This is a genomic window from Treponema sp. C6A8, from assembly GCF_000619925.1.
In the GTDB taxonomy this organism is placed as follows: Bacteria; Spirochaetota; Spirochaetia; order Treponematales; family Treponemataceae; genus Treponema_D.
Genome location: NZ_JHVB01000014.1, coordinates 1 through 54951 on the forward strand (window position 1 = coordinate 1; position 54951 = coordinate 54951).

Below are 54951 nucleotides of genomic sequence, written 5' to 3' on the forward strand. Positions count from 1 at the left end.
TCCTGTAAAACATATAAGTTTTTCGACATCATCCTTTATTTCCGAATTTTCTGCCATCTGTTTTATTTGTGCATCAAGCCGTGCAACTTTTGCCATAAGTTCATTTACTTCTGCAAAATATTCTTCAAAAGCAAGTTGCAGCCATTCATCCTTGAAATGAACTGTTCTCAGCCATTCAAAATGATTCAGTGTCCAGTAAGAGCCGTTCTCCGGATAAATCATTCCCATTCTGAGAAGGAAAGAAAGCAGCTCCTGCTTTGCTTTCTTTAACTGCCGTTTTTTGCTGCATCTTGCCCTGGTAAATTCCTTCATAGCTGTTTGATTACATTGCCGGCAATTCCCTGGCGGCGTTTTTCAGCAACCGTGTAAACGTTCATAATGTTTCCGACACGCCCATGAGGAAATCTAGGATTGGCAGGTTTTTCCTGAATCAGTAAAAAAGCAATTGAAGTGATTTTTCCTTCTTCCTCCGCTGCGAAAACAAAACAATCGCGGTTCAGATGATTTTTAAGATATTCCTGAAGCTGGACTTGAATTGTTGCTTCAGTTTCTGCTGTCTGAGGCCCCATATCTTCGCGGATAAACTCCATACGGCATCTTATAATCTGGTCGAGTTCATTCAAATCAGCTTTTTTATAATTAATCATTTTTGCCTCTCAGTTTAATTATAACAGAGATTTTCACACAAAGCACTGCATCAATTCTTGTTTCATGATAAAATATTAGTAAGAAATTTTGAAGGAGACTGGATGTTCAAATCTGGCAAAACTTGGTTCATTGTTTGATGCCTTGAAAGATGGAAATCTTTTGGGCGGTCTTTCAAGGTGATGTTTTTTAGGGAAATCTTCCCGGCTCATAAAACAATTTCCTGGAGATACAAATGAACTCAATTATTACAATCCGCGTGGAAGAGCCGCGCGATTTTCGAGAAGTTGAAACTCTTACCAGAGAGTCTTTCTGGAACGTTTACCACCCTGGCTGTACAGAACATTATGTTCTTCGCTGCTTCAGAAACAATCCCGATTTTATTCCCGAACTTTCCCTTGTTATGGAGAAAAACGGACAGATTATCGGGCATGTGATGTTTTCAAAAGCAGAGCTTAGCATTGAAGCTGATGGAAAGCCGACTGGCGAAAAACTTCCAATCTGGACTTTTGGGCCAATCAGCATACATCCAGATTTCAAGAGACAGGGCTACGGCCTTAAACTCTTAAAGTATGCGCTCAAAAAAGCCAAAGCTTTAGGTATCGGGTTTATCTGTATGGAAGGTAATATCAACTTTTACCGTCATGCAGGTTTTGATCTGGCAAGTAAGTTACATATTCATTACCACTGCGAGCCAAAGGATTCAGAAGTGCCATACTTTTTAGCACAGGAACTGATTTCCGGCTATCTCAATGGAATTGAAGCAACTTACACTCCCCCAAAAGGATACTTTGTTGCCGAAGAAAATCCCGAGGACTTTGCTAAATACGAAGCAGAATTTCCCTATAAGGAAAAACTGGTTCTACCTGGTCAGTTAGGATAAAATTAGCTTTATTCCACAATCCAGCTTTTCTGTGCGGTATTAAAAATCTTATCATCAGGAGTCAGCTCGCCTATTAACAGTGGAGAAGCCGGGTTATGCAACTTCATGTTCTGGCGAACAAGTTCCTCATTCGCATTTGCATAGCAATAACGGCACAGATGACCACAGGAATTGTAGGCTCCAATATCTCCGTTTAAGAAACAGGCACATTCTTTTCTTGCAGAATTTTTTTTGGGTACTTTAAGTTTTTTACCAATGGCATTTTCGAGGACTGCAAGTGTCTGACATCCGGAGCAATCCGCACCAAAGCGGGCAAGGTCGTTTCCTTCTGCACAAGGACGCAAGGTCATTCCATATTTTGCAGCAATTTCAACAAAAGCTTTTCCAAGAGTAAGCCTCTCCTCTTGAGATATCTCCCGTACCTGGGGAAAATTACGCTTCACTTTTGGATACAAATCTATAAAGCTGATTACAACAGTCTTCGTTGAGCCGCAAAGCCTTCGCGCAATATTCTCAAACGCCTTTAGATGATATGGAATCGTATACTTTTCGGAAATAAAAATCGGATCATACCGCCAGCCGACTTTCTCAGAACCAAGCCGTTTTCCAAGTTCAATAATGCCATCTGCGACATCAGCCTTTTCCGGCACGTTCGGTTCAATTTCTTTTCCGTAGGGCGTGAGCGAAACATACCACCACTGATTATACATTGAAAGCTCATTCCAGAGTTCCTGATTTTTCAAAACCGGCAGGGGGTTTTTAGTGCAGAAAGTAATCAAATCAACAATCTGAGGATTCAGTTCATAACGCGAAACCGACAAAGGATAAAAGGGATTCCTTACCATCACATACCCTTCTTTTAGCCTGTTCAAAAGCCACTGAGAATAAAATGCAGGAATGTCTGTTCGCTGACCTGTCTGGATTATCATTTTTGACCAAGTACCTTCTTATAAATCTCCAGATCCTTATTTCCAAAGACATTGAAGACAACCTTCTTCACGCTGGAATCTGGATTTTCTGTCAGCCACATTTCAACCGTCTCAACTGCAATCTGAGCGGCAAGGTCAGCAGGGAATCTGAATACTCCGGTTGAAATGCAGCAGAAAGCGACCGACTCAAGCTGATTTTGAGACGCAGTTTCAAGGCAGTTTTTGTAGCAGTTTGCAAGCAGAATCTTTTCGCGCTTACCCACGCTTGTGTAAATAATGGGGCCAACAGTATGAAGCACATAACGACTTGGAAGATTAAAGGCCGGGGTGATTTTGCAAAGTCCGGTTCCTTCTTCATGCCCCTGCCTTTGCATCAGCTCGTTACAGGCAAGCCGTAGCTGAATACCTGCATAGGTGTGGATACAGTTGTCAATACATGCATGAAGTGGCGCAAAGCAGCCAAGCATGGCAGAATTTGCCGCATTAACAATTGCATCAACTTTTAGAGTGGTGATGTCGCCTTGCCAGAGGTAAAGTTTTGGGTTACTTTCTGTCGGGCTTAAATCTGCAATATCCGTAATCCCTCGCTCTTTATTAACCTGCTGCAGGTACTCATCCTGTATTCTCAAAAAGTCTTCGCTAATGGAATATGAACCACGAATATTCATCAAAGCTCTCAGTATATCTCGCTGGCTCTTTTCATCATCAGGAATCACAAAGCCGCCTTCATTTCCGGGCACAAGACCCAGCTTAAAGCCTGCACTACCCTTATCTTCTTTGAGGAGTTCTGTTATTAAATATGTGCGTCGTTCTTTTTGTGTCATTTCCTTTTCCTCTTCATTTGGGCGTTGCGCCAGCTACGCTGCCGCCGGGCTTTTCGGGGTTACGCTATCGCTTCATTCTCGTTTGGTTCGACTCCGCTCTCCAAACGAGAACGCTTCGCGCCCCTACAATCCCTAACGCAAATCTGCCAAGGTCTCATAAATATCATTATTCACGCAAATACTCTGATTTTCAATTTCTTTCGGAACTAATGCTTCTCCTTTGTTAATGCAGATGTATTTTGCTTTCGGGTTTGCATAGGTCATCTTCCAGAAAGGATATTTGATAATGCCCGGAGTATTTCCGCCAACGCCGAGCTCCAGATAAACAATACGGTCATCTTTATTCTTATTCAGAAAATCTTCATAACGGCCAGCTGCCTTATTCCAGCCTTCATCTTCCACAAAAGTGTCGTCAGCGCGAAGGTTCATGCTCATAGGCTTTCCGCACACAGGACAGCGGGGGACCAGTTCAGAAGGAACAGTCATTTTGATTCCTTCAAATCCATTTTCCGGAAGTTCCAGACCACCATCATCCTGAATTACAAAGCCCTGTTCCCTGACCATTTTTTCAACAAAGAGCTGATTATCGTAAGTTTTCTTGTGACAAGGCTGTGAACACTGCCAGAGACCGTAATCCCCCTGAGTATAAAACAGTCGTGACTTATCAAAACCCGCTTTCTGAAAGCAGTGGTCAACATTAGTCGTAAGAACAAAATAATTTTTATTCTTCACAAGTTCAAAGAGTTCTTCATAGACAGGAATGGTCGCATTCATGTAGCGGTTAATCATGATATAGCGGCTCCAGTAAGCCCAGTTTTCTTCAAGAGTTTTGTAAGGATAAAAGCCACCGGAATACATGTCGTGAAAGCCGTACTTCTTTTCAAAATCAGAAAAGTATTTTTGAAAACGCGGCCCGCTGTAGGTAAAGCCTGCAGAAGTTGAAAGCCCGGCTCCGGCTCCAACAACAAGGGCTTCTGCATTTTCCAAAACTGATTTGATTTTTTCGATTTCGCTCATTTTGACCTCCGCCCTCTCTTAAACTATTCTACCACGACAAGACGGTTGCTCTTTCGAGGCTTGCTCGCAGGCTGAGAGCCGTCAATATACCCCAAAATTACAAAGCACTGACAGGTGTAATTTTCCGGTACTCCCCATTCTTTGCATAGAGCTTTTCCTTCCGCGCTGTCAAAAGTTTCTTCGCCACGTGAAATTATGCAGGAAGCAATTCCAAGCTCGGTTGCCTGTAAAATCATGTTTTCGGCAATACAAAAAGCATCGGCAACCTTAAAGAGAAAATCATCCTGACAGAAAATACAGACAACTGTTGGCGCATCGTAGAATCCGTTTTTCATAGTCGGATCATCAATAACACTCGGCTGTTCGGCAGAAACATAACTTCCACTTAAGTTTGCGCGGTTGAATCTGGCAAGATTCATTCTTCCAAGATGAGCCGCCATTTCGCTGTTATGAACGGCAACCATCATGCTTCTCTGTCCACCACCTGCATTCGGTGCAAAGTTTCCTGCTTCAAGGATTTTGTCCAAGTCCTCTCGGCTAATCTGCTTTTTAGTATATTTTCTGATTGAATGTCTTGCTTTGATTATATCCATTAACATGATAATTGTTCTCCTGTAATTTGATTAGTCTGTTTCCAGCACTGTGGGTCGGCTGCATAAAAGTTTCCGCCGTTACTTCCTGCGGCTACAGCTGGACAACCACGACAATATGGCAATAGTTCGCACTTAGCGCACTTTGAAAACTTTTCGTAATCCCTGAAACCTTCCATTTTCTGATTCAGCCACACATCTTTAAGACGGTCCTTGAATGCATTTCCGACTTTGCTTGTGGCAACACGGCGGCAGGCGAAAATGTCTCCTGTGGGCAGAATAGTTATGTGGCAGTTTCCGCAGTTGCAGCCACTGTAAATCATGCCCTTTTCAGCATCATCTGGGATTTTGAAACGCCCGTGTTCGTAATCAAAAAGTGTCCACAGATGGTCTTTTCTATTAAAACAGGTCTTACAACCTTTACTTTCGTAATCAGTATATTTTCTGTCGATTTCTTCAAGGAAGTCGTGGTAACGTTCCGGCGAGATGTACCAGTCACTTTTTTCGTTACCCTTGCCGTCACTCGTAGGAACATAACGGGCAAAGGCATAGACCTGAGATTCAGCCTCAACAACGGCATCTACTACAGATGGGATTTCTTCGATGTTTGTACCGCTCACTGTGGTCATGATCACACTGGTTATTCCCGCTTCATTAATCAATCGGATTTTTTCAAGCGTTGTTTTGAAGCTGCCCGGCTTTCTGAACCAGTCATGAGTTTCTTCCATGCCATCAATGCTCATCTGATACTTATCACAGCCAAGTTCTTTCATTTTCTTCAAATTTTCTGCAGTCAAGTGAAATGGATTTCCCATCAATGTAAAAGGGATTTCATGTTCTTTCATAAGACCAAGCAAATCCCAAAAATGCGGATGCAGAATAGGATCTCCGCCAGTGAGGTAGAAATATGGCAGGCGGTCAAAATGCTCACAGAATTCCAATGCATTAAAAAAAACAGTCTTCATCTGTTCCCAGTTCATAGAAATAAGAGCAGGGTGACCTTCTGCAAAAATGTAGCAGTGCTTGCACCTCTGGTCGCACTCATCTGTAATATGCCATTGAAAAGCAAAGTATTTATCTGCCATATTCTACCTCCTCGCGAATTAGAAAAGTTATTTTCCAGCCCCACACGCACTACCACAGGCTGCTGGTTTCTTTTCTGGTTCTGCAGGCTTACTTGCCCCACATGCTGAACCACAAGCTGCAGGCTTTTTCTCTGGTTCACCGGCACCACATGCAGAAGCAGGTTTATCTGCCGGTTTTCCAGCTCCGCAAGCTGTTCCACAAGCAGAGCCTTTGTCTGCCTGAGCCTTCTTTTCATTCCAATCTGAAAGATTCTTAAGTGCCATAACTGCACCTCCTAAGTTTTAAGTTACTTTGATAATAAGGGACTAGAAGGCTTTTGTGAAATGAATTATTATTATAATTGATAACTTATCGGAATAAATAAAGGAGAACAGACATGAACACAACCCAGCTTGAATGTTTCGTAAGTCTTGCCTCGACACTGAATTTTGCAAAAACGGCGGAACAAGTATATCTTACTCAGCCGGCTGTTACCAAAGAAATTCAGTCGCTTGAATCTGAGCTTTCTGCAAAACTATTTATCCGCACTACCCGCTCTGTTTCTCTTACCGATGTTGGCCACCAGTTTCTGCCGGAAGCGAACTCTATCCTCAATTCCTATTATCATGCAAAGGACTGGATTGCTTCTTTTCATTCTAAAAGTAAATGTTCCCTTCGTATCGGATATATGGATTCCCACTGTCTGCCATTTGTAAACAAGGTTTTGGGTTCAATAAAAGATAAGTTTGAAATCCTGCTTCCTTCTTTTATTGTTGACCAGACAGACACCAACTTAAACAGACTTGTTCACGGCCAGGCTGATATTGTAGTCGGAATTAAAGATTCAAGATTTAAGGATGATTCCATAGATTTTAAAACGCTGCACATGGACGGCTTTGTCATTGCTTTTCCAAAAGACCATCCAGTCATAAAAGAGGCCAAGAAAAAGAAACTGACTGAGATTTCTCAGGATATACTCTGGGAATATCCTCAGGTCGTGCAGATTCCGCCATACCTTTTAAAGAACGTTTTCTCCAAAGGTAGTCACATCCTGCCGGTAAACGAAAAGCTTGATAATATTCTGTGTTCTTTTGCTTCTGAAGTTTACGGTCTTGTAAAAGCAGGATTCGGCTTTGCCTTTGTTCCTGAATATCTTGCAATTCCCGATAGAGAACTTGTTTTCTATCCTTTTAAAGAAACTCGCCACGCTCCTTTTGGAATCTATTACCGGAAAGAATCTCTGGAGGCAAAGGATTCTGCTGTTTTTCAGTTTCTAGCGGAGGCGAAGAAAGTTTATGCTTTATAAGAAATAAAGTCTTTTTTGCAAATACAAAGTCTTCCTAGTGCCCAATCATCGTATTTGCCCGGTATTCTGCATTCAGCTGGGCAATTTCTTTCTTACCGTCTATGTACTGCTGATAGTCAATTTCCATGCCGCCACAGGCACAGCACATAGAACAATCGCTTCCGCAGCCAAGAGCATCGGCAACGATTTTTTCTCTTTCTTCCTTTGTTGTATCTTTTATCAAAATACTTTTCATTGACTGACAGCCTCCTTATTTTGTATTATATCCCTATCTGATTAATAGGTAAACAAGGATATTTAGATATATGATAAATGAAAAAGTTTTAGACTTCCTCAAAGCTAAGGGATATGCAGACAGACTCACCGAACACAAAGAAACAATCGATACCGTAGAACATGCAGCACAGCAGATTGGCTGTTCCGAGGCAGAGATTGCAAAGACGCTTTCATTTATTGTGGATGAAAAACCTGTTATCGTGGTAATGGCAGGAGACGGACGTGTAAACTCGTCAAAGTTCAAGGCTCTTTTTCATACCAAACCAAGCATGATTCAGCGAGACCAGGTTGAAGCAATCACCGGATTTGCTCCCGGCGGAGTCTGCCCTTTCAATGTTCCAAAAGAAATCCCCGTATGGCTCGATGTTTCAATGAAGAGATTTGAATACGTTCATCCAGCAGGCGGAAACTCATTTACTTCGGTAAAACTCACTCCCTCTGACCTGGAAGAAGTATCAGGCGCCACCGGCTGGTGTGATGTCTGCAAGGGCTGGGAAGAATAGAAGAAAAAGCCAGATTTTACATCTCTGCAATTTTTCGCAATGTATTTGGCCATTTTAATATCCTACTTCCTTACCTTCAGCTCTCGTCTCACCATTTCCAAATCACTACTTGTCAGAATTGGAATCAGCTTATTGATTTCCTCAATTGACTTATCCCACCAGCAGAACTTTTCAAGAAGTTCAATCATTTTGTCATCAAAACGTTTTTTTATTGTGCGGCAAGGATTTCCGACATTGATTGTGTATGGCGCAATGTTACTTGCAACTACGGCATTCGCTCCGATTATGGCACCGTCGCCAATATGAACGCCCGACATGATTACGGCATTCTGCCCAATCCAAACATCGTTACCGATGACAGTATCTCCCTTGAGCGGCAAATCTTTTTTCAACGGGGCATCCATGTCCCAGCCCTCCAGCGTGTAGAAAGGAAAAGTTGAAACTGCATTCATCTGATGATTCGCTCCATTCATAACGAATTCCACACCCGCTGCAATCTGACAAAACTTCCCGATAATCAGCTTGTCACCGTTCCATTCATAAAGATGAGTCACATGACTTTCAAAATCGGAATCTGCAATATAAGTAAAATCACCAACGATAATGTTTGGATTCTTAAGAGTGGGTTTTACATAAATCTCTTTGTCATAACCAGCTATAGGATGAATTGTCATTGGATTTGGAAGCTTGCCGTCTTTCATTCTGAAACCTCAATTCAATTATAACAGAAAAGCCCCTTCAAAGCACACAAAAGAAATTCTCCTTCCCCTACTCTACAGAATCTTCCCAAGATGGATTTTGTATCCCGCAATCGCACAGGGCGAATATGCTGCCGTAAAGACCTATGCCCCTGTAGCCGAAAAATTCCCGGAAGTTGAAAGCGTAAAGAATGATGAAAAGCGGCATGGGGATACGGTAAAAGGATTATTAAACAAAGAGCAGGACGGCCAGTTCCCGGAAGGCATGTTTAGGTTTGAGAAGAGAATTGAACGTTAGGAGAAAAAAAACATTGTATCACCTTCCGAAAACGGAAGGTCGTTTAGTTTAAAGCATCCAGATGCATTTCATTTTCAATAATTGCAAGAAGTCCTGTGACGCCTTTACGAAGATCTGTCGCTCCTGGACGCACGTAAAGCTTTGCACTTTCAAAATCGATTTTCATAAGGAAGCCATTGCTGCAAGGATTTCCCGGATAATTACCGCATTAGTGTTTCGGGGAATTTCAGCTTTATATTTTGATACCCAGCCTGACAGGGTATTCGGCCTTATGCCGTATTCTGGGGCGAATACTGTCTGTGATTTTCCTGACTGAGACAAGTTTTTTCTTTCCGATAATGAAAAAAATAAAGGATGAACTGAAGGAGCTTTCGCAGACCATTTTAAAAGGAGAACTCGAAAAGCCCGACCGCCTGCCGCAGGCAGGCGGATGCGCCCAGAAAGATTTATTTTTCCTGATGATAATGAGTTCCGCACTGAACTATATAAAGATTATCGCCTTCAACTTTATAGACAAGTCGATTTGCCCTGTCAATTCTTCGGCTCCAATATTCTGAAAGTTCATATTTCAATTGTTCAGGTTGTCCACGCCCCTTATCTACACCATTTCGCTCGATATCCTTTATAAGCTCATGCACCATTTTGATTAGTTTTTTCTGGTGAAGTTCAAAGAAATTGCAATAATCATCCCAAGCTACATCTGCCCAGATTTTTATCATTACGACAACTCCTTCAATTCATGAACCTGCCCTTTTCCGCCTTCAACTTGTGCAATTGCCTGGCGAAGATATTTGAGGTTTTCGTCTGAATAAATATAAGGATCGTCTTTTGCTTTCAACTCAAATGGAAGTCCATTTTCGCGGATGACGGCTTTTACAAAAGCTGTTATTGCAGTCGTAACATTCAATCCAATTGAAGAGATTATATTTTCGAATGAATCTTTATCAGAATCATCTATTTTTGCAGAAATTGTAGTCATATTACCTACCTCCGACTAAAATATACTACCAAGAATTAAATATGTCAAATTTTTGATTATTATTTCAAGATTTTTGTAAATAACAGCGTGAGGGATTGTAGGTGCAGCCCGTAAGGGCTGTTCCGAAGCGGCGGTGGTTTATCACCAGAGCGCAGGAATGAAGGCGAAAGCCGGAACACCGAAAAGCCCGACCGCTTGCGAAACAAAGTGAAGCAAGCGGGCACGCCAAGGTTCAATCAAATCGTCTGCAAGATTAAAGCTGTTGTATTCATTATGATGATTGATTCCAAGCGCACAGTGAAATCCTGTTGAAATCAAAGCCTTGATAATATAACTCCTGATAATTGCATAACCATAATTCAAAGCAAAATTAACGGGATCTTCATGTCTTCTGTTCAGTCCTTTACAACAAGCTGCCCGTTTGAAATATGACATTCTGATGGTTTTGTAATTTCAACAACTACTTCATCCCCAGACCGAACATAACTCAACTGGTCACCCATGATTTCTTTCATCTGATTGAAAACCGGAAGGCCAGTACAGTGACATGTTGCAAAGTGGGATTTATAACCTTTGAGGCGGTTTGCGATTTCTGTGACTTCGGCGGTATCTGCTTGAGAGAACTCAGTACGTTTCATAAGATGAAAGCCGCCGATTACGAGGTCTGGGAACATTTCCTTTCCAAACTTCCGCTCAAGAGTTTTCATCACATTCAGAATGCCGTTGTGTGCACAGCCACAGAAAAGGATTTTCTTTCCATCAGCTGTCAAAAGCAGATTCTGTTCGTGATGGAATTCGTCCTGGATATACTGACCGCCGCGAAGCTCACGGAGACGCTTGTTTGTAGAAGGCAGCGGAAAAGCTCGATTATCAACAGCAAAAACCTGAAGCTCATCATCAATTTTTGAGTCACCCTTCAAAAGCTGAACCTGGGGCAGTGAAAGAATCTTTTTATCAATCCCGATATAACGAAAGCCCTTATCTCCCCCGTCGAAGGCATAATATTCACCACCGGCATTACTCTGCATGTAAATCTTTGCACGCGGATTAATTTCCACAAACGGGAGGATTCCGCCTGAATGATCATAATGTCCGTGGCTCAAAATCACAGTATCAACAGAAGTCAAATCTACACCAAGCTTCTGGGCATTACGAATCATAAGCTCGCTCGGGCTTGTATCGAACAAAAACCTATGAGCTTGGGTTTCTACATAAAACGAAAGTCCGTGAGCCGCCTCGCAGCCGCTATCGCCTGGTTCATTTTCTACAAGATTTATAATCCGCATTACAGTTTCCATTTTTCTTATTATATCAGAGATTTTCGTTCAAAACATTCTAAATCGCGGGATAAAAACCTTTCATTGACTATGAATCCCCCTGCCTGCTATTATACAGCCATTATATCAGCAGATAAAAAAGGGGAAATGAATGCTGTCATTTGAAAGTGATTATATTGAAGGTGCACATCCAAAGATTCTGGAGGCACTGGCAAAAACAAATATGGAAAGTCTTTCGGGCTATGGTGCCGACGAATATACAAAAACTGCAAAAGAAAAGATTGCAGCTGCCTGCGCTTTGCCAGATGCACAGATTGCTTTTTTGACTGGCGGCACTCAGACTAATCAGATTGTAATCGACACAATGCTTCATCAGTATGAAGGCGTTGTCGCAGCTCAGAGCGGCCATGTAAGCGTTCATGAAGCTGGAGCCATTGAATATACCGGCCGAAAAGTTCTGACACTCCCCTCTCACAATGGAAAAATTGATGCCGCAGAACTTGATTCCTATATTTCTGATTTTTACAAGGATGGAAATCACGAGCACATGGTTTTTCCGGGAATGGTCTATATTTCTCATCCGACGGAATACGGAACCTTATATTCGAAAGCTGAAATGACAGAGATTTCAAAAGTCTGCCGAAAGCATAAAATCCCGCTCTTTCTCGACGGGGCACGACTTGGCTACGGTCTTATGAGCAGACAGTCAGATTTGACTCTCCTTGATATTGCAGAACTTTGTGATGTTTTTTACATAGGCGGAACTAAAGTCGGAGCTCTGTGCGGTGAAGCCCTCGTCTTTACAAAAAAGAATATGCCTCTTCATTTTGAACATCTGGTAAAAAAACACGGTGCGCTTCTGGCAAAAGGACGACTTTTAGCCATTCAGTTTGACACACTCTTTACTGATGATTTGTATTTTGAAATCAGCCGCAATGCAATTGACCGCGCAGAAGAATTAAAGTCTCTCTTTACCAGAAAAGGCTACAAGTTTTTTATGGATTCTCCGACTAACCAGCAGTTTGTAATTCTAGAAAACAGCAAACTCAATGAGCTTCAGAAAAAAGTAAAGTTCGCTTTCTGGGAAAAATACGATGAAAGTCACACGGTCGTAAGATTTGCAACAAGCTGGGCAACCACAAGTGAAAAGATTTCAGAACTGGAAAAAATATTATAAAGATAAGCTGGCTTTTATTATCAGCATCTTTCCGGCAAATTATTCACAACGCGGAGCATTTCAAGCCTCACATCCATTATTACAGAAATTTCAAAAAGCGATTATATGTTCTTAATGGAATATATTATTAAATCCAGACATTTATAAACTTTTTTGTAATCATGATTTTTCCATACTCTGTTGCAATCGGATAGGCATCACCAAAATCTATAAATTTCCCAGAATCATCAAATACTTTTCTGTCTTTTTCGAACAGAACTTTCTGTCTTAAATTTCCATTCTCATCTATATCCAGAATTAAAATCGAACCGTTATCTTTATTCGATTTTCTTTGTATTCGAACTTTTATTCCTTTTTTGATTTCAATCCATTTATTTAAAATTATATTGTCCATGATTTATACTTTCTGTGATTCAATACAACAAATTAGGGGAAATTTTCCTCTAATTTCCCTTAATTTCCACTATAATCATTCATGTAAGCATATATATAATGCTGTACTCAAGCAATATATCCTCAAGGGTTATGCTGCAAATGAACATCGGCTTGAAGAATTACGCCAGACATTACAAATTATATATTTTTATATTCCTAAATTAATAATCTTCTACCTCACGGAAATCCATCTTTTTACGGTCGCTGCGTTTTTTAAGCCCTTTTCCGCCAGAGTTCTTTTGACGTAAATCACCGCTGGTAAGAACGGAGATAGATTTTTCGCTGGACTGACGGCGTTTTTTGGCATCGCTTTCCAGAAGCTTATAGGTCTCTTCTTTTTTTATAAGGATATCATTAGCACTGTTAAGATGGAGCGCATAATGCAGTTGATTATTTTCTGCCAGATATTCAACGCAGATTTCCAGGTCTTTTAAGCAGATTCCCGCTTTGTTCTTTCCCTGAATTTTTGTATTTCCGCGTATTTTCTTTGCAAGAACAGCTTCTGTTATCAAAGATTTTTCCTTCATCTGTTCAAGCGCAGCAGCAATTTCTTTTTGAATTGGTGATAAATCGTTCATTTTTTACGTTCCTAATGGATACAGCCATTTTACCATTTCTTTAAGGCTCCTTCCACAAATAGTCAACTGCATAAAATTTACAAAGAATTAACATAAACTACCTTACATTTTATTTTTCTCGTAGTTATAGTAAAAAATATGATAACTGTAATCAGCCAATTATTGTTTTTCATCGGTTCGCTCTGTCTCTTGCTTTTTGGAATGGAAATGCTTTCAAACGGAATCCAGAAAGGAGCAGGAAACAGTCTTCAGGCTTTGCTGCGCAAGATTTCCGGAAACAGATTTACAGCCGTCCTGACAGGAGTTGCAGTTACGGCAATCATTCAGTCCTCCGGTGCAACCACTGTAATGACAGTCAGTTTTGTTAATGCCGAAATAATCACCTTGACTCAGGCAATAGGAATAATCTTTGGTGCAAATATTGGAACTACTGTTACCGCCTGGATAGTTTCCTTATTTGGATTTTCCTTTAGCATAGAAGCGGCTGCAATCCCTCTTTTTGGTTTTGGTTTTATCCTTAAATATTTTAAGAAGCTGAAAATTCATAATTTTTCAGACTGTTTTATGGGATTTGCCCTGCTATTTATGGGTTTAGGCCTTTTAAAAACGTCAATCAATCTGCGGACTGAATCAATCAGTTTTTTACAAAGTTTTCAAAACTACGGGGCACTTGGAATTCTGCTTGGCGTATTAATTGGAACAATTTTTACCGCCTTGATTCATTCGTCATCTGCTACTACTGCAATAGTCCTTACGATGTCAGCAAACGGAATTCTTTCATGGACCCTAGGTGCAGCTATAGTTTTGGGAAGCAACATCGGTTCTACAGTGGATGCGGTTATGTCATCTTTTGGAGCAAGTGTAAATGCAAAACGAACGGCAGCGGTTCATGTTGCCTTCAATGTTGCAGGAACGCTTCTGGCCTTACTCTTCTTCAAAAACTTCCTTAAACTCATAGATTTTATAGTTCCAAAAAGTCCGGCAGAAAATATTACAACTCACATTGCAATGCTTCATACAGTTTTTAATATTTCAGCAACTTTGCTTTTTCTGCCTTTTGTAAATCAGATTGCTTCGCTTGCAAAAAAACTTGTAGCAGAAAGTCAGAAAGAACTTGATGCCCATTACAGAATGCCAGTCATCCTTCCGCTTAATCACGTAAGTGTAGATTTATATACCTTCCAGATTCAAAAAGAAATTACAAAAATGTCTGCCTGCGTAATGGAAATGTTGGATTATCTTAGAGAAAGCCTTAGCAAAAACGATAATAGTCCTTCCATGCTCATAGAAAAAGTAAATGAAAAAGAAGCATATGTTGATGAGATGAATAATGAAATCACAAGTTTCCTGCAAAAATGTTCACGTCTTCCAAGTGCCAATCATACAGACCGCAACAATTGTTCCCGCATGATTTCTATAGTTCAGAATCTTGAAGATTTAAGCGATGAATGTAACTCTATGATGCACACCATCTGTAAATTTAAAAAAGAAGAAGGCCATTCACCGCACAAAAATCAAACTAAAGAACTGATTTCATATTTTGATCAGGTGCATGTTTTTTATGAACAGACTTGTACCTTTATTGCTCTTGGACTTTCTGATATTGATAAGGTTATTCTTTCTGAAGTTGAAGATAAAATCAACAGAACCAAAAAGAACCTTAAAAAAGCCAGCCGTAAAAGAATTGAAAATGGCAGCAATGTAAAAACTGAACTTAATTATATGGATCTTGTCCGGAAGATTGAAAAAGCCGGTGACTGTGTATTTGGTGTAATTCAGGCAATTCAGCCAAGCATTAGTGATTTTCTTCCCGGAGACAACTCAGAAAATAATCTGATTGGTTCACAAAATATAATCATAAATGTAAAAAGCCGTAAAGTTTTTGTTTCCGGAACAGAAGTTCAATTATCAGCTAAAGAATACGATTTGCTTTTACTTTTAATGAGGAAGAAAGGCGAAATAGTTTCCAGAGAAGAACTCTTTGAATCTATCTGGAATTATGAAAAAGAAATTGAAACCAGAACTCTGGATGTACACATAAGACTTTTAAGACAAAAGCTGAATAACCAGAAACTGATTGAAACAGTTCGTGGAATAGGTTACCGAATAAATGAATAAAGTCGTAAAACTGCCACTTTCTCATCAAAACTTTGCCTATTAGCAGTTTTTTTTGTATATTTAAATAAATAAGATTGACGAGGTATCACATGAAAATCGCAGTAACTTACGAAAAAGAAACAGGAAATGTATTCCAGCATTTTGGGAAAACTCAGTATTTTAAGATTTATCAGATTGAAGACGGAAAGATTGTTTCTTCAGAAGTAATTGATAACGGCGGAAACGGACATCACGCGCTTCCTCCATACCTTAAGAGTCTTGGAGTAGAAACTTTGATTCTTGGAAACCGCGGTCAGGGTGCCGTTGATGCAATTACCGCTGCCGGTTTAAAAGAAATGCCAGGAATTACTGGTTCTGCCGACGACGCCGCAGAACTTTTTGCAAAGGGCGAACTCAAGCCTAACTTTGCAGCTAAGTGTGACCATCACGGCGAGCATCATTCTTAATCTTTATTCAGTAATCTCAATCTGGTTTCCTTCAACAGCCACGATGCAGCTTTCATAATAGCCGTCGCCGGTTGTTCGGGGACCGCTGACAACTTCGTAGCCGTCGGTCTTAAGTCTTGCAGTTAGAGAATCAACTTTTTCCTTGCTGCCAAGACTAAAAGCGACATGAGCGTATCCCGTCCGATTCAAATGTTTTTCCTCATCTAAAAGACCAGGTTTAGTCATCACTTCTAATCTGGCACCGTCTTCAAAAGAAATAAAATATGAACGAAAATCAGTTTTATGATTGTGATAACCCTTATTCGAAGTTCCGCCAAGATATTTTACAAAAAATCTCTGGCTTTTTCCAAATCATTTACATAAAGCGCAATATGTTCAATTTTCATGTTTGTTTACTCCCCTTCTAACTTTCTTCTTACCATTTCCAATATTATATCAGAGATTTTCACTCAAAACACTGATATAAGTTTAATTTAGTGATATTCTATAATAACTGACATGGACTACAGCTATATTTTTTCTTCTGCAAAAATCAAAAAAGATTCTCTGGAAGAGGCGGGCTTTGCCAGCAGCGAAGGTAATTTCTATCTTATGAGCCTGCCAATTTCAAAGGGAGCTTTTAGGGCTGAATTTTCACTTTCACCTTCCGAACAGACTCTCACCGTTAATCTTTTTGATTCTGAAACCAACGAAAAATATGCCCTTTTTGACATGCCTTCTCACGGTGCTTTTGTCGCTTCACTCCGCGAAGAAGTTCAGAAAATTATTGATGACATCAAAGCCAGGTGTTTTGAAACAAAAGATTTGAAGGATGATTTTATCGCCTGGATTAAATCGAAATTTGGAGCAGAGCCTGATTACCCCTGGCCGGATGACGCCCCCTACTCTTTTGTCTTCCGCTGCCAGAACCAAAAATGGTTTGCACTTGTGATGAGAATTAAGTACCGTCAGCTGGGGCTCACAGGTGATGAAGAAGTCTGGGTTGTAAACATGAAGGCCGAGCAGGAAGCTATCCCAAACCTCGTTGACAGAAAATCAATCTTCCCCGCCTGGCACATGAACAAAAAACACTGGATTACAATCCTTCTCACCGCGGTGACTGATTTTAATAAACTCTGTGAACTGACAGAAAAAAGCTACGAGCTGGTAAAGCGATAAAAAAAGAGGAATGGAGCCGAACAGGCGGAAACCCGGAAAGCCCGACCGCCCGCGAAGCGGGCGGGAAGGCCCGAATTATCCTTAAAGTTTGTTTCTAAAGACAATTCCGTGGCGTTTCAGAAAGTTGTATAAAGTTTGCTCAGTAACGTGGAATGTTACGCTTATGTATTTTTTTGAGAAACCGCTCGAAAGCATTGAAATTATTTCATTTTCGTAGGGAGAGAGTTTATAGTGTGAGTTCAGTTTTCCGCGAGGCCGGCCAAGAACGGCGCCTTCTGATTTTTTCCGGCGAAGCGCTTCTCTTGTCCGGTCAGAAATTAATGTGCGCTCAATTTCGGCTGATATGCTGAAGGCGAATGCCAGCACCTTGCTTGTAAGGTCAGTTCCAAGTTTGTAGCCTTCCTTTACAGTATAAACAAGAACTTCGTCTTCCATCAGGCGATTGAGTATAGACATAATCATAAACATACTGCGCCCCAGCCGGGACAGCTCTGAACAGATTATCAAATCGCCCTTTTTTACATTTCCTAAAAGTCGTCCCAGTGTGCGCTTGGATGGTGACACAGTTCCGCTGATTGTTTCTGCAATCCACTTATCAATTTTGATTTTATGCCGTTTAGTATATCTCAAAATCTCAAACTTCTGATTTTGAACCGTCTGTTTGTCTGTACTTACTCTGATATATCCGTAAACCATAGTGTACCTCCGCCCGAATTTTCGACAGAACTATGGAAATGATAAGATACGGTAAAAATTAAGACGAAAGTTTTTATTTCTTCCTCCAATTTTTCCTGCTATAATAAATAGCATATGACTGATTCAACAAGAATTATCAGTATTGCATCTCTTATTTTTCTCTCTTTTCTTTGCTTCCAGACAGGATTTTTTTTAATTTCAGGACATAAAATAAAGCAGAATGGAAGGCGTAGTCTGATTCTTCTTGAATTTTTTACAGGCTTTCTTCTTCTCTTTGATGCCCTGGCCTATCTTTACAGAGGAAATTCCAGTCAGACAGGCTGGTACATGGTCCGCATCTGTAATCTTTTTGTTTTTATCTGCAATTTCGCATCAGCCTTTTTTTTCTGTTTTTACGTATGTGAATTTATAAAACGTAAAAAACTAAATCTGTCACTGATTTTTCATCCCATAAGTTCCGTAAAAAGTGGAATTCCTCTTCATCTTTTTATTGTCATCATCTTCTGTATTGTGGGATTTATCCTTACTGATATCAGCCAGTTCAATCATATTTTCTATTATTTTGATGAAAATAATATTTATCATCGAAACACTTTTTACCCTTTGAGTGTTGCCATAGGTTTCTTACCATGGCTTATAACTTTTTCAATGTTTATCCAGCACAAAAAACATCTTGAAAAAAATGTCTTTATTTCTATTTTCATTTATTTTTCTTTTCCGTTTTTTGGCTTGGTCTTAATTCTCCTTGTTTACGGTTTTTCATGGATTAATATTTCCTTTGGAATTGGCGCAATACACCTTTTCTTTTCTTCGATAAAATTGATGGAACTGGAGTTCTATTCTGAAAGTCGGGATTCTTCAGTTTTGAGCCCCGTCTACAAAACTGTTAATACCTCGGAGGGTAATCAGAAAAGAATTATAAAAAATCGAATATGGCAGACTCTTTCTATAAGTCTTGCAGGAATTATTCTGATACTTGTAATTGTCGGAATTACAGGCATAGCACTTCCAGAAAGAACCTTAATAATTAATCAGCCATATACGAATAATAATTCCTCTGAATCAGTCTGCATAACTTTTGTAAGAAATGCAGAAAAACACTGGGTTGACGAAGAAGATCCTGACAGAACCGGCGCCCAGTACGATGGTGTTATTTACAACAATATGACAAGCACAATTATTTCCGACTGGAATTTTACGATTGCCCTTCCAGCAGAAGGCTGCTCGGTAGATCCTGGTCCATGGAACGGAACCTTTACATTATCAAAAGGCTTTTTAAAAGCTAAAAAACCTCGCGCTGGTGATAAGGAAAATATTCACGGAGAGGATTTTTACACCATAACACCATTAAAAACTCTTGGTTTCGGCTGTATTATGTACACTCCACATGACTATCAGCCGCTTTCAGAAACAATCACTTTTACATATTCAGGCATGTTTAAGCCTTTCTTAAATGTTCTTTTTGATGTTTTTCTCGCCCTTCTTTCTGTGATATTAATAATTTCAACGACACTTACAATTGTTGAAGGAAAACTCATAAGTGTCGAAGAAGAAAACAGAAAGCTTGAAAACACAGTAAAAGAACGTACAAAAGAACTTGAAGAAGAAAAGAACCGTTCAGAAAGACTTCTTTTGAATATCCTTCCAAAAGAAATTGCAAAGGAACTCACTGCCCATCCTGACCGTACACTAGCTAAAGAATATCCAAACGTTACGGTTCTTTTTACCGACATTGTTGGATTTACAAAAATAAGCAGTTCCATGAACGCAGAAGAAGTCGTTACCATACTCAATAAATTGTTTTCCATGTTTGATGAAAGAGCTCAGCGTGAGGAAATCGAAAAAATCAAGACAATTGGAGACTCTTACATGGCAGCAACTGGTCTTACACAGGAAAATGGAAATGACGGAGCAGAAAAAATGATTCGTTTTGCTCAGGGTCTTCTGGAAGATGTCCACACATTTAACAAATCTTCTCCTGTAAAACTCCAAGTCAGACTAGGGATAAATTCTGGTCCTCTTGTTGCCGGCGTAATCGGAAAAACAAAATTTATCTATGATATATGGGGTGACACAGTAAACGTAGCAAGCCGAATGGAAAGTACCGGAGTTCCGATGAAAATCCATGTAACAGAAACTACAAGAGAGCAGACCGCAAATCTTTTCTCATACAACAAAAATACAGAAATTGATGTAAAAGGAAAAGGTATGATGAAAACTTACTTTTTGTAAAAGCTTTTTAGATTATGCTATAATAGCATTATGATTAATAATTACACTTCTCTTGCACGCGCCCTGGTAGATCTTTTTGGAAATTCAGTGGCAATTACCCAAACTGACAGACTCCGCGGCGGTGATATAAACAAAGCCTATGCTCTTACTTTAAATACCGGCGATAAAATTTTTATGAAGGCAAACGCCAAAAATAATGCAGATTTTTTTACAGCTGAAGCAGAAGGCCTTTCTGCGATTGCAAATACTCACACAATCAAAACTCCAAAAATTTTGTGCACTGGAACAGATGACGGTGAAGATGTCGGCTATAGTTTTCTTCTATTAAGCTACATTCAAAGCGGGGAGAAAGATAAAAACTTTTGGGAAAGTTTTGCCAGAGAACTTGCCGCAATGCATAAGGCAGATTGCCAAAATTCCTCTTTTGGCTTTTCACAGGATAATTTTATAGGTGCCCGTCCGCAAAAAAATACGCCTGTAAACACATGGATTGATTTTTTCAGGGAAAATCGCCTTGTCCCTCAATTCCACGATGCAGATTCCTATTTTACCACGTCAGATCGCGAAAAAATTACAAAACTTCTGGATAACCTTGATCACTTTCTTATTGAACCAGAAAAACCTTCCCTCTTACACGGAGACCTCTGGGCAGGAAACATTATGTGTAATTCTGAAGGTCAAACAATTCTTATTGATCCGGCCTGTTACATCGGGCATCGAGACGCAGACCTTGCTATGACACAGCTCTTTGGCGGTTTCCCAGAGGAGTTTTACCAAGCCTATAATATGGCTTACCCACTACAGCCCGGCTACGAAGAACGCCGTGACTTATACAATCTATATCAGCTCTTAAACCATCTGAATCTTTTTGGACCAACTTATCTAGAACCGGTTTTGAGCATTGTAGATGAGTATGTATAACATTAATAGAACAAACAAGAATTTTATAATATAATTTTTTCAAACTCAATTATTATAAGGACCCCCAAATGGCAAAATTTATTTCCTGGAATATAGATTCATTGAACGCTGCTCTGACTTCAACTTCTGCAAGAGCCATTCTATCTCAGGACGTACTAAAAAAGATTGCAACCTATGATGCAGACATAATCGCAATTCAGGAAACAAAACTGCCGGCCGAAGGCCCTTCAGATAAGCATGTTGAACTTTTAAAATCCTACTTCCCTTCTTACAATTTTGAATGGGTTTCTTCCATTCCGCCTGCAAAAAAAGGCTATGCTGGAACTATGATTTTATACAAGGAAGGCCTTAAAGCCGAAAAGCTTGTCCCAAAATTGGGTGCGCCAGATACAATGGATGATGAAGGCCGTCTTATCGCCCTTGAATTTGATAATTTCTATCTTGTAAACGTATATACCCCAAACTCTGGTGACGGGCTCAGACGCCTTAAGGAACGCCAGCAGTGGGATGCCCTATATGCAGATTATCTTTCTTCCCTTGATAAAAAGAAGGCAGTAATTGCCTGCGGTGATTTTAACGTTGCCCACAAGGAAATCGACCTTGCAAATCCTGCCAGCAATCATTTTTCTGCCGGCTTCACAGATGAAGAAAGAGAAGACTTTACAAATCTTTTAGGCAAAGGTTTTACAGACAGCTTCCGTTTTATTCACGGTGATATAAAAGACGTTTATTCCTGGTGGGGACAAAGAATTAAAACCAGCAAGATTAATAATTCGGGCTGGCGTATTGATTACTTTATTGTCAGCGACCGAATCAAAGATAAGATTAAAAAATCAGAAATGATTGATTCAGGCCCAAGACAGGATCATACCCCTATCCTTCTGGAAATAGAGCTCTAATCAGAACTCTATTTATTAAATTATATTCCTAGAATAATTTTTACCAGAAGCAGAGTCAGAACAAAAATGACAAGAGGCTTTACGATTTTTACGCCTTTTGTCATTACAAGTCCAGAGCCTACATAATTCCCCAGCATATTACTTACAGCTGCAGCAATTCCAAGCGGAATTAAAACCTGGCCATTCAATAAAAATACGACCAGGGCTGCGATATTTGTAGAAAGATTGATGACTTTGGTATGGGCATTTGCCCTTTTTATTGAAAATCTTGCAAAGACTGAAAATGCAATTATCAAAAATGTACCGGTTCCCGGGCCGTAAAGACCATCATAAATCCCGACCAAAAAGGCAGAAAGCATCACCACGAAAAAAGTCTTAAAATCATATTTGATATTGTCACTTTCATTTGGACGAAAAATCCTTCTGTTCAAGACACAGAATGCCGCAATCGGAAGAACTACCAGCAGAAGCGACTTTAAAACCGTCTCGCTGACCAGAAGCGAAAGTTTTGCCCCAATAGCAGAACCCGAAAATCCAAAAAATACCGAAGGAATTGCAAAGCGTGCTATCACAAGTTTTTGTCTGATAAAGCGGACAGTAGAAAGAGTTGTTCCAAACGCAGATGAAAACTTATTTGTACCGATTGCCGTATGAATAGGCAATCCTGCCAGAAGATAAGCCGGCAAAGAAATCAATCCTCCACCACCAGCAATAGAATCAACAAACCCCGCAAGAAAAAGCATGGGGCAGACAATCAAAAAACTAGATGCAGACATGTGCATATATTATCAGAAAAATCATTCAACTGCATTATATAATGCCAATCTTGTGCAAAGCACTGATGATTTAATTAGTGATGATGCTGTTGTAAATTTTATATTTAAGGGTTCAAAAGCAGGCTACGGAAGAAAATAAAAAGAATCTATAAAATATAGCAAATGCCAGAAGAAACTAATGAAGTAAGTTCTGCTATGCATACATAAAATCCGGCAAGGTCACCGCTAATACCGCCGAAGTGTTTCTTACTCATACTATAATAGTAAAGGAAACAAAGTAATATTGCTGCGAATGGAATTAATGATTTTATTCCGGCAAGGAAACTCATAGCCCAGAGCCCTGCAAGCAGCTGAATACATAAAATCACAATTACAAAAAGAGAACTTTTGGTTTTACTTTCAGTAGTAAGCATTCCGTCTGGTCTGGCTTTTGGGAAAATCAATACACTCAATCCGCTCAGGCAGCGTGAAATATAAAAACTGAAGCAGACGCTGATTACTAAATTCAAAGATTTTTCCTTTACCAGTGATAAAAATGCCAGAGCCAGAAGGATGTATACAGAAAAACTGATTACAGCAAAGGCTCCTACGTGCGGATCTTTTAGGATTTCAAGTTTTTTCTGACGGTCTCCGTAAGAATGAAGGGCATCCATTGTGTCTAAAAATCCGTCCAGATGAAAGCCTCCCGTTATTAAAACCGGAATAACAAAAGCTATCAGAGCAAAATAAAGACTATTCGAGGCAAAAATGTCTCCTGCCACCGCCTGCGCAGTCAGCACTCTAAAATACAAATTAAACCAACCCCACTCGGCAGCACCGATTACCGCCCCAACCCAAGGGAAAAAGCAGAGATGATATTTCATATCGTCTGAAGCCCAGTTAAAGCGGGGAACAGGGATTTTTGAATAAATAGAAAAAGCGACTGTAAGAGATTTTAAAAACTGGCAGACGGCACTCACGATTTTCATTTTAACTCCACGGGAATTCCCACTACCACTTCATATACTTTATCAGAGATTTTTGCAAGTTCACAGTTAATTTTTCCAAGTGCACGTATATAGCTTTGTGTTGCCTCATCATATTGGACAGAATCTTCAAAAATGTTATTGGTAACAATTACAAGATTTTTCAGAATAGAAGAAAGACTTTTTACACCCGCAAGGATTTTTTCCACTACTTCATCTTCAGATTTTTGCTTACCAGAGAGACCATCAAACATTTCGTTGGCACAAAGATTAGACATGCATTCTAAAAGAGCCGAAGAAGAAGCTGGCAAAGTGATTTTTTCTAAATTCCTAGCTTCTTCTATGGTTTTAAATCCTTTACCTTCCCTCATCTTCCTGTGACGGGTAATTCTCTTCTGCGCGTCAGCGTCATCTTCACGCGCCATCATAGTCGCAATGTAATATTTATCCCCATCTGGAAATTCAGTCAGTAGTTTTTCTGCAAAAGCTGACTTTCCGCTGGCACTTCCACCATAAACAAGATAAATCACTTTGACTTCCTCTTATACTGCCCTACTCCAGAATCGCCGAACCTTAATGCCTTATTGTAAACTTCCAGGGCAGTTCTCAGAAGACCTGTCATCATTACAGCGCCAGAACCTTCTCCGAGTGCCATAGCCCCATCAATCAAAGGAGAAAAATCTGCTCCAAGCTCAGCACAGATTTTTTCAGCCAAAGGCTCGCGACTTCTATGTGACGGAATCAAATAATGACCTGCATCTTTTTCCATTTTTACTGCCGCCAAAGCCGCTGTTAAACTGATGGCTCCATCAAGGATTACTGGAAGTCCAACTTTTTTAGCTCCGAGATAAACTCCTACCATTCCGGCAATATCAAAGCCACCCACGCATTCTAAAACTTCATGGGCAGATTTATTATATAAATCATATTTTTTTATCGCAGCATCAACTACACAGATTTTTCGTTGCAAACCTTGGTCAGAAAGTCCTGCTCCTCTCCCGCAAACTTCTTCTGCACTCAAGCCTAAAAGTCCGGCTGCAACTGCAGCACTCGTCGTCGTGTTCCCAATTCCCATTTCACCAATGCAGACAGCATCATATTTTTTTTTGCAATCCTCAGCAAGTGAAATGCCAGTTTGAATGGCAGACTGGCATTCCACCCAGGTCATAGCTGCTTCCTTAGCAAAATTACGAGTCCCGGCACGAATTTTTCTGTCTAAAACATCAGGAATTTCTTCTGTAACTGCAATTCCCATATCAACAGCAAGCACATCAATTCCAAGAGCCTTAGCCATAACTCCTGCAGAAGTATTCCCTTCCGCAATATTTCTGGCACAAATTGCCGTGACTTCCTGTCCCGACTGACTCACACCTTCTTCAACAACTCCGTTATCAGCGCATAAAACAAGGAGAGCGACCTTATCCAGCTTTGGGTAAATAGAATTTTGAATCACACCAAGTTTAGCCGTCAATTCTTCGAAACGTCCCATGCTATCAAGCGGTTTTGAAATACAATCCCAGTTTTCCTTAATCTGATTGAAAATCGATTTACTCATTGTCTGCCGCCTTTTTCCCGGAAAGTCCAAGAATTTTATAGATTGCAGTCATATCAAGACTTTTACGAAGAGTATCTGCGAGCAAATCATACTGAGCTTCCTTGAAAGCATTAAAATTCTGCTCGCGACTACCAGTCTCCACTCCCAGAACCACGCCTTTCTTTTCTGCAAGTGCCTTTGCAAAAGACCAGGCAATATCGCCCGCATCGAAAAATCCGTGAATATAAGTTCCGAGCACATTGCAACTACCAGTATCCACCGCGCCGGCAGAAGGCAGAGTCACACCGGAATGTGCATCTTTCACGCCCCAGACGGCATTTTTTATCTCATTACCGCTCTCATCCAGGCTTTTTCCCGCATGGATTTCATATCCTGTCACAGTTTTTCCATTCAAAAAGTCAAAAAATCCGCCCGCGCCTTCAATTTTACGGCTAACCTGAGTCGTTACTTTTTCCCCTTCAAGCTCCGTAGTCAGCTTCAAAAGACCAAGACCTTCTTCACGACTACCAGATTCCACTTCAACGCCCGCCGGGTCACTAACCCATTCACCAAGCATCTGAAAACCGCCGCAGATTCCCATCACGACCCCGCCGCCACCGGCAAAGTCAGTCACCGCGTCAGCAAGGCCGCACTCTTTAAGCCAGCGCAAATCACCAATCGTATTCTTGCTGCCCGGAAGAATAATCATATCAGGGGAAAGAGATCTGAGTTCCGACGTCTTATCAATATAGGAAATCGAAAGTCCCTGACCCGCAAACTGGTCAAAAACCGAAAAGTCGCTGAAATTGGAAATATGAGGCAGCCGAATTACGCAGATTTTGACGCCCGCGCCGGCAGGAGACACTGAAGCCCCGGCAGGAGACACACTTCCAAACCTCTCCGTCAAACTATCCTCATCATCAAGGCTCACCTTCATATAAGGCACCACACCAGTCACCGGCGCCCCGCCCCGAGCCTCAAGCTCCCGTAAGCCCGGCTCCAGCAGCGAAACATCCCCGCGGAACTTATTAATCACAAGCCCCTTCACTCGCGCCCTCTCGCTCTCTGTCAGCAAATCCAGCGTTCCCAAAAGCTGGGCAAAAACCCCGCCCCGGTCAATATCGCCCACAAGAAGCACCGGCGCATCCACCATCTCGGCAAGCCCCATGTTCACAATGTCATTTTCCCTAAGGTTAATTTCAGCAGGACTTCCCGCCCCCTCAATCACGATGACATCCTTTTCCTCACTCAGCTGCCTGAAGGCCTCCACCACCTCCGGCACCAGCCCCTTCTTATATTCAAAATAGTCGCGAGCATCCATATTCGCCACGACCTTTCCTTTCACAATCACCTGCGATTTTCTGTCGCTTGTCGGCTTAAGCAGAATGGGGTTCATCAGCACATTAGGTTCAATCCCCGCCGCTTCCGCCTGCATAACCTGCGCACGCCCCATCTCAAAACCGTCCGCCGTCACAAAAGAATTGAGCGCCATATTCTGAGATTTAAAAGGCGCCACCCGCCAGCCGTCCTGCTTCAAAATCCTGCACAGCCCCGCCACCAGAAGGCTCTTCCCCGCACTGGACATGGTACCTTGAATCATTATTAACGAGGGGGAAGCCTTTCCCTTACCGAAAATCGAAGAAGCGTTAAAACCGACAGTCCGTCGTGACTGTCGGTTAGCTTCATCGATAGAACGGTTCGGCAAGCTATGCTTGCCGCGCGTAAGCACTTCGTTGCTCGCCACCCCTTCAACTAGGCACGAGCAAAGCAGGTGCGTATGCTCGTGGCCCCCTAAAACCCCCGGAAAATCTATCTTCAATCTCGCCGTCTCCGGCTCAAATTCATCATCCTTTATCCCGTAAAGCCCCTGAATAAAATTCCCGCAAAAAATCTCATCCGGCTTACCAGTGCGCACAATCTTCCCGTCGCCCACGCAGACAACAAAGTCCGCCACCGCCTTTACCAGCTCCAGCTCATGAAGGCTCATAATCACAGCCTTCTTTTCCTCTTTGGCAAGCCTTTTAATCACGCGGATTAAATCAATTTTATAGCGCATATCAAGAAAGGAAGTCGGCTCATCAAGAATAATAATCTCTGTGTCCTGGGCAATCGCTCGGGCAAGCATAATCCTCTGCTTCTGACCGTCACTCAGCTTACAAAACTGCTTTTCAGAAAGCTCTTGAGCTCCCACAATCTTAATCGCACGTTCTACCCTGGCCTTATCCTCTTCTTTCAAAAGTCCAAGATGCCCCGTGTAAGGATAGCGGGCACTTTCCACCACCTCCCGGCAGCTCATAAATTCCGGCTTGATTTTTTCAGTCATCACCATAGAAAGGTGGCGGGCACTTTCAAGTTCGCTGAAGTCTTCTGCATCCTTCCCCAGTACAAAAATCTTTCCGCCCAAGGCCTCCAGTTCACGAGTAAGAGTCTTTAATATTGTAGATTTTCCGCTGCCGTTTGGGCCAATCAGGCAAAGAATTTCCCCTGCCTTTACAGCAAGGCTAACTCCGCCCACAACAACTTCTTTTTCATATCCCGCAGCAAGTTCAGAGGTTTTCAGTATATATTCAAAGTTATTATTATTTTCCATACTTAATACAAATTACGCATTCCGACGCCAAAAACCCAGCGGCCGTCCCTTACCATTGTGTCTAAATTGTGATTTTTCCTCCATTTCCATTCGTAAAAAACTCCAGTTTTCAAACGAATATCTGATTTACCAATGTTTATAAGGGAAAGCCCCAATTTAAGATTTAAAGTTTCATAAATGTTTTCATCTTTTGTAAAATCCTTGTCGGTATATTCTGTTTTATCTGGTTGTATATTATTCTGACTTACATCATTCTGATGAATTCTGTTATATGTAAAGCGGAAAGATGTTGCCAGCATATTAAAAAAACCGAACATTATTGTAACATCCAGATAATTGTCCGAGAAAGCAAAATCGTTATAGGACATTTTATATCCGGCTGTCCTTATGGCAGAGTCATTATAAGAATATGAGCGATAGTTTATATCTGTATTAAGCCAGCCAAAATAAATCGGAGCGTACAGAACTTCTAAATGTGCAGAAAAGAAACTTCCGACAGGCGTATAAAGAGTTCCAGAAAAATAAGGTCTAAAAATATTTGTGTACTGATTCTGTTCACAATCACGATACCTCATATTTTCATTAAATAAGTCCAGATAAGGATATCCGTAATGTAAATCTACCATTTCATATCGATAGTTTAGTCCTGGTTCAAGAGTAAAATAACTTGAATTATTTTTCTTTGATTTGAATTTATATGCCAGAGGAACTATTTTAAAATCAAATGCAGTATCTTTTCTATTATAAAATACATAGTTTTCGCTTACGGTAACTTCATTGTCCTTATCTGTATAAAGTGAACTGCCGTAATTAAACAAAAACTTGGAAGAAAGCCATTCATCGGCTGTCCAGTTGTAGCGGAGATTAAAATAAGTAATGCTTCCGTTATTTGTAGGTTCGCAGCCCAAATCAAATCCAAATGGAAGATTATGGATAAAAGAAATAACCTTTATAAAGAGATTATCATTTTTTTTATCATCTTCCTCAACATTAAGAGATTCTTCAATCGGAAGGTTTGCCTCCTGCGAAAAAAGCTTTGAAAAAGAAAGAATTAACAGAAAAACAATGTTGAGTTTTTTGAACTTCTTAAGAGAACTCTGAGCCATGAAATCATTATATCATAATATTCAATAATGATTTACTTTTGATTGGTATTAAACTCCATGAAAATCGTATTTGTCTCAAAAGAATAAACATATTTAAAGTTATCTGTCAGTTTCAGGGCAAACCAGGTTCCAAGGTTGGCAAGTCTGTCTACTTCTTTGGATTTATTGAGGGCTGCAATACGCTTTCCTACATCATATTTAGGGCAGTTGTCCTGCAAGCGGATAATGAGTTTATTTTCCGAGAAGACTGCGCGAACATCTATCAAAGGAGAACGTTTTTTATTCATAGGAAAACCGTATTTTACAGTGTTAGAAGCCATTTCCTCAAAACAAACTGCCGCCCTGTTTCCGATTTTTTCATCAATTTTGTGACCGTTACAGAAGGTGCTTATCATTTCTGTTGTTAAAGAAACATCTTCCATATTCCTTATATCCAAAGCGATAATATCTCCTGGCGGAATCTGGAATTCATCTGGAAGATTAAGATAATCTTCTGCTTTTGGTCTGAAATGCTTGGTTTTTATTACATAATAGAACCAGATACTTACCAGTGAAAGTAAATCACTTAATGTGTAGCAGAGTAATACTCCGTAAACTCCGAATAAGACACCAAGTACAAGGCTGCTGACAATCGGGAATACAACGGTTGATGTGATAATCATAATCCTCATGCTGCCCATTTTCTGAATCCTCTGCAAATAACTAATTCTTGAACGAACAAGTGCCTGCAAGGGTGTTTGAAGGGCAACACCGATTATCGTAATCCAGATAAAATGAGTAAGCTGACCTCCCTCCGGCGAATAGAACTTTGCAATCTGGTATGAAAGAGTTATGAGAATAAAGCTGACTGCGCCGCAGAATATTGCGCAGGTTGAATGAACCTTTTTTCCAAGAATATACTCGGCTTCGGCATTTTTTTCTCCATAATATATTCCTGTAAGTAGGCCTACAGTATCTGCAAGTCCAACCGCAAAAATTTCTGAAAGCTCGCAGATGTTTCCGCGGACAGACATAGCAGACATGGCCATTGTACCGCCGTAAAACAAAACAAGCTTGTTTACAAAAACAGGACGGATAACATTACCTAAACGTCGCCATGCCTTTTCTGTTCCGTAAGAAAGCCAGTTGAAGAACTCTTTGATATTTGTCTTTAATCTTACAAAGTGAAGGTAATGAGATTTGCTCGCAAAATGAAAGATCAAAATTATAAGACGAGCATATCTTGAAACAGAAGATGCCAGGGCAATTCCAAAAAGCCCCAGGTTCATTTTTACAGCAAGGAAATCCAGAGCAATATCCATTACGGCATCTATGTTTGAAGAAATTACTACGCGTTTACGTCCGTTATCAATTTGAAGAGCAGGAGCCAATACGGCACAAAGGATAAAGGCTGGTATACCAAGACCAATTCCGCGCACGTAGTCTGAAACTCCGGTAAGAAGAACCGCATCTTTTCCCGAGGCACCAAGAACCGTGGCGATTGCATTTGATCCAAATACGACACCAGCCATTGAAAGCAGCGAGAAGATAGCTGAAATATAAAAGGTAGTACAGAAAATGCGGTTATATTCCTGTACATTTCCACGTCCAAGTTCCTGAGAACAGATTGTAGACATGCCGGTTGCAAAAAGTCCAAAGAAAATTGCAATAATGCTGAAAATCGGGTAAGCAATACCAAAAGCTGCCATTTCTTCTGAAGACATCATACGGCTTACAACAATACCGTCAATCAGCACACTTCCTACAGCCGAAAGTTCAATAAAGGAAGCTGCCAGAAAGTTATCCATGAATATTTTGTTGATAATATTCCAACGGTTAGAACTATTCTTCTTCATCCTTTAAATTATAACATCAATTCTTAGTTTTATATAAAAAATATGAAGATTTACCTTTTTATCTCAATATGGCAAAAGCCGTTTCAGCCGCATAACAAAGCAGCATAATAATTCCCTCTACCCTTCCTATCTGTTTTTTTGTAATTGAAAAAATCCATACAAGAATACTGATAAGAATCAAAACTGCCATATCATAAACTGATGCCGCATTAACACTGACCGGATGAATTGATGCAGAAATACCCAATATAAATAGAAGATTAAAAAGATTTGAACCAACTACATTACCAACGGCAAGATCAGTTTCTCCTTTTTTCGCAGCAACGATTGAAGTTACAAGCTCGGGAAGTGAAGTTCCAACAGCAACTACCGTAAGACCGATAAGAGTCTCTGTCATTCCAAAAAAACGGGCAATATTCTGGGCGCTATAGACAACAGCTTTACCGCCCGCAGTAATACAAATAAGTCCAAGAATAATAAAGAGAATACACTGCCAGAGAGGAAGTGATTTTATGCCGTCATCCTCAACAGGATTTTTTTTGGCATCAAAAATAAGGTAAATAATATAAAGCACAAAAACAAACAGAAGGCTCAATGCAAGTGCGCGACTAACAAATCCTGCATTATCACTCATATTAATAGAAAGGAAATTACCACTTATAAGAACTGGCAGCGAAACAACCAGAAAAACTGCAATTGTTGAAAGAATAGAAAAAGGAAAGTCCCTCTTAATTATTACAGAATCAACTGGCACACTGTGAATTACCGCACAAAATCCCAGAACACCAAGAAGATTAATCAGATTTGAACCGACAACATTACTGACCGCAATCTCATTTGAGCCAGCAAGCGCTGCCGAAGTACTTACAGCAAGTTCCGGCATGCTTGTCCCCAGAGCTACTATCGTAAGTCCGATAATCAGCGATGGAACCTTAAAAATACGGGCAAGTGCAGAACTTCCGTCTACAAAAACATCAGCACCCTTAACCAAACCGACAAAACCTATTATCAAAATTGCAATATTTAAAAAAATCATTTCTAACTCCAGGCAATCTATATTCGCAATTTATATAATTTCAGTCAATAATCCTGCAAAGAGGGTTCCCTTATCCCAAAAATAATACTTGATTTTATAATTTAACAATGTTATATTATCATTGTTATATCAACAAGGAAACTGTTATGAGAAACGCGAATCCAGATATTATTCCACTTATTAAAAGCAAAACTCTAGAACTGCTCATGGAAAAAAATCCTGACAGTATAGGAATGCGTGATATAGCTGCCTGCTGCAAGGTAACTGCAACTACAATTTATCACTACTACAAAGATAAAGAGGCGCTGTTTCAGTCTATTGGGCTGGACTGTCTTAGGGAATTGAACCAACGGATTGTAAAGAATGCAGAAGAAAAACAAAAACCCCGCGAAAAAATTCTTGCTGCGATAAATGCCTTCCGTGACTGGTGTTTTGAAAATCCCAGACGCGCCTTACTTGTCATGCAGGGAATAAAAAGCGCAGATGATGCAAGTCCTGAAATTATAGAAGAATTTTATGTTTGTAACCGAACAGGTGAAAGCCTTCTTAAATCAGCTATTGCCGAAGGAGATGCACTTTCAGACAACCCGCGCCTTGATGTAGGACTTCTTGTTTTCGGACTTTGGGGCTGTATAGAATCAGTTATTCTTAAAAAAAGTGATGTTGAATATTGGGAAGACGGCAAAACTTATACAGACCGCTTTATCAGTTTATGGATGAAAAGCATATTTAAGGAAGAATATTAAATTTCAAAAATAAAGAGAGGTTCAAAATGAAAAGATTTTCGTTGATTTGTCTGATTTTCTTAGGCGCAATAAGCGCTTTTGCACGTGAAATTAAAATTTCGGTATTACCAGGCCAAAACTGGAGCAGTAAGCACAGTCCTCAGTTTGCAATCTGGCTTGAAGATACAGAGGGTAATTACATAGAAACTCTTTATGTCACAGAAAAAGCCAGTAAAAAAAGCTGGATTTTTGCACCAAAAGAAGGTCGTCCCGAATCGCTTCCAATATGGTATCACTCTTCAAAAAAAGATTTTATAAAAGGCCAGGAGAAAAATGCAATTTTGCCACTCGATGCAGTTACCGGGGCAACACCTAAAACAGGAATTCAGCTTTCCAAAACTATTCCAGATAAGCCTTGTATAATTAAGGCAGAGTTTAATGTGAGTTTTGACTACAACGATACCTACACAAAATCAAATTCATCGGTTAACGGTCAGCCTTCAGTCCTTTATGAGGCAAAAATTTCTGAAAATGCAGATGAAGAAATATCACTTACATATTCCGGCACAGGCTCTGTCGATGGCACTGACGGCAAGATCTATAAAACCACTCCGGGACTTACCACAGCGATATCAATCATAAAAAGCATAATTCTTAAAGTCTTGTAGTAAGCTTTCCAATGAATTTGAGTTTTTCTGATTTAGCAAGCTGACTTGGATTTGTACCGGGAAGATTAAGAGGAACAGGCAAACCTAACTCTTCGTAGTATTTCTTCCAATAATCAGAAATTTCATTTTCACCATCACCGAACTTCATTGGAATTGTATCAAAAATAGGAAGTATTTGGGCAATATACTGAGAACAATAAAACTTTTCATTATCAGGATAAAAGCTGTGATTATACTCGGCGCCCAAATATCTTTCTGCCTGCTCTTTGATGCTTTTTGCATCAATAACAGGATAGCGATAAATAAAAACCTCCAGTTTACCTTCTGACAAATAGTCTTCAAGCTTCTGTTTAGCAACCCCACGCTTTCTTGTTGCATGATAAATCATACCATCAAAATAAATTCCAACATGACTGTAATCTTCAGTTGTTTCGATAATTGCTTTTGAGAAATCTGATTCGTCACTCATAAACAAGAGATCACCGTTTTGTAATAAGGTTTTTTCCATTTACTACCCTATAGTAAATTTATTATAGCATAACTATCAGAAATCACACTTATATTATAGAAAAGTCCCAAATTATTTGTTATATGCCTGATTAAGAAACTGATTTTCTATTCGCTTCATGATATATTGTTTTTGGCGAGCAGGAGGAGTACCGATGCTAACAACTTATGTTATCTATTCATTATGTATTGTGCTTTTGATCTGGGGCGGAAAATTTGCCGGATTTAAAAGCAGTCAGTTTCATGGAGATTCTTCTTCACTTGAAGTAACAAAGGCTTTGCGCGGTTTTGCGGCAATTGGTGTTATTATTCATCATATTGCCCTGGAACAGGCTTTCCAGAAAGCAAATGGAAGCGGAAATCCCGGTGAACTAGCAATCTTTTTGAATGCCGGTTACCGCTTTGTAGCAATCTTCTTTTTCTGTTCAGGCTATGGACTTATAAAAAGCATTCAATTGAAGCCTGATTATCTTAAATCCTTCATCAGAAAACGTGTAATTAATTCTATGGTAATCCCATTCTATGTCAGCATTGTAATTTATGCTGTCTTCCGCTATGCGATGGGAGAAAGACTTGCCCTTCCTTTGTGGATTTTGAACTTTTCCGGTTTTACCATGATGAATAATTATGCCTGGTATCCGGTTGTGGCTGTAATTCTTTATGTCGCCTTTTACTTGTGTTTTAACTACATTAAAAATGAAAAAGTTTCTTTTACTTTGATTGCGCTTTTGATTCTTTTTATGGGGCTGATTTTCTGCGTGAACGGCCACTTTGTCTGGTGGACTGCAGAGAAAAACTGGTGGCTGGACTGGAATTGCGAACTCCATCAAAAATGGTGGACCGGACACAATGTCTGGTGGTTCTCAGGCGAATGGTGGGTAAACTCTTCCCCTGCCTTTTTTGTCGGCATGCTTTATGCCCGCTTTGAAAAAGAAATCCGAGCCTGGTTTCAGAAACTTTATTGGCTGAAACTTGCAGGCATTCTTATTATCATGCTTGGATTTTATCTGCTTACCAGTCTTGCTCTTGAAAAATTCGGTTATTGGACAGAATACAGCGGACAGGGAATTGGAACTTTAAATAAGCTGATTACTTATTTTATGCAGATTCCGGAATCTATGTGGCTTTGCGTAACGCTTTTTGTAATTATGCAAAAATATTATGTTACAAACCCTCTTGCAAGATTTTTTGGAAACCTTTCATTCGAAACTTATATGATGAACCTGATTGCAATTACAGTCTGCCGCGTTTTTCTATATACAAAAGAGACTATTAAAATCCCATTTGGAATGGAACCTTTTTACTGGACAGGAAGAATAAATCTGCTTGTTTATGCACTGTCAGTGTTTGTTTTGTCTGTAATTCTTGGTGTAATTTACAGAATGATTTATAGAAAGATTTATGTAAAATAACGGAGAGAACAAATGGATTTTCTAATTTATAATACTTCCTGTCTTAGCATTAATTTGGTTGATAGTTTCCATAATACAATTTTACAGGACAAATAAAGAATATCAAATTATCACAAATGCTTATAAAGTGATTCTGCAATGCCGTCATTGTTGTTATCCAGCGTGATTTCGTCGGCAATTGCCTTTACTTCGGCGGTGGAGTTTCCCATTGCTACACCGATTCCTACATATTTGAGCATACTGATATCATTCTGTGCGTCTCCAAAGGCAATCATTTCTTCTGAAGTAATTCCTAGCTTTTTGAAGGCAAAGTCAATTGCCGTAGCTTTATCAATTCCCTTTGCTGTATATTCATAATACCAGTCTGCAGTAAACATACAGTTCAAATCATTTATAAAAGGGGCCTGCATTTCTTTGTAATGAGCTTTCAGATAGGCTGGATCCCCAGCAGTCATAATTTTTTCTACCGGGAAATCAATAAATTCAGCCATATCAGCTTTTTCACACAAAAGATAACCGTTGCCGCGACATTCATATTCAACAATATTGAAGGGTTTACCCTTCCAATCGATTGTGCATCCAAAGACGTTATCAGTGAACATATAATCACCTTTTGCTATGATAGGCGTAACTTCAAACTTTTTGATGTTTTCTAAAACCGCTTTTGCCTGTTCAACACTTATTGGATTTGAAAAAAGAAGTTCTCCCGTCTGGCAGTCAACAACACGAGCTCCATTATAACAAATGAAAATTCCATGATTTTTATCCATTACAAGTTCTCGAGCAAATTTATAAAGCCCTTTTTCTGGCCGACCGCTCGCCAATGCAAGCCGCACCCCACTTTTTTGTGCCTTCAGTAAAGCATCCCGTGTTTTTGGAGTAATAATTTTTTCATCATTTGTCAGAGTTCCATCAATATCCAGAAGAATTACTTTAATCATAATCTTTATTTTCCCCTATTTAAGTATAATCTAACCCACCCGGCAGAAACCGTTTTTATTTCTCCGTCCCGAAGAGCTTTAAATTCAGTCTGGTTAATCCTGTGAATTTATTCCATTCATTTTTTGTTGAAAAAGTGATTCCGCTGGAAAGGCCTACATGCCACATCAAATGACGAAACTGTGCCAGAATCAGTTCCAGCCGTGAATATTCACAGCCTGCTGGAGTCTCAAGAAGTTCAGCTGCAGTAAGGCGGTCAAAATAGACATTAATCTTTTTATGAACATAGTCAAGGTAATCAAGAAGCTGATTTTTTGAAATAACAATTGAAGGATCATTTACATAGCCCTGGCGCGATGGATCAATCGCACTAAGATTTTCCGGTATACCAAAAAGTTTTTCTCCCTCGTAAACATAATCACAGGGATTAATAAAAAAACGATCCAATGAATGAAGATAATGGAAAATATATCGCGAATGATTTTCACCGTCGAATACAGTTTCCATATCCGCCATCAAAATCTGGTCTTTTACATTAAGAAAATTAATTTCCTGCTGATTTTTTATCTGTCTGATAATCTCTTCCAACTGCTGCCTCTCTGCTAACAATGAATTGTATAACATATTTTACATAAGTTTTTACTTTATTTCGTCTGTAAATTTATTAAAAAAGTTGGAAAAATCAGTTTTTAATTGTAAAATTTACTTTATAACATGATTTCAATTATTACAAACATTAACAACGCAATTAATACTTTCATATGGGGGCCATTTGGTATTGCGCTTTTGCTTTTAGCAGGCATTGTGCTGACAATGGAAAGGCGGCGCAATGTATTATCTGAAAGATGGACTTGGCCGCTATAAGGGAATGATAGGAATAAGCAAAAAACTTGCCATCCTTTTCTGTATATTTACCCTTCTTGCAAGTTTTGGCATTGGAAATATGAAGCAGCAAATTCTGCGGCTGCGCGCATATCATCGGCATCAGGTTTGCCTTTATGCAACATTTTGAATTCACCCTTGCAGTGAAATTCCCTTTCATCCATTGGGATTCCAACTTTTTCAGCCTCGGCTTTTACTTTTTTGTATGTTGAGTTCAAGAGTGCTGCCGAACCGAAATTAACAATCTTGCCAACCTTATCTTTTGAAAGAGAAGCTACAAAATTGCGTACTTCCGGGTCAATACTAAATGCATAGTAAGAGTTTCCAAGGAAAAGAATATCTACCGGCTCTGTTATTGGAGATGTAAGCGGCAATGCTTCTACACCAAGTTCATTTGCAATTGCTTCTGCAAGACGTTTAGTGTTTCCAGTTTTTGTGTAAAATCTAACTGCGAATTTCATAAAATAAACCTCACTGCTTTTATATTTACCCCGATTGTATTGTATACAATGCTTATTGTCAAGAATTATATTCACATTCATAAAAAAATAATAACTATAATTTCTATTCCTTAAACAAATCTGTTACGTGAAACTGAGTCAAATCTTTTATAACTTCTGCCGCAATCATCATCCCAGCAACAGGAGGAACAAAGGAATTACTGCCAGGAGTCTGTTTTTTTGAAGCCCCCTGGCGAGCAGGAGTTACACCAGAAGTATCTTTAAAATCAGCATCAACCTCATCAATTTTTGGAGAAATTGCAGTTTCAGTTGAGAAAACAACCTTCAATCTTTTGATGCGGCGCTTTTTAAGCTCGTTTCTCATTACGCGGGCAAGCGGACAGACAGAAGTACGTGTAATATCTGCAACCTTTAGCTTAGCCGGGTCAACCTTATTTCCAGCCCCCATGCAGCTGATAACCGGCTTTTTAAGTGTCTTCGCACGAGTGATGATTTCAAGCTTACCGGTCACAGTATCGATACAATCTACAATATAATCATACTGAGAAAAATCAAAGAGATCGGCAGTATCTGGCATGTAGAAGTTCTTCCATTTTGTAACCTTACAGTCAGGATTAATATCATGAATACGCTCTTCAGCAACATCGACCTTGTCCCTGCCGATTGTCGAGCGCAGAGCATATAGCTGTCGGTTCAAATTCGTAAGACAGATTCTGTCATCATCAACAATATCAATTGCACCAATTCCTGAACGGACAAGAGCTTCAACAACATAGCTGCCTACCCCGCCAATGCCAAAAACAATCACACGTGCATTGTAGAGTTTTTCCATATTCTCTTTTCCGAATGTAAGGCATGTTCGTGCAAACTGATTTGTATTCATAAAAATCCCTTTCAAAAAATCTGCCTACTAAGTTTGTAGTTTAATTATATTATATTTTTTACATAAAAAACAAAAGCCAGAAAATACTTATATAGGAATTTTCCTTTTTCTATATAAATTATAACATCAACAAAGATAGTTTCAAATCACAAAACTTGATATTATAAACATATGATTAAGAATATTATTTTTGATATTGGTGGAGTTTTGGTTGCTTTTGAGCCAGTTAGAGTACTCCGCGAAATGGGACTTCCGGAAGAAGAAGTAAAAGTAATTTTTGAACACACTGCAGGTGGCCCATATTGGAAAGAACTTGATCGTGGTGTAATGCAAAAAGAGGAAGTTTTTAATAAAATGCTTTCAACTATTCCATCTGAATATCAGGCTGACGCAAAACGCTTTTTTTCACAGGAAGTTCTTAAAACTGTAAGCTCATTTCCATATTCAGCAGACTGGCTAAAAAACTTAAAGGAACGCGGTTATAAATTGTATCTTCTTACAAACTATCCAGACTGGATGTTTGACTATCACTGGAAAAACGCATTTACCTTTACAGCTTATGTAGACGGAAAGATTGTTTCTGCACAGGAAAAAATTATTAAACCTGACCATACGATTTATCAGGCATTAATCAAAAAATACAATCTTATTCCATCTGAATCTGTCTTTATTGACGACCTTGCTGTGAATGTTCAGGGAGCACGCGAAACAGGATTGAATGCAATACAGTTTACTAATATAGAAGAAACCAAATCAAATCTTGAATCTCTTTTAGGGCAGAAATAAAGATTCTTAATGAAAAACTTGCAGTTAAGAGAGCAAGAGCATTATGTTTTATTCTGTCCCTTATTGAAACTGCCAAGCAGAATGGTATTGCTCCTGAAGATTATCTCAGATGTCTTTTTGAAAAAGCCCCTTATGCTGAAACTGAAAATGACTGGGAAAAACTTCTCCCCTGGAATATTGAAATTACTCCATATAAGATTCGTGGAGAATGGATTTAAATTGTGTATCCGCATAAAAAACTACAAATTATTCATAATTTGATATAAAATAAACATATACGACATTTCCATAAAAGTCTTATACCGACACTTTTTGTCAGCATAAGACTTTTATGCCGGATACGTAGAAATTATGTTATGTGGACGCCCGCACTGGGGCGCTTGGAGATAAAATGGAATTTATAATTTTATTACTTCCTGTCTTAGCTTTAATATGGTTGGTAATTTCTATAATACAATTTTGCAGAACAAATAAAGGAAATGTAGAAAAAAGAAAAGCGTTTAAAAAACAAATTATAATTTCTGCAATTATTATTGTTGTATGGATTGCGGTTATTTTTGGATTTTTATTTTTTATCATGTATTCAATTGCTGTTCACGGAATGTAATATGAAAAAAAACATTGCTATCTTTTTTATTATTATCTCTATATTAGGAATGGTAAGTCTTTTATATTCCGGAATTAAATTTAATATAACGCACCGGAAGTCTGGAATGATATCAGTCGTTGCAGGCAGTAATGAAATAAAAAGTCTTTCAATTGATTTAAAAGAATATCTTCCTTTTGATAAAAACTCTAAAATAAATTATAAAAAATCAAACTTTCAAATAAATGAAAATATTCCTATCCTTGACGGAGCAAGTGCGCTATACCCTGTTTTTTCCGCTATTGCATCTTCTACTTATCCAGAAAAATCAGTTTGTTTCGATGGTGAAAATTTCACTAAAGAAAGTAAAGTTCAAATGAGGAATACAAGAGGCGCTTATAAGGCCATTGTTGATGGAACATCTGATATAATCTTTTGCGCTGCACCTTCAGAAGAGCAGCTATTATATGCGAAGGAAAAAAATATAGAATTAGAGTTTGTTCCTATTGGCTTTGAAGCATTTGTATTCATAGAAAACATAAAAAATCCTGTCAATGACTTGTCAATTGAAGAAATAAAAGGAATATATTCTGGTAAAATTAAAAACTGGAAAAAGGTTGGCGGGACAAATACTTTAATCGCTGCATGGCAAAGAAAGGAAGGTAGTGGTAGTCAAACTGCATTCTTAAACTTTATGAAAGGAGAGCCAATAAACTCAAATCCATTATGCATTTTTTTTGGCAGTCCGATAGGTTATTCCTTTCGATATTATGTAGAAGGAATAACAAAGAATGAGAACGTAAAAATGGTTTCCTTAAATGGAATTGCACCTACAAAAGAAAATATACAAAACGGAAAATATCCAATATCCTCAAATTTTTTTGCTGTTTACAGAAAAAATGATCAAAATGAAAATATAAAAAAACTGATAGATTGGATTATTTCTCCTGAAGGGCAAAGAATTATTGATAATAATGGTTATGTATCATTAAATAAATAAAAAACACATAACATACACTTCAAAGCAGACGCACGGTCAAGCCGTGCGCTGTTTAAGTGCGTAGTTATGTGGACGCCCGCACTAGGGCGCTTTGGAAATTAAATGAAAAGAATTTTTATCTTTTTACTGTTTTTAATATCTGCTCACTGTTATTCGCAACAAATCGTTAGATTAAAAGAAGATATTAACCTTTATGATGAGAATTTTGAAGTCGTAAAGATTTTAGATAAAAACAAAAAAATAAAAGTCTCTCAATATGAGTTTGAATATCATAAAAATAATAATAATAATGAGTATGATTATTATGCTGAATTGGACGATGATTTTCAAGGTTATAGAGTACAAGCTAGTAAATTGATACCAGAAAAGTCAGAAGATATTTTTAATGATGATTTAATAACAAAACCAGGAGATGTATATTTTATTGATGAGTTTTTTCAAGGCTTAAAGTTTCAAGATATTAAGCGAATATATAAATGTTATGAAAACACAATAAAAAAAGCAGAAAAATACAATGATTATAGAGATTGGAAAGAATGCTGCTCATTTTATCAAAAATCCACATATATAACAAATTCTCAAATTTCATTTCAAAATTATTTTTCAAAATTTTTTGGAGAAATAACAAATATTAAAAAAGATAAAGATATGTACGAATTGTATCTTTCATATTATTTTTATTTTGATTATAACCAAAACAGAATACTTAACAATATTAATTTACAAAAAGAGGGAGAAAATACAGTTTTCTATTTAAAGATAGATGGCGATTATATCTCTTTATACTATTCTGATAAAAAGACTCTTATAAATACTTTTATCCGAACAAAAAAGCAGACCCAAAATGAATTCGAAAAATTCCTGAAAACTGAATCCTATATAACTTCAAATATCACCTGGCCCCGACACGCTGACGGCTCCTGCGACTATGATGGAAGCAAAAACACAACAACTCCATCACAAGGAACAAAAGCTGAACTTACTACATCCTTAACGAACATCTCTACAAACAAAAACATGCTTGTTAGAGAAAACCTAAAACTCCGTTCCGGCGAAGCCACCTCAACCCAAGTCCTTGCAGTAATGCAAGCCGGTACAAAAGTAAAAATCCTTGAACTCGGCAAAGCAGAAACAATCGACGGGATTTCTTCGAACTGGGTAAAAGTTGAAGTCCAGGCTGGAGCTAAAGACAAGGAAGGAAAAGATATTAAAAAAGGAATCGTAGGCCGGTGCTATGGTGGTTATTTGAAGTAGAATAAACACATAAAGGTTCGTAGCCGACAAACCGGTCAAGCCGGTTTGCGGTTTAACTCATTGTTATGTGGACGCCCGCACTGGGGCGCAAGTAGAAAAAATGAATTATAATCCAAGTGAAAAAGAAATAACTTTTATAAACAATGCACTAAATAAATTCAATGATGAAAAAGTTGGCCCCGATAATCATGAACTTCTAAATATTGTTGAATATGATGAGAACAAAAATGTCATTGGCGGAATTCTCGGTGGAACATATTGGGGATGGATGCACATTGATATTCTCTGGGTAGATATAAAATTCAGAAAAAAGAGAATTGGATCACGGTTATTAAAAGCAGCTGAAGAAGAAGCTAGAAAAAGAGGTTGTCATTCTGTTCATGTTGACACAATGTCATGGCAGGCTCCGGAGTTTTACAAAAAAAATGGATACAAAATAATCAGTGAATTAAACGATATTCCAAAAGGAAATAAAAAATATCATTTAATAAAAGAGTTGAATATTTTATAATCGAGTCAAGCTGCCTGCGGTACAACCAGTTGTTATGTGGACGCCCGCACTGGGGCGCAAGTTCCTGTATCACAAACTAAAAACGGAATGTGATATATCATAAAATTGCTGGCAAAAAATTAATGCGTTAGGGATTGTAGCCCCTATGGAGCGGATAAAATGGAGATTTATCATGTTCACGATTTGCACAGGAAAACAAGAAATTAACTCTCAGATAAATTCAATTTCAGGAATTACAGAGAAAATTAGCTTGGAAAAAAGGCGCTCTGATGATTTCGACAAAGTTATTACTGGTGAAATGAAGGGTAACAAAGAAGATTTTATCAACGTGATTGATTTTGACTTGCTTGATTGTTTTCGAGATGAAGAAAAAATCATCATTTGTGGCAAAGATTTCAGACGGCTTTTTTTTCCAAAATACAAAATTTTTTCAAGCGAAAATGGAACATTGATTTGCAAAAAAGGAATCTGCGTGACTATTCTTACATTGTTTTTTTTCGGTATGTTCGCTAAATTTGCTTCCCTGTTATTTGCAATTCATGATTTTCATATTTCTGTCCCGATCTATGCAATTTTAGCAGTTGTGATTTTTCTTTTTTTCTATAATTTCAAAAAATCGAAAGAAGAAATGAACGAAATCGATATGCTTTTGATCAAAGTAATCGAGTAAATTGCTTAAATGTTAAGGGGTTGTAATTAATCAATGTAAACAAAATCAGGTCAAGCCTGATTTTCTAGTACGGCGGGTCAAGCCCGACATTTTTTTTGTTGACAAATATTCACTTTAGTTCATATAATTAGTTTATGTGGCAGGTTGATTCATCAGATGAATATGATGCCTGGTTTCTGAGCTTGGACGAAGACTGTAAAGAAGCCGTATTACAAAGAGTTCTTTTACTCCAACAGTACGGTCCGAATCTTCCTCGCCCTTATGCAGATGTCCTTCATGGTTCAAAAAAATATAAGAACCTAAAAGAACTTCGAAATCAGACTCAACAACATCTTTTGAGAGTTTCCTATTATTTTGATTCCAAAAGGAAAGCGTTTTTACTTACCGGCGGAGATAAGAAAGGAAAAGATCAGGATAAATTTTACAAGGATTTGATTACAGAATCCGAAGTAATCATCGAAAGACATGAGAAGGAGTTGGAAAATGAAAGACGTAATCAAAATGATGGAAAGTAGTATGTCTCCCGAAACTGTAAGAAGAGCTCATATAAAAGCTGAACAGGATATTATGGCAATTCGTCTTGCCCAGCTCCGTGAAGAAAAGAATATAAAACAATCAGAAATGGCAAACTTTACTCAGTCGTCTGTTTCAAAAATAGAAAAAAGAAAAGACATGAAAATTTCTACTTTAATAGATTACCTGGATAGTCTTGGAATGGGATTGGAAATAATCACATATCCAAAGGTTGCCGTATCAAAGAAACATGAAAAAGTTTTGTTGAAAGTATAAATTCACATAACACATATAAGGCCCCAGCTTGTCAATAAGAATCCTCAAAAAAAATAATCACTTAAGGCTGTCTTTTTCAGACAGTCTTCTTTTTTTAGAGAAAAATGGAGCTTCCGTTCAAAATAAAAAAGCAAAGCCTGAATCGCAATTCAGAAAAAGATTCCAGGAAAAGCGTCCTGAATCAAACACATATAGTCGGTCACGGCAAACCTGAAAAAACAGATTTCCGGCACGAAGACATTTTTGGAAACAAGGACGCGAGTGACGCAGCGTCCGCCAAAAATGCCGAACGCCCCTGCGTGAAGGTGAACCGGTACCCGTGCCAGGCCTGAAGCGTCAAAATTGACGCTTACTTTTTTTCCGAATATTCCTTTATCTTTTTCTTTACTTCAAGCATTGCATCGGCAACAGTTCCAGCAGAAAAGGGATTTTTCAGATTGGCTTCTTTTACAAGGCTCAGGAATGATTGTGTTCCGCCAAGCTTACAAAGATGAAGATAATCCTTCCATGCAGAAGCAAAATCTCTGTTCATTTTTCCAAAGAACTGATGAGCACAAATCTGAGCAAGTGTGTAATCAATATAATAGAAGGGATCACCGAAAATATGCAGCTGCTGATACCACCAGCCGCCACGTTCAAATAATTCGCAGCCCTGGTCATATTTTTTCCATGGCATGTACATTTTTTCAAGCTTGCGCCAGCATACCTTTCTTTCTGCCGCAGTCATTTCCGGATGCCCGTAAACTTCATGCTGAAAGTGGTCTACAAGAACTCCATAAGGTAGGAAAGTAACTGTACCCGTAAGATGATTGTAGAGGTATTTATCAGTATCCGGGCCAAAGAAATTTTTCATCCAGGGATATGTGAAGAATTCCATAGACATAGAATGAATCTCACAGGATTCGTAAGTCGGCCAGATACATTCTGGAAGAGTAATATTCTGTGAAGAGTAAACCTGGAATGCATGTCCGGCTTCATGAGTCAAAACTTCAATATCGCCCGCATTCCCTACAAAATTTGAAAAAATAAAAGGCGCTTTATAATCCGGGATATAAGTTGTGTAACCACCGCCTTCTTTGCCCTTCTTGCTAACAAGGTCGAGCAGTTCATTGTCTGCCATAAATCTGAAGAAGTCTTTTGTTTCAGGACTAAGCTCTGAATACATTTTTCTTCCGTTTTCGATAATCCATTCAGGTGAACCTTGTGGCTTTGGCATTCCTGAAGTAAATTTGAAACCTAAATCATAGCTGTAAAAATCATCATAGCCAAGCCGTTTTCTCTGCTCTTCAAAAATTTCATTTGCTATTGGAGTAACAGATTCCAGAATCTGCCTGCGATAATTTGCAACATCATCAGAATTATAATCACTACGGTGCAGGCGAACATAACCTAACTCAACAAAGTTTTTAAAACCCAGCTTCTTTGCAATCCTGGTACGTGTCTTAACAAGAGCGTCGTAAATCTCATCGATTTCTGCTTCGTGTGATTCATAGAAGGCTGCAATTGCGGTGGCAGCCTTTTTACGAATCTGTCGGTCCGAATTTTCAAGATAAAGAGAAAGCTCTGGAAGCGTGCATTTTTTACCGTCAAAATCAATCTGCGCTGTGGCTCGGATTTTATTGTATCTTGATGCAAGCTTATTTTCTTCCTGCAAATCTTCGATTACATTTTCGTTAAAGCTTTTTATGCTGTCTTGCAGGAGTGTGAAAAACTGCTCCGGGTATTTTTTCTTCAGCTGGTCCAGATAAGGGGAGTCAAGAATTGTTTTTGCAAGACAAACAGTTTCGTTTGTATACAAGGGCCCATACTCGTCCCAGTAATCATTTTCGGCATTGTAAAATTCATCATTATTATTGATAGAATGCCGGATGCAGGAAAGCTCACTTTGTGTATCAATATGGTTACGTAAAACATTTATTTCATCTATAAGATTAATCTGCTCCCCGGCATTTTTTGCATTTTTAAATGCATCGATTTTTGAACGGATTTCATTTTTAAAACTTTCAAAATCCGGCCGCTTGTAAATCATTTCAGAAAATTTCATAAAGTCCCTTTTTTTGCTGTATTTTATAATGGGGATACGTGTTGGTCAATTCGTAAGCGTAAATTGTGTCCAAAAATTTAAGGAAAGTCCCAATTGACGCGCCTGTGTTTTATGTAAACAAAAAATTCAATGTATCAAAAAAATAACCAAGGTGTAGGTTTTAAAATTTTTTCAAGAGAAAAATTTTAAAAATTAATTATTGATGATTTAACTATCAATTTCTTTGACCATTCAGAGCGACTGTATATAAATAAAACGTTTCAAAAAGACATGGTAAAAAAAACATTTCATTCAACATATGATAGTGATAAAGTGTTTTTTTACGCTTATGAATATTGTTTGGATTCTAAAGTTTTAATTGATTTTGATAAGTTGTTTAAAACTATGGAAACAAAGTGTAATTCAAGTTTTCCTATATCAATACTTGTTAATTATAAGTTGGATGATGTAGATTTTTCTCAAGAGTTACATTTTATTGTTTCTGTAACTGAAAAAAGAAAATTTGCACCGCCTTTTATTTATAAGTATTTTAATGGATTTTAAATTTCGTTTTTGCAACAGACAGAAAAGGCCGATGGTGCGGTAAGTTATACGATTGCTCTTTTACAAGCTTAGGGATACTTTGTAACTGACATTTCTGCTGAATATACTGTCTCTTTACGACACTAGAATTGACGGATACCAAATATCATTTATTTAACCCTGCAAAATATAAATTTTAGGAGATACAGACAATGAATAAAGAGTATTTAAACAAATATGAAGAGTTAGTTTCTGACAAAGATAATGATTTTTCAAAAATCATGAATTTTATTAAAGAATTACAAACAAATGTAACAGAAGAGAAAATTAGTTTTTATTTTAGCTTATTAAAAGATGAAAGAAATGTTCATTTATTTTTGACACTTAGAGCATTTTTTGACAAATACGGCAAACGAGGAGAATCTTTTTTATTAAATTATTTGTCCAAAAATGATGCATCGGATACAAAACTGATATCAGAAGCAATAATGATTTTAAGTGGCCATAATTATCAATGTGAATCAGTATTGCCTTATATTTACAAGTACATAACAAGTTCAGATGAAGAACTGCGTTATAAATCAATAATTGCACTAGGCTGGATAGGTAAAGAAGATGATTTTACATTGCTTGTTGATTCCGTAAAAAATGAAACAAGTCTTAGTAATAAAGGTTATGCTTTAAGTGCAATGCGACAAATGTTTTTTCGACTCCCTCAACTAAAAAATAATATTTTATATGTATATAGTCATGAAATTGAATCAACAGACAACGAAGATATAATTTTTATTATAGGATTATGTATTCAAGACCTTTTAAGAAAGAAATTATATATCACAGAAGATGAACGAGGTATTCACTCAAAAGACTCTTCAGAAATTGTAAAAAATAAAGTAATGAAAATCCTTTCAAAGGAAAATCAAAACTAAACGAACAGAATAATGTGAAATACTGTAAAAAATGAAAAAAATTACAAGAACGACCTGTGTTATTGATATAGGTACCATCGCAAAAATTCTTGGCATAGACGACAGTAAATTAAAAGATGTACCGTACTATCCTTATGATTTAGTTCATTACGCTGACAATTAATAACAAAGCATAACACATATAAGGCCCCAGCTTGTCAATAAGAATCCTCAAAAAAAATAATCACTTAAGGCTGTCTTTTTCAGGCAGTCTTCTTTTTTGAGAAAACCAGAGTTTCCGTTCAAAATAAAGTAAGCGCAAAAGTCTATAAAGTTATGAAGAAAAATCTTTTTTCAAAGGATAGCGGAAAAAAATGGCGTAAAAACTAGTAGTTTAGTTAGTCTAAAAAAATAGACAGTTCTGTTTTGTGCTGTGATAACGATGACTATTTCTGAAGTTCCGGGTATAATTCTGCTGGCTTTATGTGTCTATACTGAAATACTTCAGAAGTTTAAAATAAGAATTCGGAGAATGATGTAAAATGGTAGAAAATAATGAAGCAATAAAAGCCATGCGGCAGGCAATCAAAAATAATGATTTAGAGACCATAAAAAAACTGCTGAAAGAAAATCCGGATTTATTGCATGCGGAAATACTTCCAGGAAGCTGGATTAAAGCAGCAGTAAGTTATGAAAATTATGAGCTTACAGAATTTTTCATCAAGGAAGGCGTAGATGTAAATTTTGTGGGCGGTATTTCAGAATCAAATGCAATTTCTGATGCCAGTGAAAAAGGAAACCTGGAAATCGTAAAGCTGTTGTACGATAACGGTGCAAAACTTGAAACTTCCAACACTCTTTGCAATCCACTTTTTGCGGCTATTCCTGACAGGCATGCGGATGTTGCTCTTTTTCTTATCGAAAAGGGAATTGATTACAGAGCCTTATATGCGGTTGGTTCAATAGAAAACTGTGATGCAATGGAATTTGCGCGGGAATGGGGGTGCATAGAAGTTTTTGATTTTTTGAAGAAAAAATATAAGCAGAATCCTCTTGTGGATAAAAATATAAAACCTAAAGATGAATTGCTGAATATATTGGAAACTGCCAAAAAGGACAATGAAATTTCAAATGCCTTCCATGATTTGTTTATTACTTTCCCGGAACTGTCTTATGAAGAAGGACTCAAAATTCTAAGGAATCCTGATGTTAAAGGCTGGACTAAAGTCGGGGTTTTTGAATACATCTATGACGAAAATTTTTCAGAAGTAATTCAGGCGGTAATGGAAGGCGGAAAACTTTCTGCTGAATTGCTGCGATTTGCAATTTCATTTATGACTGAGCACTACAAAGCAGAAGATATCCGCCAGATGGAAAACGGAAATTCATTCATTTCATTTCTTGAAAACGAATACAGCGCTTTAACGGCGTATTCAAAAAAGAAATATAAAAGTGACTATGAATCTTTTTTGAACTGGAAACAGTAGAGTGCCAAAAGCTTGTGAAGATATCACAGGGCTTAACGAAAATTATTTATGGAAGATCATAACCGGACCTGTCAATTGGCGTTTACGATTTTTCTATTCGTAATCTTCAATTTCACGGAAATTAATCGCTTTTCGGTTGCTGTATTTTTGCATAATCACACTTACAGCCTTTTATATCAACTTTGCAGGTAAAAAGGCAACCGTCATTTTCTCCGGTTTGTCCCTGCCCGGAAGTCGTGATAAAAAGGATATCCAGATTGTCACCCATAAAACAACATGATGTAACATTTTGGGCATCCACATCAACCGTTGCAAGCAAACTTCCATCCTTTGTACTTCTGCATTCAATTCTTCTTCCACCCCAAATTGCAACCCAGAGATTATCTTCTGAGTCAATGCACATTCCGTCTGAAACTCCGCCTTCCACCTTAAATAAAACTTTTCGGTTTGAAATTTCACCAGTGGAAAGATCGTAATCATAAGAAAAAACTGCATATTGCAGGGAATCTGAAAAATAAAATTTTTTTCGATCTCTGCTCCAAGCCATCCCGTTAGAGATTTTTGTATCCGCTTGTTTGCAAATTATTTTTCCTTTATCCAGGCAGAACAGATTTCCGCTTGCTTCATGAATATCATCGTTTACAGAAGAACCAAACCAGAGACGTCCTGAAGGGTCTGCCTTTGCATCATTTGAACGCTGGAAAGCCTCATAATATTCCGAAAGCTTTTTTATTGATGTATAACTGACGCCATCAATAAAATAGATGGCGTCACTTCCTGCAACAAGATAGGCACCCGCTTTTTCAGAAGGAACTGCAGCTCCTATCGGCTTATCAAAAGTAAATGATTTTCTTACACCGTCAGGACCTTGAGTAAAAAGAGTTCCTTTTGGAATATCAACCCAGGAAATAGTCTTGGTACGTGAATCATAAAATGGAGATTCTCCAAGCTGATATTTTTCTATGGAAGAAACTTCTGCAGTATAAGTTTTCACAATGCCTCCTGAAATATAGTAGTATTGCCCTCTTAATGATAAAACATATTTTCTGAAAATGGTATTTTTATTTCTTCTTACTGCAAAGACCTGCAATAATTGTCAGGATGAAGGTAAAAATCATATCCGGAATTGTACAGCCGGTGATTAAATCTGTGTTCATCAAAAGGCGGTAAGCAATAAAACCTGCCAGCCAGACTGCAAGACGGGAAACTTTTACCTTCTGTGACGAAAAATCACTTTTCAATATAAAATAATCTGCCAGAAGAATTGCAATCATAGGGGCGAATACCGAACCTATAAAGTAAAGGAAGTTTGTGATGTTATCCATTGGGAAAAGGATTGCGCAAACTGCTCCGATTACTGTAACAATAACGGCTGTCCATTTTTCAGACGCTTTTGCACAGATAGTCCTGAAGGAAATAGAAGCACTCCAGGCATCAAGGAAAGTTGTTGTAACTGTAGAAAGAATGATAACCACAAGAGCTGCGTTTCCAAGGTCTGCCTTAAGCATGATTTGTGCAATGTCGCTTTCGTTTGTAAGGATTGCGGCACCCATTCCGATTATGTACATCCAGCAGGATACTACGCAGTAGGTTGCGCTTGAAGCAAAGGTCGCTGCAAATGGTTTTTCGGCCTCTTTAGTATAATCGCTGATAAGCGGGAGCCAGGAAAGAGGCATTGCAACTGCAAGTTCAATTGCCTGCCCGAATGAAAGGGCTTCCAGTGCTTCTGCAGAAAAATTACTGCTTTCAGAAAAGAAAATAACCTTACACATAACGATTGTCAGTGCAAAAAGCGCAATCATAGTGGCCAGACTAAGTTTTCCGATGTTTTTAATTCCTGCAAGGATCCAGAGAATAATCAAAAGACCTGTGATGATTGACCAGATCCATTTTTGTGCGCTGAAAATGCCGTTCAAAGAAAGTGTGCTGTCGTAAATCATAATTCCTGTCCAGCCCACAAGCTGAATTACGTTCAAGAGTGCAAAAAACTTTCCTCCAAGTACGCCAAAACTCATCTGAGTTGATTCCATGGCTGATTTTTTAGAAAGTGAGCCGATGTAGCCTGCAAAAAAGAGCAATGTACAGCCGATTATGTGACCGATTACAATTGCAAGGATGCCTTTAAAAAAACCGAGAGGTGCAAAAAATGTTCCTGTAAGAATTTCTGCGATTGAAACTGCTGCTCCAAACCAAATAAGCGAATTAGAAAATACGCCTGTTCCTTTTTTTGTATTATTTTCCATGAGATTTTTCCTTTTAATTTTTTATTTAAGATTCCAGTTGTGTGCCAGAGGGCCTGAGCCTTTTCCTAAATCAAGCATTGCTTCAAGCGCGCCGCTGATGTAATCTTTTGCATTTTTTACGGCATCAGAAAGCGAGAGCCCTTTTGCAAGATTTGCTGCAATTGCACTGGAAAGTGTACAGCCTGTTCCGTGTGTGTTCGGATTGTTGATTTTTTTCCCGTAGAACCAGATGCCTTCTTTCGCGTCGCCGCTGCCCTTATCATCGTAAAGGTAGTCGTTCGCGTCATTAAGGCTGTGTCCGCCTTTAAGCAGAACTGCGCAGCCAAAATTCTTACTGATTTCTTTTGCGGTTTTTTCCATGTCCTCTTCACTTGTGATTTTTGAGCCAAAAAGGACTTCTGCCTCGGGGATATTTGGTGTGATGACGGTTGCAAGCGGAAGAAGCTCTTTTTTCAAAGATTCGATTGCATCATCTGTAATAAGTTTTGCTCCGCTTGTTGCAACCATAACAGGGTCTACAACAATATTTTTAAGTCCGTATTCTTTAATAGAATCCGAAATGACTTTTATAAGTGCGGAAGATGATACCATTCCTGTTTTTACTGCGTCCGGGAAAATATCCGAAACAACAGCTTTAATCTGTTCTTTCAGGAATTCAGGCTTTACTTCCATGATTGCGGTTACGCCGGTTGTATTCTGTGCTGTCAGTGCCGTGATTGCGCTCATGGCATAAATGCCATTGCAGGTCATGGTCTTGATATCAGCTTGAATTCCGGCGCCTCCGCTTGAATCGCTGCCAGCGATTGTTAATGCGGTGTTCATAAATATACCTCTTATAGATATGTATTAAATCTTCAGGCGGTGCCCTCAAGAAGATTGCTTTTTATCTGCCAAAAAAATGATTTTCGGCTTCTTTATAATTTGTGCAGTATAGGCTGCTGATTTGCTTTATCTGTTCTGCGTCATTTTCTGAAGTTTCATCATAAAGGGCGCAGGTTTTTATGCCGGCCTGGCGGGCGGTCTGCAAAGCGTAGAGGGAATCTTCAAAAATCCAGGTGTCTTCCGGTCTTACTTCCATTTCATCACAGATTTTATAAAAGATTTCCGGCTGAGATTTCGACATTTCCATTTCTGATGCCGTAAAAATAAAATCAAAATAATTTATGGCATTCAGTCGCTGCAGGGCAGGGGTAAAAATCACTCTGTCTGTGTTTGTGCAAAGTGCAATTTTTGTCCCGCTTTTCCTAAGCTTTTGTAAAAAGTCATCTGCGCCAGCCTTAAAAGGAACTTCCTCCTTGTAGGCCTTTGCAATCACCTGATTTACGCCGTTGCAAATTTCATCTTCAGAAAATTTCAGATTGTATTTTTTCTTCAGATAGTCTGCACCTTCTTTCATATTCATAGAAAAAAGTTTCCTGCCTAAATCATTTTCTGGTTCAAGACCAAGAGAAGAAATATATCGTTCTGCACAACCCAGCCACAAGGGCATGGAATCCAAAAGAGTTCCGTCCAGGTCAAAAATGGCGGCGTTCAGTTTAATCACACTATCTCCAGAGTTCGTTTTTTAAGCTCTTCTGCCGCAGCCTTTATGTCTTTTTGTGCAAAAAGGGCGCTGATTACAGAAATTCCCGCAATTCCGCTGCCTTTAAGCTGGCAAAGGTTGTCTTTTGTAATGCCCCCTATCGCAACGACAGGGATTTTTACAGCCTTGCAGATTGCCTGCAGGGTGGAGAGGGGCACATCAATTGCGTCAGACTTTGTTCCCGTCGGGAAAACGGCGCCTACACCAAGGTAATCAGCCCCCTGCTTTTCTGCAAGGATTGCTTCTTCTACAGTCTGAGCGCTTACCCCAAGGATTTTATCCGGGCCAAGAAGTTCGCGTACTTTGCAGGCATTCATATCTTCCTGTCCGACGTGAACTCCGTCTGCGTCAATTTTTTTTGCAAGCGCCACATTGTCATTTACGATAAAGGGAACCTTGTATTTTTTGCAGAGAGCCTGAAGCTCCAGGGCTTCTTTTTCAAAATCAGCTTCATTCAAATCTTTTTCGCGAATCTGGACTAAAGTTGCGCCTCCAAGAAGAGCTTCTTCTGTCTGCTGGTAAAGACTTTTTTCTCCTGTCCAGTGGCGGTCGGTAACAGCGTAAAGAAGAAGGCTGCTGCGTAAATCAAAAGTCTTATCTGATTTCATATTTTGCACCCTTTTCAAGCTCTGCGCCGTCCATGTTGTAAATTGCGTCGATAATTCTGTTTCTGTAAGTTGAATTGCCGTCGCCTGCCTGCATTTTTGACCAGCCGATTTCTCCGGCAAGTCCCATTGCGCATACAGCGGCAGCGGTCGCTTCAAGGATATTGTCCGGGTTTGCTGTGATGAAGGCTGCGGTCATTCCGCTGAGCTGACAGCCCGTTCCTGTGATTTTTCCCATTTCGGCACGGCCGTTTCTGATTACATAGCAGTTTTTTGCGTCTGCAACCAGGTCGATTTTTCCTGTGATTGCAACAACGCAGTTCATTTTGCCGGCAAAATCTTTTGCAAAGCTGATTGATTTTTCAAGATTTTCTTCAGTTACGGCATCGCTTACATCGGCATCAACGCCTTTTGTTGTTCCGCTTCCCAAAGCAAGGGTTTTGATTTCAGAAATATTTCCCCGGATTACGTCGAACTTTACTTTTTTGAGCAGGTCGATTGCAGTCTGAGTTCTGAGCTTTGAAGCACCGGCTCCAACAGGGTCGAGTAAAACTTTGTGTCCCAGCTGATTAGCCTTAAGGCCTGCAAGGAACATAGACGGAATTGTGTTTTTGTTCAGAGTTCCAATGTTGATGTTGAGTCCGCCGCAGATAGAAGTGATTTCTTCAACTTCACCTTCGTCATCGCTCATAATCGGACTTCCCCCGCAGGCAAGAAGAACATTTGCAACATCGTTCACAGTTACATAATTTGTGATGTTGTGGATAAGCGGGCATTTTTCCCGCACGTTTGAAATGATTTTTGAAAACATAACAAGCCTCTTAAAATTTTAAGTTGCCTGTTTGAATAGAATGCAGCCGAGAGAACGGCAAAAAGATTGGTTTCCCTACGTTGGCATTATCCAAATCAGGTTATGGGTCAAGACACTCCAGTCTACTCTCAGCAAGGTTGAACCAAGCTCCCCTTTCGGCGCATATTATTGCAAGTTTTGATTTTTATTGCAACCCTAAAACTTAATTACCTGATTTGAGTACTCAATTTTTTATTTTGTAAGTTTTTCTAATTCTTTGTTTATTTTTCAGTAAATTCATTACATAGAAGTTTTTTAAATATGAAAATAAATAGTGTATTTCATCGGTAAAAATATGCATCTTATCGGAAAAGTGGTGTTCATCAGCCCTTCTCTTCTTATAATTAAAGCATGAAAAAATTAATTTTACTTTCGCTTGTTTTATTTTTTGGTGGATTATTGGCTGCGCAGGAAGATGGCGCAAAAAAATCAGTGTGGCATACAGAAGCCGGGATAGGTGTTCAGATTCCTTTCAAGCAGCTTTATATTAATGGAAATAATTTTCCGGGATTTTCCGTGCAGCTGGAGGCACTTTATCGTGGAAGAATGGAAAACGGCTTTTCACTTTATGCCGGAGCAGCAGCAGGTCCCTATTTCAATAAGGATTTTAAGATAAATGATTCCAAAGGACTTTGTATTAATTTTAATTTCTGGGGAGGCGCCGGCTACGATTTGTTAAAGGAAAACAAAAAGCAAAATCTCATCTTGTCCGGACTTTTGGGCTTTGATACTTTTACGGTTACTGATTATGAATATACAGGCACTGAATGTCTCACAAAGGATCATACGGCATTTTGTTTTGAAATTGGAGCAGATTTGCTGTATTCAAATCAAATTACAAGCCA

The 54951-nt window shown here is 38.8% G+C and carries 65 protein-coding genes, 2 pseudogenes and 1 riboswitch (1 of these 68 only partly in view); of the genes and pseudogenes, 28 read left to right on the forward strand and 39 right to left on the reverse strand.

The features are described from left to right. Positions 1 to 312, reverse strand: a pseudogene (locus T530_RS14250) (IS110 family transposase); the annotation flags it as partial. Next, complete coding sequence (locus T530_RS0110955) at positions 309 to 647, reverse strand: GNAT family N-acetyltransferase (protein WP_027729048.1); 339 nt, start codon at positions 645 to 647, stop codon at positions 309 to 311. The pseudogene T530_RS14250 and the gene T530_RS0110955, both read right to left, overlap by 4 nt. 233 nt (positions 648 to 880) lie before the next feature. On the opposite strand from T530_RS0110955, the gene T530_RS0110960 reads away from it, so the two are divergent. Further along, complete coding sequence (locus T530_RS0110960) at positions 881 to 1528, forward strand: GNAT family N-acetyltransferase (protein WP_027729049.1); 648 nt, start codon at positions 881 to 883, stop codon at positions 1526 to 1528. Between the two features lie 8 nt (positions 1529 to 1536). On the opposite strand, the gene T530_RS0110965 is transcribed toward T530_RS0110960, so the two are convergent. The 6 genes from T530_RS0110965 to acgA all read right to left on the reverse strand — a co-directional run bounded on the left by T530_RS0110965 (position 1537) and on the right by acgA (position 6237). After that, positions 1537 to 2457 carry a DUF1848 domain-containing protein gene (locus tag T530_RS0110965; RefSeq protein ID WP_027729050.1) on the reverse strand — a complete coding sequence of 307 codons (921 nt, stop codon included), beginning with the start codon at positions 2455 to 2457 and terminating at the stop codon, positions 1537 to 1539. Beyond that, positions 2454 to 3281, reverse strand: coding sequence for a protein-ADP-ribose hydrolase (locus T530_RS0110970; protein ID WP_027729051.1), 828 nt, complete (start codon positions 3279 to 3281; stop codon positions 2454 to 2456). The genes T530_RS0110965 and T530_RS0110970 overlap by 4 nt, the downstream gene beginning before the upstream one ends. A 132-nt stretch (positions 3282 to 3413) precedes the next feature. Then, the gene (locus T530_RS0110975) at positions 3414 to 4298 is read right to left on the reverse strand and encodes a hypothetical protein (protein WP_027729052.1); all 885 of its coding nucleotides are present in this window, start codon (positions 4296 to 4298) and stop codon (positions 3414 to 3416) included. Between the two features lie 23 nt (positions 4299 to 4321). Further along, positions 4322 to 4897 (reverse strand): nitroreductase family protein, encoded by a 576-nt coding sequence (locus T530_RS0110980; RefSeq protein WP_197018277.1) that lies wholly within the window; start codon positions 4895 to 4897, stop codon positions 4322 to 4324. After that, on the reverse strand, positions 4891 to 5973 hold the full coding sequence (gene acgM / locus T530_RS0110985; RefSeq protein WP_027729054.1) for a radical SAM/SPASM domain protein, ACGX system: 1083 nt from the start codon (positions 5971 to 5973) through the stop codon (positions 4891 to 4893). The genes T530_RS0110980 and acgM overlap by 7 nt, the downstream gene beginning before the upstream one ends. Before the next feature lie 27 nt (positions 5974 to 6000). After that, positions 6001 to 6237 (reverse strand): ACGX-repeat peptide, encoded by a 237-nt coding sequence (acgA, locus tag T530_RS0110990; RefSeq protein ID WP_027729055.1) that lies wholly within the window; start codon positions 6235 to 6237, stop codon positions 6001 to 6003. 113 nt (positions 6238 to 6350) lie between these two features. Here acgA and T530_RS0110995 point away from each other — a divergent pair, with 113 nt between their 5' ends. Further along, positions 6351 to 7259, forward strand: a complete 909-nt coding sequence (locus T530_RS0110995; protein ID WP_027729056.1) for a LysR family transcriptional regulator — start codon at positions 6351 to 6353, stop codon at positions 7257 to 7259. Positions 7260 to 7293: 34 nt separating this feature from the next. Here T530_RS0110995 and T530_RS0111000 read toward each other — a convergent pair whose 3' ends face one another. Beyond that, positions 7294 to 7494, reverse strand: a complete 201-nt coding sequence (locus T530_RS0111000) for a hypothetical protein (protein WP_027729057.1) — start codon at positions 7492 to 7494, stop codon at positions 7294 to 7296. Positions 7495 to 7564: 70 nt separating this feature from the next. On the opposite strand from T530_RS0111000, the gene T530_RS0111005 reads away from it, so the two are divergent. Next, a complete protein-coding gene (locus T530_RS0111005) occupies positions 7565 to 8038 on the forward strand; it encodes a YbaK/EbsC family protein (RefSeq protein WP_027729058.1) in 474 nt (157 codons plus the stop codon). A 62-nt stretch (positions 8039 to 8100) separates the two neighbouring features. On the opposite strand, the gene T530_RS0111010 is transcribed toward T530_RS0111005, so the two are convergent. Next, on the reverse strand, positions 8101 to 8739 hold the full coding sequence (locus tag T530_RS0111010; RefSeq protein ID WP_027729059.1) for a CatB-related O-acetyltransferase: 639 nt from the start codon (positions 8737 to 8739) through the stop codon (positions 8101 to 8103). Positions 8740 to 8836: 97 nt separating this feature from the next. On the opposite strand from T530_RS0111010, the gene T530_RS14255 reads away from it, so the two are divergent. Further along, positions 8837 to 9034 carry a hypothetical protein gene (locus T530_RS14255; RefSeq protein WP_051537960.1) on the forward strand — a complete coding sequence of 66 codons (198 nt, stop codon included), beginning with the start codon at positions 8837 to 8839 and terminating at the stop codon, positions 9032 to 9034. Between the two features lie 43 nt (positions 9035 to 9077). Here T530_RS14255 and T530_RS15330 read toward each other — a convergent pair whose 3' ends face one another. The 5 genes from T530_RS15330 to T530_RS14260 all read right to left on the reverse strand — a co-directional run bounded on the left by T530_RS15330 (position 9078) and on the right by T530_RS14260 (position 11311). Then, positions 9078 to 9200 carry a hypothetical protein gene (locus tag T530_RS15330; protein WP_256380944.1) on the reverse strand — a complete coding sequence of 41 codons (123 nt, stop codon included), beginning with the start codon at positions 9198 to 9200 and terminating at the stop codon, positions 9078 to 9080. A 280-nt stretch (positions 9201 to 9480) separates the two neighbouring features. Further along, positions 9481 to 9753, reverse strand: a complete 273-nt coding sequence (locus T530_RS0111035) for a Txe/YoeB family addiction module toxin (protein WP_027729061.1) — start codon at positions 9751 to 9753, stop codon at positions 9481 to 9483. Further along, positions 9753 to 10013, reverse strand: a complete 261-nt coding sequence (locus T530_RS0111040) for a type II toxin-antitoxin system RelB/DinJ family antitoxin (RefSeq protein WP_027728846.1) — start codon at positions 10011 to 10013, stop codon at positions 9753 to 9755. Before T530_RS0111040 ends, T530_RS0111035 begins: the two co-directional genes overlap by 1 nt. A gap of 141 nt (positions 10014 to 10154) precedes the next feature. Then, a complete protein-coding gene (locus tag T530_RS0111045) occupies positions 10155 to 10448 on the reverse strand; it encodes a CRISPR-associated endonuclease Cas1 (RefSeq protein WP_081773725.1) in 294 nt (97 codons plus the stop codon). Next, the gene (locus tag T530_RS14260) at positions 10409 to 11311 is read right to left on the reverse strand and encodes an MBL fold metallo-hydrolase (protein ID WP_051537961.1); all 903 of its coding nucleotides are present in this window, start codon (positions 11309 to 11311) and stop codon (positions 10409 to 10411) included. Before T530_RS14260 ends, T530_RS0111045 begins: the two co-directional genes overlap by 40 nt. A 130-nt stretch (positions 11312 to 11441) precedes the next feature. On the opposite strand from T530_RS14260, the gene T530_RS0111055 reads away from it, so the two are divergent. Beyond that, complete coding sequence (locus T530_RS0111055; protein ID WP_027729063.1) at positions 11442 to 12467, forward strand: low specificity L-threonine aldolase; 1026 nt, start codon at positions 11442 to 11444, stop codon at positions 12465 to 12467. Between the two features lie 127 nt (positions 12468 to 12594). On the opposite strand, the gene T530_RS0111060 is transcribed toward T530_RS0111055, so the two are convergent. Together T530_RS0111060 and T530_RS0111065 are read right to left on the reverse strand one after the other, a co-directional pair. Further along, on the reverse strand, positions 12595 to 12861 hold the full coding sequence (locus tag T530_RS0111060) for a hypothetical protein (protein ID WP_027729064.1): 267 nt from the start codon (positions 12859 to 12861) through the stop codon (positions 12595 to 12597). Positions 12862 to 13063: 202 nt separating this feature from the next. After that, positions 13064 to 13480, reverse strand: a complete 417-nt coding sequence (locus T530_RS0111065) for a hypothetical protein (RefSeq protein WP_027729065.1) — start codon at positions 13478 to 13480, stop codon at positions 13064 to 13066. A gap of 138 nt (positions 13481 to 13618) precedes the next feature. Here T530_RS0111065 and T530_RS14265 point away from each other — a divergent pair, with 138 nt between their 5' ends. Then, the gene (locus tag T530_RS14265; protein ID WP_051537962.1) at positions 13619 to 15598 is read left to right on the forward strand and encodes a Na/Pi symporter; all 1980 of its coding nucleotides are present in this window, start codon (positions 13619 to 13621) and stop codon (positions 15596 to 15598) included. 89 nt (positions 15599 to 15687) lie between these two features. Then, on the forward strand, positions 15688 to 16044 hold the full coding sequence (locus T530_RS0111075; RefSeq protein ID WP_027729066.1) for a NifB/NifX family molybdenum-iron cluster-binding protein: 357 nt from the start codon (positions 15688 to 15690) through the stop codon (positions 16042 to 16044). A gap of 3 nt (positions 16045 to 16047) precedes the next feature. On the opposite strand, the pseudogene T530_RS14270 reads toward T530_RS0111075, so the two are convergent. After that, positions 16048 to 16430: pseudogene (locus T530_RS14270) on the reverse strand (VOC family protein). A gap of 112 nt (positions 16431 to 16542) precedes the next feature. On the opposite strand from T530_RS14270, the gene T530_RS0111085 reads away from it, so the two are divergent. Then, the gene (locus tag T530_RS0111085) at positions 16543 to 17202 is read left to right on the forward strand and encodes an MmcQ/YjbR family DNA-binding protein (protein WP_027729067.1); all 660 of its coding nucleotides are present in this window, start codon (positions 16543 to 16545) and stop codon (positions 17200 to 17202) included. 81 nt (positions 17203 to 17283) lie between these two features. On the opposite strand, the gene T530_RS0111090 is transcribed toward T530_RS0111085, so the two are convergent. Then, positions 17284 to 17898, reverse strand: a complete 615-nt coding sequence (locus T530_RS0111090; protein WP_027729068.1) for a master DNA invertase Mpi family serine-type recombinase — start codon at positions 17896 to 17898, stop codon at positions 17284 to 17286. A gap of 114 nt (positions 17899 to 18012) precedes the next feature. Here T530_RS0111090 and T530_RS14880 point away from each other — a divergent pair, with 114 nt between their 5' ends. From T530_RS14880 to T530_RS0111105, 3 genes are all read left to right on the forward strand, one after another. Next, entirely contained in the window at positions 18013 to 20130 is a 2118-nt protein-coding gene (locus T530_RS14880) for an adenylate/guanylate cyclase domain-containing protein (protein WP_051537963.1), read from the forward strand. Positions 20131 to 20160: 30 nt separating this feature from the next. Next, entirely contained in the window at positions 20161 to 21051 is an 891-nt protein-coding gene (locus T530_RS0111100) for a fructosamine kinase family protein (RefSeq protein ID WP_038074543.1), read from the forward strand. Positions 21052 to 21119: 68 nt separating this feature from the next. Then, a complete protein-coding gene (locus T530_RS0111105) occupies positions 21120 to 21950 on the forward strand; it encodes an exodeoxyribonuclease III (RefSeq protein WP_027729070.1) in 831 nt (276 codons plus the stop codon). 20 nt (positions 21951 to 21970) lie between these two features. Here the strand turns inward: T530_RS0111105 and T530_RS0111110 are convergent, their stop codons facing one another. The 8 genes from T530_RS0111110 to T530_RS0111145 all read right to left on the reverse strand — a co-directional run bounded on the left by T530_RS0111110 (position 21971) and on the right by T530_RS0111145 (position 31792). Further along, positions 21971 to 22726 carry a TSUP family transporter gene (locus T530_RS0111110; RefSeq protein ID WP_252507371.1) on the reverse strand — a complete coding sequence of 252 codons (756 nt, stop codon included), beginning with the start codon at positions 22724 to 22726 and terminating at the stop codon, positions 21971 to 21973. Positions 22727 to 22872: 146 nt separating this feature from the next. Beyond that, on the reverse strand, positions 22873 to 23694 hold the full coding sequence (locus T530_RS0111115) for an adenosylcobinamide-GDP ribazoletransferase (protein WP_027729072.1): 822 nt from the start codon (positions 23692 to 23694) through the stop codon (positions 22873 to 22875). Beyond that, positions 23691 to 24221: a bifunctional adenosylcobinamide kinase/adenosylcobinamide-phosphate guanylyltransferase gene (locus tag T530_RS0111120; RefSeq protein WP_027729073.1), complete on the reverse strand. Its 531-nt coding sequence runs from the start codon at positions 24219 to 24221 to the stop codon at positions 23691 to 23693. Before T530_RS0111120 ends, T530_RS0111115 begins: the two co-directional genes overlap by 4 nt. Continuing rightward, on the reverse strand, positions 24218 to 25246 hold the full coding sequence (gene cobT, locus T530_RS0111125) for a nicotinate-nucleotide--dimethylbenzimidazole phosphoribosyltransferase (RefSeq protein ID WP_027729074.1): 1029 nt from the start codon (positions 25244 to 25246) through the stop codon (positions 24218 to 24220). Before cobT ends, T530_RS0111120 begins: the two co-directional genes overlap by 4 nt. Further along, a complete protein-coding gene (locus T530_RS15020) occupies positions 25239 to 27815 on the reverse strand; it encodes a cobyric acid synthase (protein ID WP_081773726.1) in 2577 nt (858 codons plus the stop codon). The genes cobT and T530_RS15020 overlap by 8 nt, the downstream gene beginning before the upstream one ends. A gap of 2 nt (positions 27816 to 27817) precedes the next feature. Continuing rightward, entirely contained in the window at positions 27818 to 28921 is a 1104-nt protein-coding gene (locus tag T530_RS0111135; protein WP_027729076.1) for a hypothetical protein, read from the reverse strand. 32 nt (positions 28922 to 28953) lie between these two features. Continuing rightward, the gene (locus T530_RS0111140) at positions 28954 to 30756 is read right to left on the reverse strand and encodes an MATE family efflux transporter (protein WP_081773727.1); all 1803 of its coding nucleotides are present in this window, start codon (positions 30754 to 30756) and stop codon (positions 28954 to 28956) included. Positions 30757 to 30814: 58 nt separating this feature from the next. Beyond that, positions 30815 to 31792, reverse strand: coding sequence for a calcium/sodium antiporter (locus T530_RS0111145; protein WP_027729078.1), 978 nt, complete (start codon positions 31790 to 31792; stop codon positions 30815 to 30817). Between the two features lie 107 nt (positions 31793 to 31899). Between T530_RS0111145 and T530_RS0111150 the strand changes: the two genes are divergently transcribed. Further along, positions 31900 to 32538 (forward strand): TetR/AcrR family transcriptional regulator, encoded by a 639-nt coding sequence (locus T530_RS0111150; RefSeq protein ID WP_252507372.1) that lies wholly within the window; start codon positions 31900 to 31902, stop codon positions 32536 to 32538. 26 nt (positions 32539 to 32564) lie between these two features. Beyond that, positions 32565 to 33185: a DUF2271 domain-containing protein gene (locus tag T530_RS0111155; RefSeq protein WP_027729080.1), complete on the forward strand. Its 621-nt coding sequence runs from the start codon at positions 32565 to 32567 to the stop codon at positions 33183 to 33185. Here T530_RS0111155 and T530_RS0111160 read toward each other — a convergent pair. Then, complete coding sequence (locus T530_RS0111160; RefSeq protein ID WP_027729081.1) at positions 33172 to 33693, reverse strand: YiiX/YebB-like N1pC/P60 family cysteine hydrolase; 522 nt, start codon at positions 33691 to 33693, stop codon at positions 33172 to 33174. The genes T530_RS0111155 and T530_RS0111160 overlap by 14 nt on opposite strands. Before the next feature lie 154 nt (positions 33694 to 33847). On the opposite strand from T530_RS0111160, the gene T530_RS0111165 reads away from it, so the two are divergent. Next, on the forward strand, positions 33848 to 35104 hold the full coding sequence (locus T530_RS0111165; protein ID WP_027729082.1) for an acyltransferase family protein: 1257 nt from the start codon (positions 33848 to 33850) through the stop codon (positions 35102 to 35104). A gap of 110 nt (positions 35105 to 35214) precedes the next feature. Here the strand turns inward: T530_RS0111165 and T530_RS0111170 are convergent, their stop codons facing one another. From T530_RS0111170 to T530_RS0111185, 4 genes are all read right to left on the reverse strand, one after another. Further along, entirely contained in the window at positions 35215 to 36045 is an 831-nt protein-coding gene (locus T530_RS0111170) for a Cof-type HAD-IIB family hydrolase (RefSeq protein WP_038074546.1), read from the reverse strand. A 55-nt stretch (positions 36046 to 36100) separates the two neighbouring features. Further along, on the reverse strand, positions 36101 to 36631 hold the full coding sequence (locus T530_RS14280) for a hypothetical protein (protein WP_051537964.1): 531 nt from the start codon (positions 36629 to 36631) through the stop codon (positions 36101 to 36103). Between the two features lie 323 nt (positions 36632 to 36954). Next, entirely contained in the window at positions 36955 to 37386 is a 432-nt protein-coding gene (locus T530_RS0111180; RefSeq protein WP_027729084.1) for a flavodoxin family protein, read from the reverse strand. A 103-nt stretch (positions 37387 to 37489) separates the two neighbouring features. Next, positions 37490 to 38269 (reverse strand): ThiF family adenylyltransferase, encoded by a 780-nt coding sequence (locus T530_RS0111185; protein WP_038074549.1) that lies wholly within the window; start codon positions 38267 to 38269, stop codon positions 37490 to 37492. A 171-nt stretch (positions 38270 to 38440) separates the two neighbouring features. On the opposite strand from T530_RS0111185, the gene T530_RS0111190 reads away from it, so the two are divergent. The 9 genes from T530_RS0111190 to T530_RS0111230 all read left to right on the forward strand — a co-directional run bounded on the left by T530_RS0111190 (position 38441) and on the right by T530_RS0111230 (position 43865). After that, positions 38441 to 39055: an HAD family phosphatase gene (locus T530_RS0111190; protein ID WP_027729086.1), complete on the forward strand. Its 615-nt coding sequence runs from the start codon at positions 38441 to 38443 to the stop codon at positions 39053 to 39055. Between the two features lie 62 nt (positions 39056 to 39117). Next, positions 39118 to 39273, forward strand: a complete 156-nt coding sequence (locus T530_RS15370) for a transposase domain-containing protein (RefSeq protein WP_371180463.1) — start codon at positions 39118 to 39120, stop codon at positions 39271 to 39273. 173 nt (positions 39274 to 39446) lie between these two features. Next, positions 39447 to 39662: a hypothetical protein gene (locus T530_RS0111200; protein WP_027729088.1), complete on the forward strand. Its 216-nt coding sequence runs from the start codon at positions 39447 to 39449 to the stop codon at positions 39660 to 39662. A gap of 1 nt (position 39663) precedes the next feature. Further along, positions 39664 to 40641 (forward strand): PstS family phosphate ABC transporter substrate-binding protein, encoded by a 978-nt coding sequence (locus T530_RS0111205; protein WP_027729089.1) that lies wholly within the window; start codon positions 39664 to 39666, stop codon positions 40639 to 40641. 102 nt (positions 40642 to 40743) lie between these two features. Further along, on the forward strand, positions 40744 to 41895 hold the full coding sequence (locus T530_RS14285; protein ID WP_197018278.1) for an SH3 domain-containing protein: 1152 nt from the start codon (positions 40744 to 40746) through the stop codon (positions 41893 to 41895). A gap of 100 nt (positions 41896 to 41995) precedes the next feature. After that, a complete protein-coding gene (locus T530_RS0111215; protein WP_027729090.1) occupies positions 41996 to 42406 on the forward strand; it encodes an N-acetyltransferase in 411 nt (136 codons plus the stop codon). Between the two features lie 145 nt (positions 42407 to 42551). Then, positions 42552 to 43076 (forward strand): hypothetical protein, encoded by a 525-nt coding sequence (locus tag T530_RS0111220; protein ID WP_156011639.1) that lies wholly within the window; start codon positions 42552 to 42554, stop codon positions 43074 to 43076. A gap of 134 nt (positions 43077 to 43210) precedes the next feature. Next, on the forward strand, positions 43211 to 43591 hold the full coding sequence (locus T530_RS0111225; protein WP_027729092.1) for a type II toxin-antitoxin system RelE/ParE family toxin: 381 nt from the start codon (positions 43211 to 43213) through the stop codon (positions 43589 to 43591). Beyond that, a complete protein-coding gene (locus tag T530_RS0111230) occupies positions 43560 to 43865 on the forward strand; it encodes an XRE family transcriptional regulator (RefSeq protein ID WP_027729093.1) in 306 nt (101 codons plus the stop codon). The genes T530_RS0111225 and T530_RS0111230 overlap by 32 nt, the downstream gene beginning before the upstream one ends. Before the next feature lie 349 nt (positions 43866 to 44214). On the opposite strand, the gene T530_RS0111240 is transcribed toward T530_RS0111230, so the two are convergent. Then, on the reverse strand, positions 44215 to 45909 hold the full coding sequence (locus tag T530_RS0111240) for a M3 family oligoendopeptidase (RefSeq protein WP_027729095.1): 1695 nt from the start codon (positions 45907 to 45909) through the stop codon (positions 44215 to 44217). A 270-nt stretch (positions 45910 to 46179) separates the two neighbouring features. Between T530_RS0111240 and T530_RS0111245 the strand changes: the two genes are divergently transcribed. From T530_RS0111245 to T530_RS14885, 4 genes are all read left to right on the forward strand, one after another. Then, entirely contained in the window at positions 46180 to 46452 is a 273-nt protein-coding gene (locus T530_RS0111245; protein WP_027729096.1) for a hypothetical protein, read from the forward strand. Positions 46453 to 46643: 191 nt separating this feature from the next. Next, positions 46644 to 47360, forward strand: a complete 717-nt coding sequence (locus T530_RS0111250) for a HEAT repeat domain-containing protein (RefSeq protein ID WP_027729097.1) — start codon at positions 46644 to 46646, stop codon at positions 47358 to 47360. Positions 47361 to 47391: 31 nt separating this feature from the next. Continuing rightward, entirely contained in the window at positions 47392 to 47523 is a 132-nt protein-coding gene (locus tag T530_RS15375) for a PoNe immunity protein domain-containing protein (RefSeq protein WP_081773729.1), read from the forward strand. Positions 47524 to 47881: 358 nt separating this feature from the next. Further along, positions 47882 to 48826 (forward strand): ankyrin repeat domain-containing protein, encoded by a 945-nt coding sequence (locus T530_RS14885; RefSeq protein ID WP_051537966.1) that lies wholly within the window; start codon positions 47882 to 47884, stop codon positions 48824 to 48826. Positions 48827 to 48947: 121 nt separating this feature from the next. On the opposite strand, the gene T530_RS0111260 is transcribed toward T530_RS14885, so the two are convergent. The 6 genes from T530_RS0111260 to thiM form a co-directional block, all read right to left on the reverse strand. Further along, a complete protein-coding gene (locus tag T530_RS0111260; RefSeq protein ID WP_027729098.1) occupies positions 48948 to 49820 on the reverse strand; it encodes an SMP-30/gluconolactonase/LRE family protein in 873 nt (290 codons plus the stop codon). Between the two features lie 67 nt (positions 49821 to 49887). Then, a complete protein-coding gene (gene cytX / locus T530_RS0111265; RefSeq protein WP_027729099.1) occupies positions 49888 to 51069 on the reverse strand; it encodes a putative hydroxymethylpyrimidine transporter CytX in 1182 nt (393 codons plus the stop codon). Between the two features lie 21 nt (positions 51070 to 51090). Then, positions 51091 to 51891 carry a bifunctional hydroxymethylpyrimidine kinase/phosphomethylpyrimidine kinase gene (gene thiD, locus T530_RS0111270; RefSeq protein ID WP_027729100.1) on the reverse strand — a complete coding sequence of 267 codons (801 nt, stop codon included), beginning with the start codon at positions 51889 to 51891 and terminating at the stop codon, positions 51091 to 51093. A 61-nt stretch (positions 51892 to 51952) separates the two neighbouring features. Further along, positions 51953 to 52612 carry an HAD family phosphatase gene (locus T530_RS14295; RefSeq protein ID WP_051537967.1) on the reverse strand — a complete coding sequence of 220 codons (660 nt, stop codon included), beginning with the start codon at positions 52610 to 52612 and terminating at the stop codon, positions 51953 to 51955. Beyond that, positions 52609 to 53259, reverse strand: coding sequence for a thiamine phosphate synthase (gene thiE, locus T530_RS0111280; protein ID WP_027729101.1), 651 nt, complete (start codon positions 53257 to 53259; stop codon positions 52609 to 52611). Before thiE ends, T530_RS14295 begins: the two co-directional genes overlap by 4 nt. Then, the gene (gene thiM, locus T530_RS0111285) at positions 53246 to 54067 is read right to left on the reverse strand and encodes a hydroxyethylthiazole kinase (RefSeq protein WP_027729102.1); all 822 of its coding nucleotides are present in this window, start codon (positions 54065 to 54067) and stop codon (positions 53246 to 53248) included. The genes thiE and thiM overlap by 14 nt, the downstream gene beginning before the upstream one ends. Positions 54068 to 54122: 55 nt before the next feature. After that, a riboswitch (TPP riboswitch) is annotated at positions 54123 to 54231 on the reverse strand. Positions 54232 to 54457: 226 nt separating this feature from the next. Between thiM and T530_RS0111290 the strand changes: the two genes are divergently transcribed. Beyond that, on the forward strand, positions 54458 to 54951 hold the 5' portion of the coding sequence (locus T530_RS0111290) for a hypothetical protein (protein ID WP_027729103.1). It continues 172 nt past the right edge of the window; only the first 494 of its 666 coding nucleotides appear in the window; the start codon lies at positions 54458 to 54460; its stop codon lies beyond the right edge, outside the window.

Bases quoted from the DNA above. Each gene is read 5' to 3' on its own strand.
- T530_RS0110955 (WP_027729048.1), bottom strand. From the start codon at position 647: ATGATTAATTATAAAAAAGCTGATTTGAATGAACTCGACCAGATTATA.
- T530_RS0110960 (WP_027729049.1), top strand. From the start codon at position 881: ATGAACTCAATTATTACAATCCGCGTGGAAGAGCCGCGCGATTTTCGA.
- T530_RS0110965 (WP_027729050.1), bottom strand. From the start codon at position 2,457: ATGATAATCCAGACAGGTCAGCGAACAGACATTCCTGCATTTTATTCT.
- T530_RS0110970 (WP_027729051.1), bottom strand. From the start codon at position 3,281: ATGACACAAAAAGAACGACGCACATATTTAATAACAGAACTCCTCAAA.
- T530_RS0110975 (WP_027729052.1), bottom strand. From the start codon at position 4,298: ATGAGCGAAATCGAAAAAATCAAATCAGTTTTGGAAAATGCAGAAGCC.
- T530_RS0110980 (WP_197018277.1), bottom strand. From the start codon at position 4,897: ATGTTAATGGATATAATCAAAGCAAGACATTCAATCAGAAAATATACT.
- acgM (WP_027729054.1), bottom strand. From the start codon at position 5,973: ATGGCAGATAAATACTTTGCTTTTCAATGGCATATTACAGATGAGTGC.
- acgA (WP_027729055.1), bottom strand. From the start codon at position 6,237: ATGGCACTTAAGAATCTTTCAGATTGGAATGAAAAGAAGGCTCAGGCA.
- T530_RS0110995 (WP_027729056.1), top strand. From the start codon at position 6,351: ATGAACACAACCCAGCTTGAATGTTTCGTAAGTCTTGCCTCGACACTG.
- T530_RS0111000 (WP_027729057.1), bottom strand. From the start codon at position 7,494: ATGAAAAGTATTTTGATAAAAGATACAACAAAGGAAGAAAGAGAAAAA.
- T530_RS0111005 (WP_027729058.1), top strand. From the start codon at position 7,565: ATGATAAATGAAAAAGTTTTAGACTTCCTCAAAGCTAAGGGATATGCA.
- T530_RS0111010 (WP_027729059.1), bottom strand. From the start codon at position 8,739: ATGAAAGACGGCAAGCTTCCAAATCCAATGACAATTCATCCTATAGCT.
- T530_RS15330 (WP_256380944.1), bottom strand. From the start codon at position 9,200: ATGAAAATCGATTTTGAAAGTGCAAAGCTTTACGTGCGTCCAGGAGCG.
- T530_RS0111035 (WP_027729061.1), bottom strand. From the start codon at position 9,753: ATGATAAAAATCTGGGCAGATGTAGCTTGGGATGATTATTGCAATTTC.
- T530_RS0111040 (WP_027728846.1), bottom strand. From the start codon at position 10,013: ATGACTACAATTTCTGCAAAAATAGATGATTCTGATAAAGATTCATTC.
- T530_RS0111045 (WP_081773725.1), bottom strand. From the start codon at position 10,448: ATGTCATATTTCAAACGGGCAGCTTGTTGTAAAGGACTGAACAGAAGA.
- T530_RS14260 (WP_051537961.1), bottom strand. From the start codon at position 11,311: ATGGAAACTGTAATGCGGATTATAAATCTTGTAGAAAATGAACCAGGC.
- T530_RS0111055 (WP_027729063.1), top strand. From the start codon at position 11,442: ATGCTGTCATTTGAAAGTGATTATATTGAAGGTGCACATCCAAAGATT.
- T530_RS0111060 (WP_027729064.1), bottom strand. From the start codon at position 12,861: ATGGACAATATAATTTTAAATAAATGGATTGAAATCAAAAAAGGAATA.
- T530_RS0111065 (WP_027729065.1), bottom strand. From the start codon at position 13,480: ATGAACGATTTATCACCAATTCAAAAAGAAATTGCTGCTGCGCTTGAA.
- T530_RS14265 (WP_051537962.1), top strand. From the start codon at position 13,619: ATGATAACTGTAATCAGCCAATTATTGTTTTTCATCGGTTCGCTCTGT.
- T530_RS0111075 (WP_027729066.1), top strand. From the start codon at position 15,688: ATGAAAATCGCAGTAACTTACGAAAAAGAAACAGGAAATGTATTCCAG.
- T530_RS0111085 (WP_027729067.1), top strand. From the start codon at position 16,543: ATGGACTACAGCTATATTTTTTCTTCTGCAAAAATCAAAAAAGATTCT.
- T530_RS0111090 (WP_027729068.1), bottom strand. From the start codon at position 17,898: ATGGTTTACGGATATATCAGAGTAAGTACAGACAAACAGACGGTTCAA.
- T530_RS14880 (WP_051537963.1), top strand. From the start codon at position 18,013: ATGACTGATTCAACAAGAATTATCAGTATTGCATCTCTTATTTTTCTC.
- T530_RS0111100 (WP_038074543.1), top strand. From the start codon at position 20,161: ATGATTAATAATTACACTTCTCTTGCACGCGCCCTGGTAGATCTTTTT.
- T530_RS0111105 (WP_027729070.1), top strand. From the start codon at position 21,120: ATGGCAAAATTTATTTCCTGGAATATAGATTCATTGAACGCTGCTCTG.
- T530_RS0111110 (WP_252507371.1), bottom strand. From the start codon at position 22,726: ATGTCTGCATCTAGTTTTTTGATTGTCTGCCCCATGCTTTTTCTTGCG.
- T530_RS0111115 (WP_027729072.1), bottom strand. From the start codon at position 23,694: ATGAAAATCGTGAGTGCCGTCTGCCAGTTTTTAAAATCTCTTACAGTC.
- cobT (WP_027729074.1), bottom strand. From the start codon at position 25,246: ATGAGTAAATCGATTTTCAATCAGATTAAGGAAAACTGGGATTGTATT.
- T530_RS15020 (WP_081773726.1), bottom strand. From the start codon at position 27,815: ATGGAAAATAATAATAACTTTGAATATATACTGAAAACCTCTGAACTT.
- T530_RS0111135 (WP_027729076.1), bottom strand. From the start codon at position 28,921: ATGGCTCAGAGTTCTCTTAAGAAGTTCAAAAAACTCAACATTGTTTTT.
- T530_RS0111140 (WP_081773727.1), bottom strand. From the start codon at position 30,756: ATGAAGAAGAATAGTTCTAACCGTTGGAATATTATCAACAAAATATTC.
- T530_RS0111145 (WP_027729078.1), bottom strand. From the start codon at position 31,792: ATGATTTTTTTAAATATTGCAATTTTGATAATAGGTTTTGTCGGTTTG.
- T530_RS0111150 (WP_252507372.1), top strand. From the start codon at position 31,900: ATGTTATATTATCATTGTTATATCAACAAGGAAACTGTTATGAGAAAC.
- T530_RS0111155 (WP_027729080.1), top strand. From the start codon at position 32,565: ATGAAAAGATTTTCGTTGATTTGTCTGATTTTCTTAGGCGCAATAAGC.
- T530_RS0111160 (WP_027729081.1), bottom strand. From the start codon at position 33,693: ATGGAAAAAACCTTATTACAAAACGGTGATCTCTTGTTTATGAGTGAC.
- T530_RS0111165 (WP_027729082.1), top strand. From the start codon at position 33,848: ATGCTAACAACTTATGTTATCTATTCATTATGTATTGTGCTTTTGATC.
- T530_RS0111170 (WP_038074546.1), bottom strand. From the start codon at position 36,045: ATGATTAAAGTAATTCTTCTGGATATTGATGGAACTCTGACAAATGAT.
- T530_RS0111180 (WP_027729084.1), bottom strand. From the start codon at position 37,386: ATGAAATTCGCAGTTAGATTTTACACAAAAACTGGAAACACTAAACGT.
- T530_RS0111185 (WP_038074549.1), bottom strand. From the start codon at position 38,269: ATGAATACAAATCAGTTTGCACGAACATGCCTTACATTCGGAAAAGAG.
- T530_RS0111190 (WP_027729086.1), top strand. From the start codon at position 38,441: ATGATTAAGAATATTATTTTTGATATTGGTGGAGTTTTGGTTGCTTTT.
- T530_RS0111200 (WP_027729088.1), top strand. From the start codon at position 39,447: ATGGAATTTATAATTTTATTACTTCCTGTCTTAGCTTTAATATGGTTG.
- T530_RS0111205 (WP_027729089.1), top strand. From the start codon at position 39,664: ATGAAAAAAAACATTGCTATCTTTTTTATTATTATCTCTATATTAGGA.
- T530_RS14285 (WP_197018278.1), top strand. From the start codon at position 40,744: ATGAAAAGAATTTTTATCTTTTTACTGTTTTTAATATCTGCTCACTGT.
- T530_RS0111215 (WP_027729090.1), top strand. From the start codon at position 41,996: ATGAATTATAATCCAAGTGAAAAAGAAATAACTTTTATAAACAATGCA.
- T530_RS0111220 (WP_156011639.1), top strand. From the start codon at position 42,552: ATGGAGCGGATAAAATGGAGATTTATCATGTTCACGATTTGCACAGGA.
- T530_RS0111225 (WP_027729092.1), top strand. From the start codon at position 43,211: ATGTGGCAGGTTGATTCATCAGATGAATATGATGCCTGGTTTCTGAGC.
- T530_RS0111230 (WP_027729093.1), top strand. From the start codon at position 43,560: ATGAAAGACGTAATCAAAATGATGGAAAGTAGTATGTCTCCCGAAACT.
- T530_RS0111240 (WP_027729095.1), bottom strand. From the start codon at position 45,909: ATGAAATTTTCTGAAATGATTTACAAGCGGCCGGATTTTGAAAGTTTT.
- T530_RS0111245 (WP_027729096.1), top strand. From the start codon at position 46,180: ATGGTAAAAAAAACATTTCATTCAACATATGATAGTGATAAAGTGTTT.
- T530_RS0111250 (WP_027729097.1), top strand. From the start codon at position 46,644: ATGAATAAAGAGTATTTAAACAAATATGAAGAGTTAGTTTCTGACAAA.
- T530_RS15375 (WP_081773729.1), top strand. From the start codon at position 47,392: ATGAAAAAAATTACAAGAACGACCTGTGTTATTGATATAGGTACCATC.
- T530_RS14885 (WP_051537966.1), top strand. From the start codon at position 47,882: ATGGTAGAAAATAATGAAGCAATAAAAGCCATGCGGCAGGCAATCAAA.
- cytX (WP_027729099.1), bottom strand. From the start codon at position 51,069: ATGGAAAATAATACAAAAAAAGGAACAGGCGTATTTTCTAATTCGCTT.
- thiD (WP_027729100.1), bottom strand. From the start codon at position 51,891: ATGAACACCGCATTAACAATCGCTGGCAGCGATTCAAGCGGAGGCGCC.
- thiE (WP_027729101.1), bottom strand. From the start codon at position 53,259: ATGAAATCAGATAAGACTTTTGATTTACGCAGCAGCCTTCTTCTTTAC.
- thiM (WP_027729102.1), bottom strand. From the start codon at position 54,067: ATGTTTTCAAAAATCATTTCAAACGTGCGGGAAAAATGCCCGCTTATC.